The organism is uncultured Jannaschia sp. (genome assembly GCF_947494025.1).
In the GTDB taxonomy this organism is placed as follows: Bacteria; Pseudomonadota; Alphaproteobacteria; order Rhodobacterales; family Rhodobacteraceae; genus Jannaschia.
The window spans coordinates 1-43,220 of the sequence record NZ_CANLTQ010000024.1; the positions used below are offsets into that span (position 1 = coordinate 1).

Sequence of the window (43,220 nt, forward strand, 5' to 3'; positions counted from 1 at the left end):
TTCTTCCTCTCCATCGGACACTCCTCGTGTTGGCTCGAAAGCCTATCATGGGTGTCCACTCGAACGGGGCAGGATCAGTGATCGCCTGCCCCTGTGCGCTCGTCATCTCCACCCCTGTCTCCATCGTCGCGGCGCTGGCCTCCTCGGCGAGGAGCGGCGTGCTGATCAAGGGCGGAGCCTATGTGGAGGCGCCGGCGCGGCTGACCGCGCTGGCCATGGACAAGACCGGCACCATCACCCTGGGCGAGCCGGAGGTGGCGGGCCTGCATCCCTTGGGCGACGCCTCCGAGCGGGAGCTGCTGGAGGCTGCCGTGGCTCTGGAGTCGCGTTCCTCGCACCCGCTTGCGCGCGCCATCCTGGCGCGCGGCGAGCGCGACGGCATCGCGCGCACCGCCGCCGAGGACACGCGCACGGTCCCCGGCCGGGGCGTCGAGGGGACGTGGCAGGGCCGGCCGGTCTGGCTCGGCTCCGATCGCTTTGCCGCCGAGAAGGGTCTGGACGGCGCGATCCCTCGCGACCTGGTGGAGCGGATCGAGGGCGCGGGCGCGACGCTGGTCACCGTCGGCGCGGGCGACAGACTGATGGGGCTGATTGCGCTGCGCGACCGTATCCGCCCCGATGCCCACGCCGTGGTCGCCCGGCTGCACGAGTTGGGGGTCGGCACGATCGTCATGCTGACGGGCGACAACGAACGCACGGCCCGCGCCGTCGCCGCCGAGGTCGGGATCGACGAGGTGCGCGCCGAGCTGCTGCCCGAAGACAAGGTCGCGGCGATCGAGGAGCTGGTTGCGCGGCACGACGTGGTGGCGATGATCGGCGACGGGGTGAACGACGCGCCGGCGATGGCGCGGGCCCATTTTGCCATCGCCATGGGCGCGGTAGGCTCGGACGCAGCCATCGAGACAGCCGACATCGCGCTGATGACCGACGACATCGCCAAGGTGCCGTGGCTTATCAGTCATTCCCGCCGCACCATGGGCGTCATCCGCCAGAACATCGCGCTCGCGCTCGCCACCAAGGCCGCCTTTGTCGCCCTGACGGCGTTCGGGCTTGCCTCGATGTGGGGCGCCATCGCCGCCGACGTGGGCGTGTCGCTACTGGTCGTGGCCAATGCTCTGCGGCTGCTGCGCGCCGGGCGCGACGCGCCGCCGCCCGAGGGCGGCGAGCGGGTCGGCACGCGCATGGCGCAGGGCGCGCTGGCGCACGGGCATTGATCGGCGGCCCGTCGCCCTCTACTCAGGGCGGAAGAACAATGGCCACCGAACCACGGGGCGCGACGGGCAGGCATGATGACACGATTGACGCGGCGCGCGGCGCTCCTCGGGGGCGCGGGCGCCCTCCTTTCCGGCTGCGTGAGCAAGTTCCGGTCCTATGACGGCCCCGCCGTGACCCGGCTGCGGCTTTTCAAGGGGGATAGACTGCTGGCCCTGGAGGGTACGCGACGTACCCTACGGACCTATCCGATCGGCCTGGGCTTCGCGCCGGTGGGCCACAAGCAGTTCGAGGGCGACGGGCGCACCCCGGAAGGGTCCTACGTCATCGATCGTCGCAACCCCGACAGCAAGTTTCACCTATCCATCGGCATCTCCTATCCGAACGCGGCGGACGTCGCCTACGCGGCGGCGTCAGGGCGGCATCCGGGCAGCGACATTTTCATCCACGGAGGGCCCCGGAGTGGCCTCGACCCAATGAACGTGCGCGACTGGACGGCGGGCTGCATCGCCGTCACCGACCGCCAGATCGAAGAGATCTACGCCATGGTCCGCGACGGGACGCCGATCGATATCCACGCCTGAGGGCTCAGCTCTTGCCCGTCAGATCCGCCGCCACAGGCGGGCCGCCCCGCCATCCGTAAGCCATGCTGACAACAGCGCCGCCAGAACGAGTGGCGGCAGCACGAGGTCGCCGAGCCGCGCGTAGAGCGTCGCGGGCCGTGCGGCGGGCAGCTCGGCGTCGAGGATGCCGGTCCGCTCCATCCCGAGGCGGGCGAGGATACGACCTTCCGCGTCGATCACTGCCGAGATGCCCGTATTCGCCGCCCGCACGACGGGCAGCCCCTCCTCGGCCGCGCGCATCCGGGCCGAGGCGAGATGCTGGCGTGGTCCGATCGAGGTGCCGAACCAGGCGTCGTTGGTGGCGTTGAAGATCCAGTCGGGCCGGATGGCCTTGTCAGCGACGTGGCCCGGAAAGACGATCTCGTAGCAGATCGCGACGCCGACAAGCGGCAGGCCCGGAAGCGCCAGTGTGCGCGGTCCCGGACCCGGCGCGAAGTCGCCCGGCGTCTCCACGAGGCGAGCGACGGGCAGCCAGCGCGGCACGTATTCGCCGAACGGGACCAGATGGTGCTTGGCGTAGTCGGCGATCGGGCCGCCGCCGGCGCCGTATGCCTGCACGGCATTGAAGTAGCGCACCCCCTGTCCGTCCGCGACGCGGTCGGGCGCCCCCGCCAGAAGCACCTGTCTCGGCCCCAGCATCTCCGCAATGCGGTCTACGGCCGCCGCGTCCTCGCCCAGATAGCCCGGAAAGGCCGTCTCAGGCCAAAGCAGCAAGTCAACCGCACCGGGCGCCGCCGACAGGCGCAGGTAGCGCGCGAAGATCGCCTCGCGCAGCCCCGGTCGCCACTTCTCGGTCTGGGCGACGTTGCCTTGCGCGATCCGCAGGCGCACGTCCGTGCCGTCGGGCGGCGGCGCGGCCAGCCGCAGCCAACCGGCACCCGCCGATGCGATACAGATCAGCCCGGCGAGGGCAAACGCGCCCGTCCGCCGCCGCCCGTCCGCGCGTAGCGCGACCGCCGCTAGCGCGGAGACGAGCACCAACACGAAGCCCAGGCCGTAGCTGCCGACCCAGGCGGCAGGCTGGCGGAGCAGGTCGAACTCCGCCAGGGCGTAGCCCGTCAGGTTCCAGGGGAACCCGGTCAGCACGTGGCCGCGCAGCCACTCCGCCGCCGTCCAGCAGGTCGCGAAGGCCACCGCGCCCATGGCGCCGCCGGCCTTTAGCCGCGTGAAGGCGGTACAGGCGAGGGCGGGGAAAAGGGCGAGGAGTGCGCTCAGGCCCGACACGGCCGGGACGGCCATCCAGCCAAAGCGCTCGGCGTCGACCGCGAAGCTCTCGGCGATCCAGGAGAGCCCGAAGGCGAAGTATCCAAGCCCGAAGGCATAGCCGAGGGCGAGCCCGCGCCGTGGACGCGCACCCGCGACCAGAAGGAACAGCGCCGAGTAGGCCAGCGGCGCCGCCGGCAGCACCGAGAGGGGCGGCAGGGCGAGCACCGCCGCCGCACCGGCCGCGCAGGCGAGCGGGAAGGCCAAGCCCCCGCGGGCGGATCGCGCGGCTGCGGCGACGGTCACGAGGCGGGGACGCGATCGGCGAAAAGCGGACGCAGGATCATGAGGGCCGCCCCGCAGACCACCGCCACGTCGGCGAGGTTGAAGGCGGGCCAGTGCCAAGTCCCAGCATAGAAATCGAGGAAGTCTGTGACCGCCCCGAAGCGGAGGCGGTCGACGACGTTGCCGAGCGCGCCGCCGACGATCAGCCCGGCGGCGACGGCCTCGCTGCGTGTTCCGGCGGCGATCATGACCCGCAGCAGCCAGGCGCAGATCGCGGCGGCAACCAAGGTGAGCGCCCACCAGGGCACGTCGCCGAATAGCCCGAATGTCACCCCGGAGTTGCGCCCGAAGACGAGGTTGAAGCCAGGCGCGACCGGCACGCCGCCCGCCATGCTTGCAGCCTCCGCGACGACCAGTGCCTTGCTGGCCTGATCGACCGAGAGCGCCGCAAGCAGCGCGGTGCTGCCCAAGGTCAGGTTCCGATGCCGCATCGCCAGTCCGCTCATCCCAGCCAAACGTCGAGGAACAGCATGAGGACCAACCCCACGGCGAGACCCAGCGTTGCCCGGTTCTGATGGCCGCTTCGATGGGTCTCGGGAATGATTTCGTGGCTGATGACATAGAGCATCGCGCCCGCCGCAAAGGCGAGGCCCCAAGGTAGGAGCGGTTGCGACAGCGTGATGATGCCGGCGCCCAGGAGGCCGCCCACGGGTTCCACGAGGCCGGTCAGGGCAGCGATGCCCCAGGCTCGGCGTCTGGCGTAGCCCTCGCCGAGCAGCGAGACAGCCACCGCGAGGCCTTCGGGCGCGTTCTGCAGACCGATGCCGATCGCGAGCGGCAGGCCGCCGGACAGGCCGTCCGCCCCGAAGCCCACACCCACGGCGAGGCCTTCGGGGAAATTGTGGATGGTGATCGCGATGATGAAGAGCCAGACGCGCCTGAGCGAGGCGGCCTCGGGCCCCTCGCGCCCGCTCGCGAAATGCTCGTGCGGCAGGCGTTCGTTCAACAGCGCGACCGCGCCCATGCCGAGCAGGATCGAGACGCAGACGATGGCGGCGGGCATCGCGCCGTTCTCGAACATCGGCTCGGCGGCATCGAGCGCGGGAATGATGAGTGAGAAGAAGGAGGCGGCCAGCATCACACCGGCCGCGAAGCCGAGCGCCATGTCCCGCGTGGCCCGCGACGGGAGCCGACCGAACAGAACCGGGACCGCCCCGATCGCGGTCAGCGATCCAGCGGCGAGGCTGCCGAGGACGCCGAGCAAGATGGGAGACAGTTCGGTCATGATCGTCCTCGCGGTGCCATCTTCTGGAAAGGGGGGTGGATGGGTCCGTCTTGGACGTTTCTTCCCTCTGCGAGGCAAGCATTGGCCGGCCACTGAAGCGACGTTGCGATCGCGCGGCCGTAACCGGTGTTCCAGGCCCCCGGTTCTGTTTCCGGGTCCGGCGTTCTATGAAGCGTCATCACATCGAGTAAATCGAGGAGAGACGTTCCAGAATGCTGACCAGACGCCATTTCATCGTGACGACTTCCGCCCTGTTCTCCGTATCGGCCGCTGGCCCCGGACTCGCGAATAGTTGGCCGACGGCAGCGCAGAAGGCGGCCTGGGACGCGCAGGTCACGCCATCGGCCTACAATCCGGCAACGACGAACCCCTGGGGCCTGCACCCGCGCCTGTTGCCGCAACGGGTCGAGGCGCGGCTTGGCCTCGTACCAGGCGACATCCACGTCGATGCGACGGCGCGTTACCTCTATCACATCGAGCCCGGCGGAACGGCCATGCGCTATGGCGTGGCCATCGGTCGGGGCGGTCTCTACGAGCCCGGCACCTACACGATCCGCCGCAAGGTGGAATGGCCGCACTGGACGCCCACGCAGGACATGATCCGCCGGGAACCCGAGGCTTACGCGCAGTTCGAGGACGGGATGGAGCCGGGCCCCGAGAACGCGCTCGGGTCGCGCGCGCTCTACCTCTTCGAGGGCGGCCGCGACACCTATCTTCGAATTCACGGTACACCTCATCCGACCTCGATGGGCACTCGTCAGAGTTCCGGCTGCGTCCGCATGGTCATGCCGCACATCAACGACCTCTACGAGCGGGTCGAGACCGGGGTGACGGCCTTCCTTTACCCGGCTGAGGGCGACGGCCCCTCGACGGCGCATAGCTGATTGCTCACCGAGCCGACGCAGGGTGTCCTGCCCAGCCGACAGATCCGCCTCCGACATGCCACGGTCGGACGCCTGGGGACGCGGGCGACCACCCGGCCGGGGAGGCCGGGTCTCGCAGGCCAAGGTCGGCCGCATGCCGTCAGACCGGCGCCGGCGTCGCACGTCGATTGCAGATCGTCCGCCCCTCGACCGTGCGCAGCGGCAGCATGGTGGTTTCCACCGGTCCGACATGGCGGTACCAGTAGCACCCGTCCTCGGGACGCAGGCGGACGAAGCTCAAATCCTGATAGGATGCCGCCAAGGCGTTCAGCCGCGTCAGCACCTCCCGCGACGGGGCCGGCTCCAATCCCGCGGTCTCGCCCAGCGGGACGGCACAGGCCCCGAGCGTCATCACGGCCACGAAGAGCAAGGCCGCCCGGCCCGTAGCTCCCACACGCGGCACAGGCCGCCCCTTCGTCGTCTGAGCGCCCATCCGCAGGGCCTCCGTGGCGATCGCTTCCATCATCATAGCCTTCCTTCGGTTGCCATGCTGTCGGCGAGCGCGCCCTCGAGACGCACGCGCGCCTTGGCCAGCTGCTCCAGCGCCAGGCCGTCCTGTGCTTTGCGCGCTGCGACCTCCGTCAGCCGCTCATCGGACAGCGGGTCGGTGGGCCGGCCGTCCACAAGCACCTCGTAGTGCAGGTTCGGCCCGGTGGCCGTTCCCGTCGCGCCGACCCGGCCGATCGTATCGCCGGCCGCGACGCGCTGTTCTTCGGCCAAACCGTCGGACACGGCGCTCAGATGCGCGTAGCGGGTCATGGTGTCCGCTCCGTGCGCGATTTCGACGACGCGCCCGTAGCCGCCGCGACGGCCAATAAAGGCGATCCGTCCCGGGGCGGTCGCCTGCACCGGCGTTCCCTGCGCGGCGGCGAAGTCGACCCCCGTATGCATTCGCACGTTGCCGAAGACCGGATGAACGCGCCGACCGAAGACCGAGCTCAGTCGCGCGCCATCCACCGGTTGCGCGAAGACACGCTGCACCTCGCCGTCGAGGTAGATCGTGGCGCGGCCTGTCCCGTCCTCGGGCCAGGCGATCTCGTAGAGCGCGTCGCCGAGGTCGAGCGCCACGAAGAGGAGCTCGGGCTGGCCGACCGGATCGTCCCCGACACGGGCTTCGCGCCACATGAAGCGCAGCGTCTCGCCGCCCGTGAAATCCCGCCGAAAGTCCACGCTGCCACCCAGCATCTGCGCCAGATCGACCGCAAAACGGGCGGGCATCCCGGACTCCTCCAGCGCCGCGAAGAGCGAGCTCTCGATGCGTGCCTCGCCGGCGAGGGAGATGATTTCAGGATCGGGGGTGGTGACGCGGGTCAGCACCCGGTCGCCGAGGATCGCCTCGATCCTCACGCCACCGTCGACGTCCAGGGTGACGCGACCTGGAAGCTCGTCCTGCATCGAGACGACGCCAATCGTATGACCGGGGCGCAGCCGCCGCAGGTCATATTCCGCGCCGATGGCAAGGGCGATCTCCGCCCGGTCCGTCGCGGCGAGTCCGGCTTCCGCGAGCACCGCGTCGAGCGTCTCCCCGGGGGCGATCTCTCGCAACCAGATAGCGGGCCCCGGCTCGACGTCCGGACCGGACGCCTCGGCCGGCGCCTGCGCCTTTGCCTGCGTCGGGGCCGGAGGTGCCGGCATCCGTGATCCGGCCGAGGCCAGGTCCGGCAGCAGGGGACCCTTCGTGACGTCAGCCGACAAGCCGACCGCCATCGATGAAACGCCGCCCGCCAAGGCCAGTCCCGCCGTCCAGAATCTCACTCTCATGTCGCCCCTTCCGTTTCCTGTTCCATTGCGCGGCGTATCTTCGGAACCGCGAACTCCCTCGGTTCGTGATAGTCGACGGTGCTGACGAAGCGCCCCGCCGCGTCGAACAGGAAGACGCTCGACGTGTGGTTCATCGTGTAGTCGCCGCTGTCGGTCGTAGCCCGCTCGTAGGTCGCCCGGAAGCCTTCGGCCGCGCGCACGATCTGCTCCTCCAGGCCGGTCCAGCCGCGGATCGCCGGATGGAAATAGCCGACATACTCCGCCATCGCTTCCACATCGTCCCGCTCCGGGTCGACCGTGATGAAGACCACGTTCAGCTCATGCGTGGCCGTTCCCAGCTCGTCCAGCCAGCCGGAGATGTCGGCCAGCGTCGTCGGACAGACGTCGGGGCAGAACGTGAAGCCGAAGAACACCAGGCTCGGCTGCCCAACCAGCATATCGGGGCTGACGGGCCGCCCCTCGTGATCGACAAGGTCGAACTCCATCGCCGTGAGCGGCAGGGGCCGTCCGTCGTCTTCGCGCGCGAGTGCGCCGGAACCGTCGACCTGCCACCAGCCCGCCAGCAGCGTCAGCCCGAGTGCGGCAACGCCACCGGCGCCGTAACCGAGAATCGCCCTACGTCGCATCAGCCCTCCGGCCCGCGCGCAGCGATGCCCAGGACCGGCGCCGCCACCGTCACCTTGCCGCCGTCCGAGAAGGTCAGCGTCAGCGGGAAGCTTTCGCCTTCCTGCATCGGGCGCCGAAGATGCATCAGCATGACGTGCATCACTCCGGGTGCGACCGCGACCGTCTCTTCCGGTGCGATGACGATCGCGCCCGCCGGAGCCATCGTGCTGACGCCCCGGGCGTCGGTCGTGACCCGGTGGATCTCGGACATCATCGCGAGGTCGCTCCGCAGTCCGGTCAGCGTGACGGCCTCGTCGCCCGCGTTGCGGACCTCCATGAAAGCCGCGCAGGGCCGGGACGTGCCGATGGACGCACGCGACCAGGCGTTCTCGACGACGACATCCTCGGATCCCGCCAGGGCGCCCGTTGCAAGCACGGGCGTCAGCAGCAGGGCCGCAAGCGTGGATCGGGCAACATGTTTCATTCTTATTTCCTCGGAGCCCTCAGCTTCCGGCCGCCGCGACCTCCTCCGCGACCAGCGACCGCAGCTCGGCCTCGCCGAACGGCTCGACCGGCCGATTGTTGACGAAGAAAGTCGGGGTTCCGCGGATGCCGACGGCTTCCACGTCGGCGCGGTCCTGGTTGAGGATCGCCACCACGTCGGGTGCAAGCATCTGCGTCCGCGCCGCCTCGGCGTCCAGCCCGGCTTCGGCCGCGACATCGAGGATCAGCCCGGATTCCGGTGCGCCGCGCGAAGCCCAGCGGGGCTGCTCGCGAAGAACGGCCTCCAGCACCGGCTCGTAGACGCCCTGCATCCGCGCCGCCTCCAGCACGCGGATCGCCTCCTCGGAGGCTTCGCCGTGGAACGGCGTGTATCGGATCGCCACGCGCACCGCATCGCCATGCTCGGCCATGATGTCCTTCACCACCGGATAGAAGGCGCGGCAGGCCTCGCAGGCCGGGTCGAAGAACTCGACGATGGTGACGGGCGCATCCTCGGGTCCGAGGATCGGTGCATGTGGGCGAAGCAGCGCCTCGGCCTGCGCGGACGGAACCGCCGCCGTTTCCGCCACCGGTCCCGCGCGAGTGGCGAACCAGGCGGCGAGGGCGAAGCCCGCGAGGCACAGCACGAGGACGGACAGGACGAGCAACCTGCGATTCATGAACGTGATTCCTTCAAGGATAGAGCTGACAGTCCGACGACGAGCGCGAAGGCCATGAGCGACAGAAGCGGGATCGGCATGCCGAGGATCAGCTGGTTCTCGTCGGTGCAGGACGGGCCGGTCGCGGTGCAGGGCTGGATCGGCTCCGGGATCAGACCGGCGTAGAGGCCCACGTGCCAGAGCGCGATTGCGGCACCGCCGAGTCCGAGCACCACGCCGTAGCGTCCGACGCGGGCATCCTGCCACCAGAGCCCGAGCCCCAGCACGATGGCCAACGGGAACATGAAGACGCGTTGGTACCAGCACAGCAGGCAGGGCATCTGGCCCAGCACCTCGCCGACGAACAGTACGGCCAGCGAAGCGGCGAACGCCACGATCCATGCGGCCGCGAGGGCCGTCTCGCCGGACAATCGCCGTATCACGAGGACATCTGCCGTTTCAGGCCCGCGAGGATCTCCTCGACGGGCGTGCCATACGACCAGGATTGGACGTAGACCCCGTCGGGGCCGAACAGGAACAGCTGCGAGGAATGACCTATCGCGTAGCCGCCCGGCGCTGCGGTCTGCTCGACCTTCTCGTAGTAGATGTGGAAGCTGTGTGCCGTGCGGTCGATCTGCTCCGGCGTTCCGGTGAGCCCCACGAGCCTCGCGTCGAAGCGCGGCACGAACTCCGCCAGCATCGAGGGCGTGTCCCGTTCCGGATCGACCGAGATGAAGAGCGGCTGCACCCGCGCAGCGTCGTCGCCCAGGCCCTCCATCACCGCCGCGACCTCGGCCAGGGTCGTCGGGCAGACGTCCGGGCAGTTCGTGAAGCCGAAGAAGACCAGCATCCAGCGACCCGCGAAATCCTCTTGCGTGCGGATCATGCCCTGATGGTCCGTCAGTTCGAAGGCCGCCTGGAATCCCGGGCCGCCCTTTTCAACTTGAGCCGCGCGATAGTCCGCCCAGAGCAACAGCCAGACGAGTGCGAACGCGGCGATGCCGATCGATATCCGTCCCGCCGTTCGGACCGTCATGGAACGGAGCACTGCGTCGAAATCATCATGACGCGGGAGATAGGGCCTACAGCAGGTAGAGGTTCAAGGCGAATTAACCCGATACGGGATCCGGTCACGGGACCGTGAAACCGCCCTCGCCGCGGGATGCCCGATCACCTAGACCCTACAGTCGATAGAGATGAGGCAACGGCGATGCATACGATCGGAACCCTTTCCGCCAGGACCGGAACCAAGGTCCAGACGATCCGGTACTACGAGCAGATCGGCCTGATGCGCGAGCCGGGGCGGTCGTCCGGAGGGCAGCGCCGCTATCATGAGGCCGATCTCGATCGGCTCGCCTTCATCCGCCATTCCCGCCAGCTCGGCTTTCCGCTCGATGCCATCCGTGAGCTGCTGGACCTGTCCGACAGCCCCTCCAGGCCCTGCGCCGAGGCCGACTCGATCGCGCGGCGGCAGCTGCGGCAGGTCGAGCTGCGCATCGCGCGGCTCCAGGCGTTGCGCAAGGAGCTCAAGCGCATGGTCGCCGAATGCGACGGCGACAGCGTGGCCGAGTGCCGAGTCCTCGAAGTCCTGCGGGACCACTCGGAGTGCCTGACGGAGCACGAGGAGATCGGGGCGTGAGGCTCGAAGCGGGAACCCTCTTGGTCTTGGGTCTGTTTCCATCCGAGCCTGTAGATCCGACATGAGCGAGACCATCAAGCCGCAGGACGCGCGCCAGCGTCGCATCCTCTGGATCGTCCTCGTCTTGAACGTCGCCATCGCGGTCGGTTTCTTCGGCACCGGGGCGTTCGGCGACTCCTCGGCCCTGATCGCCAACGGGCTCGACAACACGTCCGACGCCTTCGTCTACGCCCTGAGCCTCTTTGCCATGTCCCGGTCCGGCCGGTGGAAGCGTGGCGCCGCGAATGTCTCGGGCGGCCTCCTCATCCTCTTCGCCATCGGGATCCTGTTCGACGCGGGACGCCGGTATCTGGAAGGATCGGATCCCCTCGGTCCCGTGATGATCGTGACGGCGATGATCGCGGCCGCGGTGAACTTCGCCTGCGTCATCCTGCTGCGCCGCATCCAAGACCCCGACGTGAACGTCCGCGCGGCCAACACGTTCAGCCTCAACGACTTCGTGGCCAATCTCGGCATCCTCATCGCGGGCGGACTGGTGGCCTGGCTGGGCAGCAACTGGCCCGACCTCGTCGTCGGCGTCGCGGTCGCGGCGATCGCGGCCTGGGGCGGCGTCGGAATCCTGCGGGACACGCATGGCGAGCACCACAAGGCGGTTCATGACGACCCGGATGCATAGGACAGGAAACCGCGACGGAACCCATGCCTGACATGCCCGCAGCGATCGCATACCCGGTGGCCGCGCTGGCTGAAATTGTGGGCTGCTTCGCGATCTGGGCGTGGTGGCGCCTCGGGGCCGCGCCGCTCTGGCTGGCGCCCGGCATCCTTTCGCTCGCGATCTTCGGCTGGCTGCTCGCTCAGGTCGAGACCGTCACGGCGGGGCGCGCCTTCGCCGCCTATGGCGGTGTTTACATCGCGGCGTCGGTGCTCTGGATGTGGCTGGCCGAGGGACAGCGACCGGACAGGTGGGACTTGATCGGTACGGCGATCTGCCTGGTCGGTGCGGCGATCATCCTGACCGCGCCGCGCGCTACATGACGAACCGGGCTTGAAGCTCTAGCCGCTGTAGCTGTTACATCCCTTCTCGAATGATTCGAGGAGCTATTCGGTGCCCCATGACCATGGCCACGGCCATATCGACCCCGCTTCCGGCGACCGCCGCGTCGCCATCGCGATCTGGGCCAACGGCCTGCTCACGGTCGCGCAGATCGTGGGGGGCATCCTGTCGGGCAGCCTCGCGCTGATCGCCGATGCGATCCACAACTTCTCGGACATGGCCTCGCTGGTGATCGCCTTCGGCGCACGCAAGATCGCGCGGCGCCCGGCCGATGCGAAGATGACCTTCGGCTACGGCCGGGTCGAGATCGTCGCCGCCCTCATCAACTATACCTCGCTGATCCTGATCGGGGTCTACCTTCTCTACGAGGGCGTGATGCGCTGGATCGAGCCCTCCGAGGTTGCCGGCTGGACGGTCGTGATCCTCGGCGGCGTGGCCCTTGCGGTAGACACGCTCACGGCGCTCCTGACCTACTCGATGCAGAAGGGCTCCGTGAACATCCGCGCGCTGTTCCTGCACAACCTGTCGGACGCGCTGGCCTCGGTCGCCGTGATCGTCGGCGGCACGCTGATCCTTCTCTATGACCTGTATTGGGTGGACCCGGCCATCACGATCGGGATCGCCGCCTACATCCTCTACCTTGCCCTGACCGAAATCGGCGGGCCGATCCGCACGCTGATGCTGGGCAGCCCGCCCGACGTCGATACCGATGCGGTGATCGCCGCCGTGTCCGGAATCGACGGCGTCGAGGAGGTCCATCACGCGCATTTCTGGCAGATGGAAGAACATGCCGTCGCGCTCGACACCCACGTCGTCGTGCCGCGCGACCGCTGGGGCGAGATCGAGGACATCAAGGCGGCGATCAAGTCGCGGCTGAAGGACGAGTTCGACGTCGAGCACTCGACGCTGGAGTTCGAGCCCGCCGACCGAAAGCACGCGGATGCCAACCTCTACGGGCACGGCTGAAAGGAGAGAAGGATTATGTGGAAGGAACTCGCCATCGAGGCTCCAGGGGTCCTCGCGCTGGAATGCGCCGGCCGACTGTCCGAGCGCGACTTCGATGAGATGCATGCCTGGATCGACCGGCAAGTCGCCCGGCATGACCGGCCTGCGCTCGTCGTCCTCATGGCGCGTTCGATGGCTATGAGAGCCCGTCGGCGTTCTGGGCAGACATGCAGATCGACGCGCGGCACGCAGACGACTTCGCACGCGTCGCGTTCGTCGCCGACGAGCCGTGGATCGAATGGGCCACGAAGGCGGGCGATCCGCTCACGTGCGCGGAGCTGAGGTGCGACGCGTCCGATCCGGCTACATCGGCACGACATGAACCGGCGACCCAATGAACGTTCCTCCGTTGCTCGTGCATCGTCGGCATGGGAGCCGGCCTTCCGCGCGACGGTAATTCCGCGCCTCGCCATCGTCGACGTCGTGCGTGGAATTGCCATCGCGGGCGTGGTGCTGTTCCACCTCGTGTGGGATCTCGCCTATCTCGGTGTCATCCCGGCTTGGATCGCATCCCATTCGCTGTGGCTGCTGTTCGGCCGCGTGCTCGCGGGCACCTTCATGGCTCTGGTCGGGGTGAGCCTCGTCCTCGCGTCGGCGGACGGGTTCCGGCGACGTGCGTTCATGCGGCGCCTCGCCGTGCTGGTCGCAGCGGCGCTCGCGATCACGCTCGTGACTCGCGTCGCCTTCCCACAGACCTTCGTCTACTACGGCATCCTGCACGCCATCGCGGTGGCGAGCGTCATCGGCGCCCTCGCACTGCGCCTGCCCACTTCCGCCATCGCGGCGCTCGGCGTCGCGGCTTACGTCCTCGGCTTCTTCTGGACATCGGCGGCGTTCGATCCGCGATGGCTCGCCTGGACCGGCTTCGCGGCCATGCCTCCACGCAGCAACGACTTCGTTCCCGTCTTTCCGTGGATCGGGCTGACGCTGCTCGGCATGGCCGGAACGCGGCTGGCTCTTGCTCGAGGCTGGGCATATTGCGCGCGGCCGCTCGACGGGCGCGTCGATCGATCGCTGGCATGGATCGGTCGGCACAGCCTTCCGATCTACCTCATCCATCAACCCGTACTGCTCGGCGTGCTGATCCCGCTCGTCGGGTTGGTTCGGTGACGGGTTCTCATCCTCGGCGCCTGCTCAGGTACGGGAGGTCTGGAGCGGGTTGCGGTGTTCGTCAGGATGCACCCCGGCATTGGCTCCGTCTCGTTTCACCAAAGCCGCCATTCACGCCCGTCGCAGCATTGGTTAACGATAGTTCGAGGACCAAGCTCCTCTCGCGGCAGGGCGCCTGCTCCGGGCGTTTGAAGCAGATCCGAGCGCTTCGCTTCTCCAAACGAACTCTTCGGGCTGACGATCGGAACCTTCTCAATCTTCAGATCGGAGGTTTCCATGGAAGAGAAGACCACAAAGCTGCGCCAGCGGATGATCGAGGACATGAATATTCGCGGAATGGGCGAGGTAGTGCCCCACGGGGTGGTGTAGGAGGCCGCGCGCAGAGCCATTTGGCGTATCGCATCGCGCGGCCAGTCTGGCGGCCACCGCGCTTCTTCGTAGTCTGAGGTTGTTCGAGCCGACGACAACGAAGGAAAGCACGATGACCGAGACCATGATCGACCTTCCGGGCGTGATCGCCAAGAGCGACGACACGGACTTTCTGCGCGAGCTGATCCAGGATGCCGCGCAGCGGCTGATGGACATCGAGGTGGCCGCTGTGTGCGGTGCCGGACATGGCGAGCGCAGCCCGGAGCGGGAGAACCAGCGCAACCACTGCCCCGGCAGGCGATTGCGCAGCAATCTGCCGAGAGGGGGCTACCGGCCGCGCCGATGGGATACGCGGGCGGGCACGATCGGGCTGAACATTCCGAAGTTGCGCAAGGGCAGCTATTTCCCGACCTTTCTGGAGCCGCGCAGAACGGCCGAGAAGGCGCTGATGGCGGTGATACAGGAGGCGTACATCCACGGTGTCTCCACCCGCGCCGTTGACGATCTGGTGCGCGCCATGGGTCTGACGGGCACGTCCAAGAGCCAGGTGTCGTGGCTCTGCGAGGAGATCGACGAGCGGGTGCAGGTGTTTCTGAACCGACCACTGGAGGGTGACTGGCCGTTCCTGTGGCTCGACGCCACCTACGTGAAGCTGCGTGAGGGCGGACGCATCGTCTCGATGGCGGTGATAGTGGCCGTGGCGGTCAACGCGGACGGCCGACGCGAGATACTTGGCATCGCCGTCATGCCTTCCGAAGCCGAAGCCTTCTGGTCTGACTTCTTGCGCTCCCTGACCCGGCGCGGCCTGCGTGGCGTGCAGATGGTGATCAGCGATGCCCATGAGGGCCTCAAGGCGGCCGCACGCAAGATCCTGGGGTCTGGATACCAGCGCTGTCGTGTGCATTTTCAGCGCAATCTCTTGGCCCGCGTGGGCAAGGCCAACAAGCCGGTGGTCAGCGCCGTGGTGAAGACCGTTTTCGCCGAGACCGACCGCGACCAGGCCCATGCCCGCTGGCGCGAGGTGGCCGACAACCTCCGTGACCGGTTCCGCGACGTGGCCAAACTCATGGACGGTGAAGGCGTGAAGCGATCGATCCGGGGGATCGATCGTAGCCGGAACGAGCACGACGTCCTCGCCTACATGGCCTTCGATGAGAGCCTGCGCTCGAAGCTGCACAGCACCAACCCGCTGGAGCGCGTAAACAAGGAGATCAAGCGGCGGACCAATGTCGTGGGGATCTTCCCCAACCGTGAGGCCGTCGTCCGCCTCGTCGGGGCGCTCATGCTGGAGCAAAACGACGAGTGGGCCGTCTCCCGCCGCTACATGCCAGTGGAAAAGCTGACGGGCGTATGCGACGATGCCCACGCGGCAACGATGATCGCCGCCCAGTGAACGAGCGACACCAGCTACGAAGAAGCAGGTGGACGCCAGTTCTTACACCATCTCCTGGGACACTACCATGGGCGACAAGGCCCGAGACAGGCCCACATCCGGCTAAGGATTTTGCCGCGTTCTTCGGCGCTCGCCGGACACCGCCCACCGCGCGCAGCGGCGTCACGCGGTTCGACAGCGCCGCAATGATCGGGGTCTTCGGGGCTGTTCCACGGGCGCCCCGATGGGGTCACGCGAAGCCGGTCCGGTCGTGACACAGCAAACCCCTTCAGGATCGCGACGATCCACTCGAGGAGTTGCACGTCTATTTCGACGTCGATCTCGTCCGCGGGAGAGGTCTCCATCTAGCGACCGGTTGCCCACATCCGGCCTGTCATCTCAGGCGGACGTAGCCCAGATCCCGGTTGTCGCGCTTCGGATCTCACCCTCGTAGACCGAGAAGTTGGTTAACTCCTCGATATTGGTGAAGTGCGAGATCACGAGGAGCGGGTCCCGAGCCATCGACGCCATCCCATGTCGAGATCAGGTCGCGGAGCTCCTCGCCGTCCGGGACGCCCTGCAGCGACAGGAGCAGGTCAACCGCGGGGTGCGTGACGAGGTCGATGCCGACGGCATGGTCCGGAAGATCACCGCCATCCCGCTCACGAGCATGTCCCGCATGGTGGCACCCCTCGCTTGTTACGATGCGGGCGGGGCGGATGCCGTTCGCGGCAAGAAGGAGACTGAAATCTTCCCTGACGTCGCGCAAAAGCGCAGACCTCGACTCACGATTGCGAGCGCCAATAGATGGTCTACGAGGGTTACGTTACCCTGTCCGAGCGGATTTCGCATCAGGACCAAGCATAGAAGGCCATCGACCGGATGCCAGCAACTATCTTTCTCAGCATCGGGCTGATTGTCGTCACGGTCACTGTGCATTTCTGCGTGTTCCGACAGATCAGCATCGCGCTTCTCAGATGGAGCTGTCCCTGCTATTGTGGCCTGACGCTGGCAGTCGGGTCGATCACCCTCGCACATGTCGCCAAAGCGGCAGTATTCTCCTTGGCCTTCTGGTGGGGGGACGCCACCTTGGAAATCGGCACGTTCGGCAAAGCGCAAGACATGTCCTAGGTGGACTACTTCTATTTCTCGCTCGTCAACTTCACGACGTTGGGGGGAAGAACTCGTTCTGACAGATCATCTTCGCTTTCTCGCGGCCATCGAAGCATTCGTCGGCTTTCTGATGATCACTGCATCCGGGATGCTATGTCCTTCAGGTGATGTCGGGCAAGCCCCCCGGATCGGGATCGTTCCTTGAGTCAATAGGCATCGGCTGCAGGCAGATCCGAAACCCGCGACGGCTTCTGGGCCATGTCGCATGATCTGCGCGCATCGCCGGTCGATCTTTGAAAACATAGGTTTTCGGTCTAGCGGCGCCGTCTCTGGAATGGCTCCCGCCTGTCTCGAAAGGCCGTCCCTGGATCGCGCGGCATCCGCGCGACTCCGGACGGGCCCTCATTCGAATGTCCACGCCGGGATTTCCGTCGGTAGGGATCAGAGCGCCGAGCGTGAATGACAGTGCCGCCACGGCCCAGACGGGCGACGCCAGCCTCGTTCGGGGAACGCAGATACCGGCGTTCCCCGGCACGTCAGGGCGTGGTGCCTAATTGCATCCTGACGCTCAGAACCAAACGCGCAGGCCTGCCACGACCGAGAAGGTGCCCGTATCCTCGCCGGCCGGCAGCAGGTCGGCGGTATCGCCGACGGTCTCGCTCCAGGAGACGCCGACATAGGGCGCAAACTCGCGCCGGATCTCGTAGCGCAGACGCAGGCCGACTTCGTAGTTCGTGATACCGGAGCCGAGATCGAGCTTTGCGACATCCTGCGCTTGTGCGGCAATCTCGAAGCGCGGTTGCAGGACCAGACGCTGGGTCAGGAACTCATCGTACTCGATCTCGAAATCGCCCGAGACGTCGCCGTCCTCGCTGACGTAGAGGTTGGCCTCGATGCCGGTCCAGTAGGTGTTGAGCCCCTCGAAGCCCAAGACGGCGTAGGACAGCTCCGGATCCGGTTTGAAATCGTGGCGCAGGCCGACCTGGAGGTTCCAGTACGGCGTGATGGCGCGGTTGTAGAGGACCTGCACCTCGGCGGCGTCGAGCCCCTCGTCGAACGAGCCTTCTCCTTCCAACTCGAACCAGAGACGGTTGTAGTCCCCGCCGACGAAGCCGAACCCGTCGTAAAGGAAACCGGGCTCGCCCTCGCCGGATTGCCATTCCAGCCGGTCGAAGATGGCAAACCTAACGATCTGATTGTCGTGGATCGGCTCGCCCGGAACGTCGAACCGGCCCGTGGCCAGTTCCGCCGCCGTAATCGGTCCGAGAGGATCGCGGACCTGGGAGAGCCGATCGGGAACGACGACATCGGGTGGGTTCTGGGCTGCGAGGGGTCCGGAGATGACGGCAAGCGCGGCGCCGGCAATGGCAGAGAAGATGAGCGGTTTCATTGGCTGACGGCCCCCTTGAGCGAGACGTTCACCACCCGGAACATGCCGGAGTGGAAGTGGTAGAGCATGTGGCAGTGGAAGGCCCAGTCCCCCAGCTCCACGGGCGTGATCAGGACCGAGAGCTTCTGGCCGGGCTTGACAAAGACGGTGTGCTGGCGCGGTCGCTTGGCCTGGCCGTTCTCCAGCTCCATCCACATCCCGTGCAGATGAATCGGATGAGCCATCATCGACTGGTTGAACATCGTCAGCCGCAGCCGCTCGCCCAGATAAAAAGGGATTTTGTCGGCCTGCGAGTACTTCTTGCCATCGAAGGAGAAGATGTAGCGGGTCATGTTCGTCGTCATGTTGATGAACACCTCCCGCTCCACAGGGGGCGAAGGCAGCCGGTATCTCGAGCGTAGCTGGTTCTCGGTCAGCACCCGCCAGCCATCCTCGCCGAGCCCCACGCCCGGGTCGGACATCCGCTCCTGCGGTTGCATCGTGCGCATGGCAACGTTGACATCGTTGCCCATCGGCATGTTGGGAGCCGGATCGCGCATCATTCCGCCCGAAGGCGTGAGCGAGTCGTCCATCATCCCCATCCCCGTCTGTTCGAGGCTGCGGAGCGGACGCTTGCGTTGCGCGGGCAGGGGGCCTTCCATCCCGGCGCGCGGCGCAAGGCTGATCCGCGCGAAACCGCTGCGGTCGAGCGTTTCGGCATAGACGGTATAGGCGCGGTCTTCGCGGGGCTGGATGATGAAGTCGTAGGTCTTGGCGACGCCGATGCGGAACTCGTCGGTCTCGACGGGCTCGATGTACTGGCCGTCGGACTGGATCATCGTCATCGGAAGGCCGGGCACGCGCACGTCGTAATGCGTCATCGCCGAGGCGTTGATCACCCGGACCCGCACCCGCTCCCCCGGCCGGAACAGCGCCGTCCAGTTCGCCGCCGCATCCACGCCGTTGGCAGTGAAGATGTAGCCCTTGTCGGTGACGTTGAGCAGGTCGGTGGGCGTCATGCCCATCTCCGCCCAGGCCAGCCGGTCGCGCATCGTCTCGAGCGCACCCCGGGTGCGTAGATCGGCCGCAAGGTCGCCCAGCGTCAGCTTCTGGTAGTTGTAATACTCCGACCCCATCTTCTTGAGGCGGCTGTAGATGAAGTCCGCGCTGATCTTGGGAAGGTCGGCCAGGATCATCACCACGTCGCGGTCATAGCCGTAGGGCTCGCGGCCATCCGCCGGATCGATGACGATCGCACCGTACACCCCCTCCTGCTCCTGGAACCCGCTGTGGCTGTGATACCAGTAGGTGCCATGCTGCTTGACCCGGAACCGGTAGGTGAAGGTCTCCCCCGGCGGGATGCCCGGATAGTTTACGCCGGGCACGCCATCCATCTCGAAGGGCACGAGAAAGCCGTGCCAATGCGTCGAGGTCGACTCGGACAGGGTATTCGTCACGTTGAGCGTGACGTCGTCGCCTTCGCGCAAGTGGATCAGCGGCCCCGGGATCGACCCGTTGTAAGTCAGGCGGTCGCGAGTAATGCCGCCGATGGTCATGGACTTCTTGCCGATCGTCAGGTCGTAGCGCGATCGCGGGCCGGGGCTGTCCATGACCGCAGCGCCGGCACTCGACATGACCGGTCGAAACATCGGCGCGGGCGCGCAGCCCGCGGTCAGTCCCAGGGCCCCGGTGGCCGAAAGGGATTTGATCAGATTCCGTCGGGTAATCATCGTGCGGAGCTTTCAAGGTCTGGGGTTCGTCTGTCGGACGGCACATGGTTCGATGTGCCCAATGGTTAATAATCGTCGCCTACCGACCCTCCAGCGCTGTAATGAAACAGAAATTCGCGATCTCTCTCGAGCTGCAGAGCAGCTGTGTCGTACGGGACCCATGCCCTTCCGCGACGGCAAGAAACCTCGAGAAATCGAACGCGCCGAGCGGATAAGCCGGACCGGTCGCCGCGCCATGATTTCCAGATTTCAACCGTGGAAAAATTCCGGAACGTGACTGGATCGGACCGACATGCACGCACTTGTTCCGTTGACAGCCTCCCCGCCTTCGGATCGTGTGGCCAGGTGCGCGGCCCGGTATCGGGCCGTCGGCCTTGCAGATTTCCTTTGGGATCGGTGGACGCTGCAGATGGATTGAATTGGCGCCGCGAAGGCGCTTTCCAGCAAGGGACTGGAGGGGCTGTTTCCCCGCATCGTCCAAACTCTCGAGATCGATCCGGACCGGCATCGTCACATCAGGCTCAAGCGGCTGATCGCCTCCGGCAGAGTCGTCCGGGTCCGGCGTGGAGACGACGCCTTGCAAGCCGCGCTCGGCGATCTCTGGATGGCGCCCGCCGGAGACGCGTACCACGTCCATCATAGCGGCGACGTCCACGCGATGTTCCGGGCGCGGCACCGGTCCCTGCTGACCGATTTCCGGGCGACCGCGATCGACGCGGACCAGCCCTTCTCCCGCCTGGTCGAGATCGGATGCGGCGTCGGCCGGCTGCTCGGCGACTGCCTGGCCGCTTGCCCCGAGATCGCCAACTTCGTCGGCCTCGACCTGAATCCCTATGCGAGCCGCCGGATGGCAATTCGACCGCATCTACCAATCCACCCTGAAAGCGTCTGGCTGTAAGGCTGTGACGATTGTCACCCGCCGCTCACTCGAAATGCCCCACGTCCGGGCCGGCCGATCTCAGCCGGACGTAGCCCAGGACGCGGTTGTCGCGCTTCGGGTCGATCATCAGCATCTCGCCTTCGTAGACAGAGAAGTTCGTCAGCTCCTCGATGTTGGTGAAGTGCGAGATGACCAGCAGCGGGCCGCTCCCGTCACCGCCATCCCAGGTCGAGATCAACGTCCGCAGATCCTCGACATCGGGGGCGCCCTGGAGCGACAGGAGGAGATTGAGGGCCGGATCGGTCACGAGATCGACGCCCTCTGCGTAGTCCGGCGCGATCACCGACATGCCTTCGACGACCGCGTCCCGCGTCGCCTGGTTGCGGCACCATTCCGAGGTGACGATGCGGGCGGGCCGGATGTCGTTCGCCGCGAGCAGAAGGCCCAGATCGTGCATCCGGTCCGCGCCGTCCGACGTCAGCAAGCGTTGGTTGGCGCAATCCGTCGGAGCCACGTCCTTGGCATCGCGCATCGACCAGTCCGTCGGTCCGTGCCGCATCAGGAAGACGATGTCCGGGCGGAACAGCTCGTCGAGCATCTGGTAAGGCTCGAAGCGCAAGGAATCCTTGCGCTGCGTCCCGTCGGCTTCGAGACGTGCAGGCAACCGGTCGGCCATCGCTTCGGGCAGATCGACGTCCATCCCGCCCATCGTGTCGGTGAGCTGGGTTATGCGCCCCATTGGCTGCCCGGCGCCGTGGGTCGCGGCCTGGGCCGGAGCGAGAGGGGCCGCAATGCCAACCAGGCACAGCAGCGCCATGCCGAACGCGCGACGCGTCGGAGAATGTGTCATCACCGGAGTGACCTTTCAGAACGGGGAGGAACCCGGACCGGAGACGCGGGGGACGTCAACTCCGGCCCGGGGATCAAGGCCCGTGAAGAGACTCCGGACCCCCTCTACGATGCCTCAAAGGGCACCGTAGAAATGATTAATTGTTGTTGATGATCGCTTCGATCTGGCCTTGCGTTTGCGTGTCGTTGTCCTCGGAGTCGACGATCCCTTTGATGGCAGCGATCTGGCCCAACGTGAGGTGGTCGAGTTTGTCGGTCGGGATGCCCAAACGCTCGAAATCGCTCATCAGGGCGGTCTGAAGCATATCGTAGCCTTCGCCCATGCCGGCCATGGGGGCTGCGGCGAAAGCGGCTCCACCGAAGGACAGAGCGGAGATGGTTGCGATGGTTGCAATCGTACGGTTCATAGAATGCTCCTTTCGAGGGCATTGATCTTGGTACGGTGATATTAAGCAAAACCTCCCGAGTAGAAGGTTCCGCATGGTTGCCGATGCCCCGGAGGGCACCGATGCTATTCTTTGAGTTCGACGACCGTGAGCTTGCCCTCGACGCGGTCGGCGACGAACTCGATCTCCTCGCCTTCCTCCATCTCGGCGATGAGTTCGGGGTCGGCGCGGAACACCATGGTCATGGCGGGCATGCCGAGGTTCTCGAGCTCCTCGTGGATCAGTGTGACCTTGCCGGCATCGGCGTCGATCGCCTTGACGCTGCCCTTGGTGTAGGCCTCGTCCTGCGCGAGGAGGGCGGTCGGGACGGCGGTGAGAGTGAGGGTGGCGGCCATGGCGGCCGAAACAATGAACGTTTTCATGGAATGTTCCTTTTTGGGGGGCAGGGTGCGGTCACGGGCGCTCAGTTGACGACCAGTGGCCCATGCATGCCGCTTTCGTAATGGCCGGGGATCAGGCAGGCGTACTCGAAGGCGCCGTCGTTGGCGAAGGTCCAGACGATCTCGCCGGTCTCGCCCGGCTCGAGCCGGACGGCGTTCGGATCGTCGTGCTCCATCTCGGGGAATTCCTCCATCAGCGCCTTGTGCTCGGTGATCTCCTCGGACGTATCGAGGACAAGTTCATGCTCGAGATCGCCGGTATTGGTGACGACAAAGCGCACGGTCTCGCCCTTCTCGAAGGTCAGGTCTCGGGGCTCGAACAGCATCTCGCCGTCGTCGGTCTCGACCATCGAAAGTTCGACGGTGCGGTCCACCTGGGCGGCGTCGCCGGGCATGCCGACGGCCATCTCGTCGCCATGGCCGCCATCGTGTTTGCCGGCCGCGAAGACGGGGGCTGCGAGCGCCATCAGGGCGGTGGTCAGGATCAGGTTCTTCATCGTGCTTCCTTGGGTTGGGTTCGGTAATCGAGGTATCAGCCGACAATCAGTCGGCCATGCATCCCGGCCTCGTAATGGCCGGGAATGAGGCAGGCGAAGACGAACGATCCTGCGTTCGCGAACGTCCAGACGAGGGATGCCTGATCGTCCGGCCCGACGCGGGCCGCGAAATCCGCATCGTGGGGCATGTCGGCCACGCCGCGCATCTCCTCGCGGTGGCCGTCGATCTCGGCTTCCGTCGCCATGACGAACTCGTGCGGCATGGCCCCATCGTTCGCGAGCACGATGCGGACCGTTTCCCCGGCCGCGATCTCGAGCGCCGCCGGATCGAACGTCATCGCGCCGTCCGGCGCATCGCGCATGGAGACGCGGATCGTCCGCCCGATCAGGGCCGGATCGCCGGGATGGCCGATGGCCATCTCGCCCTCGTGCAGGACGGCACGATCATGGGGAGCGCCGTGAAAACTGTCGGCCCAGGACGGAGCGGCGAACGCCCCGATGAGAGTGGCTATCACGAGACTCTTTCGCATCTCAGGACTTCTCCACCGCGCGGGTGCCGGGGGCCGGGAGCGACTCCCTGAGGGGAGCTGGGTCGGTGTAGCGGGTGACCGCGTCGGTGACCTGCGCGGGCTCGGGCACCTCGCCCGTCCACTCGGCCACCGTGGTCTCGGGCGGGCTGTCGTACCAGCCCGGGTCGGAATAATCGTTCGCCGCGATCCCCTCGCGGACCTTCACCACCGAGAACATGCCGCCCATCTCGATCGCGCCGTACTTGCCCCAGCCGTTCATCATCGGCGTCGTGTTGTCGGGGATCGGCATCTCCATCTCGCCCATGTCGGCCATGCCGGCGGTGCCCATCGGCATGTATTCCGGTTGAAGCCGGCGAATCTTCTGCGTCACTTTTGTCTTGTCGGCGCCGATGAAGGTGGGGATCTCGTGGCCCATGGCGTTCATCGTGTGGTGCGACTTGTGGCAATGGATCGCCCAGTCGCCCAGGTGTTCGGCCTTGAAGTCGAAGGCCCGCATCGCGCCAACCGGAATGTCGATGGAGACCTCGGGCCATGCCGCCTCCGGCGGAACCCAGCCGCCATCGGTGCACGACACCTTGAAGTCGTAGCCGTGCATGTGAATCGGGTGGTTGGTCATCGTCAGGTTGCCGACGCGCACCCGCACGTCGTCGCCCCGGTTGACCACCAGCGGATCGATGCCCGGAAAGATCCGGCTGTTCCAGGCCCACAGGTTGAAGTCCGTCATCTCCATGATCCGCGGCACGTAGGTGCCCGGGTCGATGTCGAAGGCGTTCAGCATGATGAGGAAGTCGCGGTCGACGCGGCGGAAGGACGGGTCCTTAGGATGGACGACGAACATGCCCATCATGCCCATGGCCATCTGGGTCATCTCGTCGGCATGCGGGTGGTACATGAAGGTGCCCGACTTGATGAGGTCGAACTCGTAGGCGTAGGTCTTTCCGGTCGGGATGGCGGGGCCGCTCAACCCGTGGACGCCGTCCATCCCCGAGGGGATGATGAGCCCGTGCCAATGCACCGTCGTGGGCTCGGGCAGCCGGTTGGTCACGAAGATGCGGACCCGGTCGCCTTCCACGGCCTCGATCGTCGGGCCGGTCGAGGTGCCGTTGTAGCCCCAGAGATGGGCCACGGTCCCCTCGGTCAGCTCGCGCTCGACGGGCTCGGCGACGAGATGGAACTCCTTGACGCCGTCCTTTATGCGCCAGGGCAGCGTCCAGCCGTTCAGCGTGACGACGGGGTTGTAATCCGGGCCCGTGGTGGGCGCCGTGGGGGTCTGCGTGCCCGCGGCGCGCGTCAGCGCGGCTTCCGGCAGGGACCGGTTCGCGGTCTGCGACCAGGCCTCGGTGGTCATCATCGCGGCGCCTGCGGCACCGGCCACACCGGATCCGAGCAGTTGACGTCGATTCATCATCGGTCTGTTCCTTCTCTCAGGTGAATGGTCTCAATGTCCGCCGCCCGCATCGCCGGCGAGCTCGACGCCGGCACCGGCCTCGCCCCCGCCCGCGCCGCCGCCGCCGCCGTAGATCGCGGCGTCGAGTCTGGCCGCGGCGCTCCAGAACCGCTGCTTGGCCTGGGCGGCATCGAGCTGGCTCGAAAGGCCGGCGCGGATGTCAATCAGCAGCTCGAACGTGCTGGTGATCATGCCGTTGTTGGCAAGCAGGGCCTGCTCGTCGATGATCGCGCGTAGCGGCAGAACCACGTCGCGGTACTGGCGCGCGACCGCGTAGCTGCCGCGATACTGGGTCTCGGCGTCGCGCGCCTCCGAACGCACGGCCACCGCGGCCTCCGCGAGCACGTTCGCGGCCTGAAGGTAGGACAACTCGGCCTTGCGTAGCCGGGCGCGTCCGCTGTCGAAGATCGGGATCGCGAACTCCAGCTCGACCTGCGGGGTCAGGCCCTGCTCGATCTCGCCGTCGCCATCGTCGACGGGCTCGCGCTCCAGCTCGACCCCGGTGATCACCTCGAGATCGGTCAGACGCCTCGTCGCATTCGTCAGTCCGTAGGCTCGGGCCGTTGCGGCAAGACCCAGCCGTGCCACCTCGAGATCGACCCGGTTGCGCAGCGCCGTGGCCTCGATACCGGCCGTCGATCGCAACCCGCCGGGCAGCGCCGGCAACGCGTCGGGGACGTAGTAGTCCACCTCGGTGCCGTAGAGCCCCATCAGCCGGGTGAGGTTCTCCTTTGCCGACGCCGCAGCAAGGCGGGCTTCGGCGGTCTGCGCGGCCAATTCGGCGTCGAAGACCTGCTCGCGCGCTTGGCCCGCGCGATTGAGCGCGCCCGTCCGGCCCAACTCCAGGGCCAGCTCCGAGGAGGCATCCGCGGCTTGCGCGGCCTGCGCCAGAAGGGCCACCGTCTCGAAGGCGGCGACGGCGTCGATCCAGGCGGTGCGGGTCGCGTAGGCGAGCGACAGTGTGTCGACGACGGCTTGCATCTGCGCGCGCTGGAACTCCGCCTGCGCGACGGCCACGCGGCGACGACGCGTCGGGGCGTCGAGGAGATTCACGGCGACGAGCGACTCGATCGCCCGAAACGCGCCCACCTCCGGCGCACCGATCCCGAGGACGCCCAGGGCGACCACCGGGTTCTCGGGCGTCGCTTGCTGCCAGACCTCGGCTGCCGACAGGCCGATTTCGGCGTAGGACGCCTGCAACCCGCGATTGTTGAGGAGCGCGACTTGCACGGCGGTGTCCGCCGAGATCGTGCGCTGATGCGTCAGTGCATGGACCTCGCGGCCGACCTGCTGCGCTTGCGCTGCGCTCTGGAGCAGGACCGAGCGGCGCCCCGTCGCGGCCTGCGTGCGGTCGGCCACAAGACGGAAGCCCGCGCCGGGGGCGGTGATGCCGGACGGCAGCGTCGTGGCGCAAGCGCCGAGCGCTAAAGGCAGCAATACGGCTGCCCGTTTGAGGAATACCATCAGCCGCGCTCCTGCGAACGGTTCAGTTCGCGCCAGTCGGCCGGTTCGACGACCGGGCGGGCCGTGTAGTTGCGGATCGGGTCCGCGTATCCGGTCCGGCGGGGCGCGACCGTGAGCGATGCCGGTTCCGTCAGGAATGTCGCGTCGGGCAGCACGGTGGCACCGCCGCAGGAAGCCAGCGCCAGGGGCGCCGCCCCGGCCAGAAGAAGTTTGTGTAGCATTGATCCGTCCTGCCCGTTCCGGGCCGACCCCATCCGAGCAGGGCCTCAAATCCGAAGTCAGGCCCGCATGCGGGCCGCGATCAGATCGTCAGGGATGGCGGACGGAGAAACTCGACTGTGCGATGGCGCGCGGTAACGGGATGATCGGACGGAGCGATTTCCCCGATGCGCGACTCGGGCGCGTCCGGCAGGATCAGAACCCCGAGTATGGTCGTCGAGGTACCCACGCAGCAGGAGCCATCGCCCATATCGTGGGTGGCACCATCGGCATTTGGGGGACACTTTTCCGTCGCGGTCAGATCATGACCGGAATCGCCATCGTCAGCCACGGCCATTGCCGCATGGTGATCGACCATTGCCGCGGCCGACACCGGCCCGGCCAGAGAGCCGAAGGCGAACAAGCCGACCAAGGCGAAGACCAAGGTCGTACGGATCGCATGGAAGAGAGCGGCGAGCGCGGGCATGCGAGGTGCGATATGAGCCTCGCTCCGGTCTGTCAATTCAGGAACTCGGGGTACCGCGCGGGAGGGTTAGTGGTTTTCCGCTCTGACGCGTCATTGTGTGGCATCGCGCCCACAGCAGCGTGCGCGCTCGCGGTAGAGCGCCGCGGGCGTGACGCCGACCGCATCGGTGATGCCTCGCCATCCGCCCGGTTCCGGCGCCGGGTTCAGGACGAGCCAGGCGTCTAGGCGATCGGAAAAGCGCCGCAGCCGCCGGATCTCCGCCCAGGTATGAGCGCGTTGCAACTCGAAGCGACCGCTCCGAGTAAGGCAAGGCACGCGTTGGGGCGATCCGCGAGCGCCGACAGGAAGGTCTTGCGGAAGAGCGAGGCGACGATCACGTCGTCCTGCACGACCGCCCCGCAATGATTGAACGATGCGGGCAGCAAAGCCTTCGCCACCAGCCCGCCCGCCCCGATGCGCGCGAGCAGGAGCCGCGCGCCGTCCGGCAAAACACGCTCGAGCAGGATCGTTCCTGCCCGGCAGAGATGCATCTCGTCGACGGGATCATCCCGGCGGAACAGTGTCGACCCATAGGGTGGCTGAAACTTGGCGCGCGGTCGAAGAGGATTTGCGAGGAAGACTTAATCGCGGCCAAACCAAGACGAGCGCCTACGGCCCCCCTTTCCTTCCAGCGCTGGCAAATCCCCATCTGCCCGTCGACGTAAGATACAGAAGACAGACATGATTCACCGTTTCGTACCTGCCGCCTTTGCCGCCGCCCTGCCGCTGCCTGGCGCGGCGCTCGCCGATACCGCGCTGGAAAGCAGCGTCCCGGCGGGGGCGAGATCGTCGCCGGCCCCGTCGAGCAGGTCGAGCTGAGCTTCGACGACGGCATCTGGCTAACCCGCGTCGAGGTCGAGGGGCCGGACGGCACGACCGAGTTCGATGTCGAGGCGGTCAAAAGGTCTGCATTCATCGCCCCCGTCGAACCGGGGCCGGGCGTCTACGAGTTGAGCTATATCGGGCTGGGGCCGGACGGCCATCCGATGAAGGGTGCTTTCGGCTTCGAGGTCGAGTGAGGCCATGGACGGTGTGACGCTGGCCCGGGTGGCGGCCAAAGCGCGGCCCTCGGCGGGGCCGAGGCCATGCTCTGGGCCGCATTCCTCGCGCCGGGGGAAGGGCGGCGGATCCGGCCGGTCGTCGCGGTGGCCGCCTTGGTCGGGCTCTCGCTGATCGCGCTGCGCCTCGGTCTGCGCGGCGCCGGCCTGACCGGGGACTGGGACGGGTTCACCGACACCGACATGATCGGGCTACTGCTTGAGACCTCCGTGGCGGCGGTGGCCGGATGGCGCGCGGCGGGCTTCGGCCTGCTCGCGGTCTGGGCGCTCGTCCCGCGGCTAGGCCATGCGCCGGGTCTCGCGGGCGCCGCGGCGCTGATCTGGTCCTTCACCGTGGTCGGTCACGTCTCGGAACTGCCGCGCGACTGGGCCACGGCGACGCTCGTGCATCTTGGGATGGTCGCGCTCTGGATGGCGGCGCTGCTGACGCTGCGCCGCTTGGCGCGCGCGGGCGACCCGGCCGCCGGGCCGGCGGCGGAACGCTTCGGCCGCGTCGCAATCTGGGCCGTCGCCGCGCTGGTGCTGGCGGGGCTGGCCTTGGGCTGGCGTCTGCTGGGCGGCGGGTTCGCGCCGCTGGTGACGACGGCCTATGGCTGGACGCTGCTGGCCAAGCTGGCAGTGGTGGCGGGGCTGTTGGGGCTCGCGGCGCTCAACAAGTTGCGCCTGTCGCCGGCGCTGGCCGCGGGCGATCCGACCGCCGGCCGACGCCTCGCACGCTCCATCGAGTGGGAGGTCGCGGCCGTGGCGGTCATCCTGACCCTGACGGCGGTGCTGACGATCGTGACGGCGCTGCCGACCGTTGCGTGACGGGGCTGCGCCGTCCCTTGACCCTCCGGCGCGGCAAGCCCCCACCTCGAAGCAAACCCCAAGCCGAAGAACCCCCATGCCCTTCCTTGCCGCCGGCCTGCTCGCCGGAACCGCCCAGGCGGATGTCTTCCTGCCCTCGGGCGACGCCGACAGCGTCCTGCACCTGAACGACGCGCTGGCGAACGTCAGCCGGGTCGATGGCGTTGAAAACCCGCACGGGCTCGCTGTGGCGCCCGGACGCGGGCTGCTGGTCACCGGCAGCCTGTCGCAGATGGCACGCGAGGACGCGGCGCAGATGGAGAAGCCGGCGGAGATGGACGCGGCCGCACACGACGCGCATCACGGCGGGGCCCCGGCCGGGACCGGAACGGTCAGCATCGTGACGCTGGCTAGCGTCGCCGACCGTGCGCCGGTGGCGCGCGTCGAGGTGTCCGGCATGGTCCACCATGTCGAGGTGGACGCGGCGGAGCGCTACGCGGTCGCGACCCATCCGGGGCTGGAGGGCGTGTCGGTCATCGACCTGGAGGATCTGTAGGTCCGCGGCCCCGTCCGCACCGGACCCGAACCGGAATACGCGGTGTTCGATCCCGAGGAAGACGTCTTCCTGGTCTCGAACGCCGGCAACGGCATGATCAGCCGTCTGGACGCCGCGCGCGGGATCGTTCTGTCGAACCTTTCGCTCGAGGGCGGGCCGAAGCACCTTGACCGCGCCCCGGACGGCACCGTCGCCGCGGGCCTGGCCGAGGAGGGGGCGGTGGCCCTGGTCGCGGACGACGCGGCCGCCGGCTCGCTGGAGATCGGCGGCACGCTGCACGGCGTCCGGATCGGCGCGGACGCGATCGCGGTCGCGGCGACGGAGCGCGATATGGTCGTGCGCGTCGACTGGGAGACCGACGAGCCGCTGGAGCGCTCGCCCGGGCCTGCGCCCTACCACGTGGCGCAGGGCGCGCCGGGCCTCCTGGTCAGCTCCTCGGCCGCGCCGCAGCTCTGGCGGCTGAACCCGGTGACGCCATAGACGACCCAACGGGTCGAGACCGACGGCATCGTCCACCAGATCCGCATCGCCGACATGGAGTGACGGCGCGGGGGGCGCGGCCCAATGGAGCCTGGTGGCCGTCGGCCGGGAGCCCGCCGGCCCGCGTCAGCGCGCCTCGCGCACCCTGGCGACCGCCTCCGCCAGCGTCCCGGCCTCCACGAGGCCGGGCAGCAGGGTCTCGCCCACGACGAAGGCCGGCGTGCCGGAAATGCCCAGGAGGTCGGCGAACCGCATGGATTCGGCGATGTAGGCCTCGACCTCCGGCGCCTCCATGTCCGCCGGCAGCCGCTCGACGTCGAGCCCGACCTCCTCGGCGGTCCTGAGCACGGAGCGCGCTCGGCCCGGCCCGACAGCCCCATGAGCGCCCAGTGAAACGGCTCGTAGAGGCACCGCTCGTGGGCCGCGAGCGCCGCGCGGGCGGCGAACACGCTGCCCTCGCCCAGGATTGGCCATTCGCGGCCAACGATCCTCACCCCCGGATGGTCAGCCATGAGCTCGGAGAGGATGGGCTTGGCGCGTCGGCAATAGGGACAGTTGTAGTCGAAGAACTCGACCACCGCGACGTCGCCGGCCGGGTCGCCCAGCACGGGCGCGTCGGCGAGCAGCGCCTCCCTCTCCGCGGCGACGGCGGAGCGGGCGGCCTCCTCGCGCGCCTGCAGGATGCCCACGGCCTCCATGACGATCTCGGGATTCTCGAGGATCGCCTCGAGGGCGAGGCGCTTGACCTCCTCCTCCGTCGTCTCGTCGGTGAGGGCGGGGGCGCCGGTCAGCGCGGCGACCAGGAGGAACGCGGCGGGCGGGCGAACGAGATGGGCATGATGCGGCCTCGAGCTGATGTCTGGGCGGGGCCAGGCGCCTCGGGGTTGCGCGACTGGCGTCCGGTGTTCGAGACGGGCCGCCGGACCCTCCTGTGCGGCAAGGTCAAGCGCCGCGTTCGCGGCGCGGGCCTCATTCCGCCGGGGCGACCGCCGATGCGCGGCGGGACGGCGCCGCGGGGACGGACGCCTCGCGCATCGGCGGCGACCAGCGGCGCAGGCGCAGCGCGTTGCCCAGTACGAAGACTGAACTGAGCGCCATCGCCCCGGCGGCGAGGATGGGCGAGAGCAGCAGGCCGAACGCGGGATAGAGGACGCCGGCGGCCACCGGCAGCAGCGCCGTGTTGTAGGCGAAGGCCCAGAACAGGTTCTGCCTGATGTTGTGGAGCGTCGCCTTCGACAGCGCGATGGCGTTCGGCACGCCCTTCAGCGAGTCCGACATCAGCACCACGTCCGCCGCCTCGATAGCCACGTCCGTGCCGGTGCCGATGGCGAGGCCCACGTCCGCCTCGGCCAGGGCGGGGGCGTCGTTGATGCCGTCGCCCACGAAGGCCAGGCGTCCATGCGCGGCCTTGAGCGTCTTCACCGCGTCTACCTTGCCGCCGGGCAGCACCTCGGCCACGACCTCGTCGATCCCCAGGCCCCGCGCGATGGCCTCCGCCGTGCGGCGGTTGTCGCCGGTGATCATCGCGACCTTCAGGCCCAGTTCATGCAGCGCTCGGATCGCTTCAGGCGTGGTCTCCTTGACCGGGTCGGCGACGGCGATCACGGCGGCGAGACGGCCATCGACGGCGGCATAAAGCGGCGTCTTACCCTCGTCGCCAAGCCGCGCAGCGGCGGCGGCGAAGATGGAGACGTCATGGCCGAGCGACGTCATGTAGCGGTCCGCGCCGACCTCGACGCGGCCCCCGTCGGCGAGGGCCGAGACGCCCATGCCGGTGATGCTCTCGAACGCGCGGGCCTCCGGTAGCGCCAACCCCTCGGCCTCGGCCGCCGCCACGACGGCGCGGGCGATCGGATGCTCCGAGAGCGCCTCGACGGCCGCGACGCGGGCCAGCACCTCCGCCCGGCCGAAGCCATCCGCGAGGCCGAGGTCGGTCAGGCGTGGCACGCCCTCGGTCAGCGTGCCGGTCTTGTCGAGTGCGACGACCCGCGCCTCCTTGAGAAGCTGCAGCGCCTCGCCGCGGCGGAAAAGCACGCCCATCTCCGCCCCGCGCCCGGTGCCCACCATGATCGAGGTCGGCGTGGCCAACCCCATGGCGCAGGGGCAGGCGCTGATCAGCACAGCCACCGCGTTGACAAGCCCGAAGGTCAACGCCGGCTCGGGGCCGAAGACGAACCAGACCCCGAAAGTCAGCGCCGCCAGCGCCATGACGGCGGGGACGAACCACATGGTCACGCGGTCCACCAGCGCCTGGATCGGCAGCTTGGAACCCTGCGCCTCCTCGACCATGCGGATGATCTGCGCCAGCATCGTGTCGCCGCCCACGGCGGTGGCGCGGAAGGACAGCGCGCCGGTCTGGTTGACGGTCCCGCCCACGATCGCAGCGCCGACGGCCTTGGCGACGGGAACGGGCTCGCCGGTGATCATGCTCTCGTCGATATAGCTGGAACCCTCGATCACCTCGCCGTCCACCGGCGCTCGCTCGCCCGGGCGCAATTCGACCATGTCGCCGGGGGCGACCTCGGCGACGGCGACCTCCACGAGCCGGCCGTCGCGGCGGACGCGCGCCGTCCTGGCCTGAAGCCCGACGAGCCGCTGGATCGCCATGGAGGTGCGCCCCCTGGCGCGCGCCTCCAGCCAGCGGCCCACCAGGATCAGCGTCGCGATCACGGCGGCGGCCTCGAAGTAAACGGCGACCGTCCCCTCGGGCAGCAGGCCTGGCGCGAAGAGCGCCACGACCGAGAACAGGTAGGCCGCGGAGGTGCCCACGGCGACGAGGCTGTTCATGTCCGGCGCGCCCTTGAGGAGCGCGGGGAAGCCCTTGGCGTAGAACCCGAGGCCCGGTCCGAAGAGCACCAGGCTCGTGAGGACGAACTGGATCAGCCAATTGGCCCGCATCCCGATCGTCGCCATGATGAGGTCGTGGACCCCGGGGATCAGGTGCGCGCCCATTTCCAGGACGGCGACGGGCAGCGTCAGCAGGCCGGCCGCAAGAACGCTCCGACGCAGCCGGCCAGCCTCCTCGTCACGCTTCGCGGAGGCCGCGTCCCGTGACCCCTGGTCCCGCGCGATCTCGCGCGCCGTGTATCCGGCGGCCCCGGCGGCCGCGATCAGCGCCGCCGGATCGGCCGTCCCGCGCACCGTCGCCCGCTCCGTCGCGAGGTTGACGCTGGCCTCCGTGACACCAGGCACCGCGGCGAGCGCCCGCTCGACCCGCCCCGTGCAGGACGCGCAGCTCATGCCCTCCACCGCCAGCTCGACGGTCGCGGCGGGCACGGCGTAGCCCGCCGCCTCGACGGCGCGCGCCAGCGCCGCCCGGTCGGCCGTCCCGTGCACCGTCGCGCGTTCCGTGGCGAGGTTGACGCTCGCCTCCACGACGCCCGGAACGGCCTGCAGGGTTCGTTCGACGCGGCCGACGCAGGAGGCGCAGGACATCCCTTCGACGGGAAAGGTATGCGTGAGCGGGGCAGGGGCTAGCATCAGCGCGTTTCCTCGGTCGGGCTTCGGTCGACAGAAGAGATGGGGCTTCCTCCCGCTGGAAGGTCAAGGGCCGATGTCCCGAACTTGAGATCACCTGGCATCGGGCCTACTTTCCGGTTATGGTACTGTTTCGGGCCCTCTGCTACCTGCTCGTTGCCGCCGTGCTGGCGGCCGGCCTGTTCGGCGCCGGTCTAGCCTCCGTCGCGCATGCTCATGGGCCTGACGAGGTCCGATCCGAACAGGGCCTTTCCGTCGTGACCGCTGGCGCCATGAACGAATGCTGCCAGAACACGAGCGACCGGGGGGCATCCTGCACGAGCGTCATGGGCGTCGCGCCCGACGCGCCGGAGCTTTCCCCCTCATTGGGATTCGCCACGACGATCGCGTTTCGGCCGATCGACTTGTCCGACGGCCGCGAACCTCACGACCTTCTCGATCCGCCGCGAACGGCCTGACGGCGCGCCCCGGTGGCGCGCCGACATCCGTCGCGCCCGAACGGCGCGCCACGGACCATCGCGCCAATGGAACCGAGGAACCTGTCATGCCATCCCACTTGCCGTCTCTCCTCCGCGGGGGGCCGTTATGAACATCGGAGAAGCCGCCGAGCGGACCGGCGTCCCCCCGAAGACGATCCGCTACTACGAGGATATCGGGCTCGTCACGCCGAGCCGGTCCTGCAACGGATACCGGGCCTTCTCGATGCGGGACGTCCACAAACTGAACTTCCTGGGCCGCACCCGGGCGCTCGGCTTCTCGATCGAGGATTGCCGCGCGTTGCTCGCGCTATGGAACGACGAGACGCGGTCCAGCGCCGAGGTCAAGCGGCTCGCCCAAGACCACCTCGCCGCGATCGAGGCGAAGATCACCGCCCTGCGGGAGATGCGCGACACGCTCACGCAGCTGGTCGAGTCCTGCGCCGGCGACGACCGGCCGGACTGCCCGATCATCGAGTCGCTGAGCGCGCGCGACGACGCCCATGCCTGAGCATGGGCATGGGGGCACGGTGGCCATATCGCCGAAAGAGGCCGTGCCCTCGCGATCTCCACGTAGCTGACGGGGATCTACTTCCTGATCGAGCCCGCCGTCGGCCTCTGGATCGGTTCGGTCGCCGTCCTGTCGGACGCGCTGCACACCTTTTCGGCCGTGGGCGGGGTGCTAGTCGCCTTGGTCGCGGCCCGGATCGCGCGGCGCCCGGCGAACACGGCCTATAGTTTCGGCCACAGGCTCGCCGAGGTGATCGGTGCGCTCGTCGACGGCGCGTTACTGCTGGGCATGGCGGCCCTGGTGATCGTCATGGGGGCGATGCGCCTCGGACAGCCGGTCGCCTTCCCTACGGCGCCAATGCCGTGGGTCGTGGCGGCCGGACTGGTCACGGAGGGCGTCTCGCTCGTGCTGCTCTGGCGGCAGCAGAAGACCGACCTCAACGTGCGCGGGGCCTATTGGCAGATCCTGCAGACCTTCGTCGGCAGCCTGATCATTGTCGCGACGGTCGTGATCCGGTTTACCGGCTCCCTCGCGATCGACCCGCTTCTGGGCATGGCCTTCGGCCTCGACCTCGTCCTTCTCCGGGCCGGCTGGAGCATCCTGCGCGAGTCCCTGTGCATCCTGATGGATGCGACCCCACCGGGGATGGATCTGCCTGCGGTCGTGGCGAAGCTGGGACAGATCGACGGAGTCCGCGAGGTGTACCATGCCCATGCCTGGCGGCTCTCGGACGGGTGCGACCTCTTCACGGCTTCACGGCGCATCTTGTTCCGGAGCGGAGAGCGAGCCGGTCCGACCTGCTCGACGCGGCGCATCGTCTCCTCGCGGAGGCCGGCTTCGGGTTCTCGACGCTGCAGGTCGAGGAACGCGATGCCCCGGCGAACCCGGCGCTGGAGCTGGATGTCGTTCCGGACGGCAGCTCCTGAGGCCGTCGGAACCTTCCAGCGCTGGACATGCGTTCGATGCTCAATCGAGGGGCGAGCGCCGCGCCTCGGAACTTGTGTGACGGAGGATACAATGGCCGACGAGCCGATGCATTCGACCGATGCGGAGACCCATGGGACGTCCGAGAAGAGCGGCCCGAACTGGAAGATGTACGCCAACCTCCTGGCGATGGTGACCACGTCGACCGTGGTCATGTACTTCTTCATGTACTGGAACATCTATCGCTGGACCGACTTCTGGCTGTCGGAGACGCGGGCCTACATGTCGATGCTGATGTTCGGCACGATGTTGGCGATCATGCTCTCCTTCATGATCTTCATGTACAAGACGCGGTGGCTGAATCTGACGCTCTACGGCCTCTCCCTGGCCCTCTTCGCCCTCGGGCTGTGGCTCGTGCGCTCGCAGATCACCGTGCAGGACGAGAGCTGGATGAAGTCCATGATCCCGCACCACTCCATCGCCATCATGGTCTCCGAGCGGGCGACGATCACGGACCCGCGCGCGCGCAGGCTCGCCGACGAGATCATCGCCGCGCAGGAGAAGGAGATCGCGGAGATGGAATACCTCATCCGCCAGATCCGCGAGAACGGCGAAGTGGGCGACGACTATCCGATCGGCGCGCCCGAGGGGCCGACCCCCGTGGCGGCCTCGGTTGCCGAGGCGCTGTCGCGCCCGGCGCTCGCGGGCGTGGATGTGGGCGGGATGACCGACGAGGAGGTCGCGCAGGTCGTGCCCGACGCAGTCTGCGCCTTCCGCTTCTCCGAAGGGCAGCAGACGCTGGTCGCGGTGAACACCGCGGGAGAAGGCGTGATGAAGATCACCGGACAACTCGTGCCCGTCGCCTTGGCCGAGGGCGAGCTCTCGACGTCGCCCGTCCTCGCCGCCGAGGGCGTACGCCTCGCGGTCGTGCCGCAGGAGGGCGGGGAGGGCAGCGACCTGATCTTCGATCTGCAGACCGAGCCGGCGCTGCGCGTCGGCTATGGCGGCGTCTACATCTGCACCTGAGGAGGCTCGACCATGCCGAAGGATACTGCCAAAGAACAGAAGCGCGCCACTATCTACCGGATGGACATGCCGGGCCACACCTGCCCCTACGGGCTGAAGTCCGTCGACCTGCTGAAGCGCGAGGGCTTCGAGGTCGACGACAACCTGCTGACATCGCGCGAGGAGACGGACGCCTTCAAGGAGAGGCACGACGTCGAGACCACGCCGCAGACCTGGATCGGCGACGAACGGGTCGGCGGCTACGACGACCTGCAGGTGCACCTCGGCAAGAAGAAGCCCGAGGAGGAGCGGTCCGACACCTCCTACCAGCCGGTGATCGCGTTGTTCGCGGTTGGCGCGGCGCTGGCGGTGGCCTTCACTTGGTTCACCTTCGGCACGCTGCTGACGTGGCAGACGCTAGCCTGGTTCATCTCCATCTCGATGGTCCTGCTCGGCCTGCAGAAGCTCAAGGACATCGAGAGCTTCTCGACGATGTTCCTCAACTACGACCTGCTGGGAAAGCGTTGGGTGCGCTATTCCTACGCCTATCCCTGGATCGAGACGGGCGCGGGCCTGCTGATGACCGCAATGGTCTGGCACTGGCTGTCGGTGCCCTCCGCGCTGTTCATCGGGACGGTGGGCGCCGCCTCCGTGTTTAAGGCCGTCTACGTCGACAAGCGCGAGCTCAAATGCGCCTGCGTGGGCGGCGACAGCAAGGTGCCGCTGGGCTTCGTCTCGCTCACTGAGAACCTGATGATGGTCGCGATGGCGATCTGGATGGGCTGGCGGGCGCTGATCTGAGGGGCGGGGTACGTCGCCCCGTCAGCCGATGGTGAGGGTTCCGTCTTCGGCCAGCGCGTAGGGCGGGATGTGCAGGTTTTCGGGCGCCGGCCCCCTCCGGATGCGGCCCGCCGCGTCGTAATGCGAGCCGTGGCAGGGGCAGAACCAGCCGCCGAAATCTCCGGCGCCGTCGCCCAAGGGCACGCATCCCAGATGCGTGCACACCCCGATCTGCACCAGAATGGTCTCCCGGTCCGGCACCGCCCGATTGGCGTCCACGGCCAGCGCGTCCTCGGGCAGGTTGGCGTTGCGGGCGAAGGGGTCGGGAAGGTCGGTCACTTCCTCGGCCAGAGCCGCCGCGACCTCGGCCGGCGTCCTGTTGCGGATGAAGACCGGCTTGCCCTGCCACATGACCGTGAGCTGCGTCCCCGGTTCCACCCCAGAGATGTCGACCTGGATCGACAGCAGCGCCAGCACGTCCGCGGACGGGTTCATCTGATCGACGAGGGGCCACAGGGCCGCCCCGGCCACCACCGCGCCGGCACCGGCTGTCGCATAGTAGAGGAAGTCCCGCCGCGTGGCCTGCGGGGTTCCATCGGCATCGCCATCCATCCTCGTCCTCCTCGCTTGACCCGCGGCCTGTCTGGAAGCCGCCTTTGCGGACCGGAAACCAGCTTCCTCCGGGGTAAGGTCAAGCCTTCCATCAGATGCGGCCGCCTCTTCCCTTCCAGCGCGGGACCTCGCGTAGCGGTCGGCCCAAGGCATCGACCTGGAGGCGGCGGCTCGCATGGACATTTCGCTTTCGCAGCCCCAGGCCGCGAGCCGTCATGCACGCTACCCCGCCGTAGACGTCCTGCGCGGCTGGGCCATCATCGGTGTCGTGCTGTTCCACGTCGTCTGGGATCTGGCCTTCCTCGGCATGATCCCCGCGCAGTGGGCGGTGCACCCGGCATGGATCGCGTTCGGACGGACGGTCGCGGCGACCTTCATGCTGCTGGTCGGCGTCAGCCTCGCGCTGGCGGCGCGCGGCGGCCTGGACCCTGGGGCGTTCGGCGCGCGGCTGGCGAAGATCGCCGCCGCCGCCCTGACGATCACACTGGCGACGCGCCTCACGATGCCCGGCGCATACGTCTATTTCGGCATCCTCCATGCCATCGTGGTGGCCAGCCTGATCGGGGCGGCGTTCCTGCGCGCGCCTTCCATCGTCGCGTTCCTGCTGGGCGGCGCGATCGTCGCCTTCGGCCTGGCCTGGACGGATCCCGCCTTCGACGCCCGGCTGGTGGCCTGGATCGGCTTCGCCGCCGTCCCGTCGCCTTCCGTCGATTTCGCGCCGGTCTTCCCATGGGCGGGATTCACCCTGATCGGCCTCGCCGTCACCCGCGCGGCGCTGCATCGGGGCTGGCTGGATCGACTGCCGAGACCGGAGGGGCGCCTCGCGCGCGGGATGGCGCTGACCGGACGCCGGACCCTCACCATCTACCTGCTTCACCAGCCGATCCTTCTCGCGATCCTTTATCCGGTCGTCATGCTGGCGGGGTGACCGCTGCGCCGCATCAGGCGCGGGGCAGGTCCGGACCGGCCCGATTCCGCTGCGGTCGCGGCCCCCGCACGGCGCGCAGGACGAGCCAGAGCCCGGCCGCGATCATCGGCAGCGAGAGGATCTGCCCCATCGTCAGGCCGGCCTGCCCCAGTTGCAGCGCGTAGCCCAGCGGGTTTCCCGGTCCGGCGAACTGGGCGTCCGGCTGGCGCACGAGCTCGACCAATGCGCGGGCCGTGCCGTAGCCCATGAGGAACGCGCCCGTCAGAAGGCCGGGGCGCGCGAAGGCACCGCGGCGCCATGCCAGCCATACAAGCACCGCGCCGAGCAAGGCCCCCTCCAGCAGCGCCTCGTAGAGCTGCGAGGGGTGCCGGGCGCACAACCCGACGACGCCCGCGCAGTCCTGCGCGGCCGCGCCGGGAAAGATCACCGCCCAGGGCAGGTCGGTCGGACGGCCCCACAACTCGGCGTTCACAAAGTTGGCGAGCCGGCCGAGGAAGAGCCCGATCGGCGTCGCCAGCGCGAGAAGGTCGGACAGCGGCAGCAGCGGCACGCGGTGGCGCAGGTGGAATAGCACCAGCGCGGCCGCGACGCCGAGCATCCCGCCATGGAAGGACATGCCCCCCTGCCAGACCATCAGGATCTCAGCCGGGTTGAGGAGGTAGTAGGTCGGCTGATAGAACAGCACGAAGCCGAGCCGCCCACCCAGGATCACACCGAGCACGATCCAGGTCGCCAGATCCTCCAGCCGCGCGGGCGCGAGCGGCGGGCCGTCCGCCCCCCAGAGGCGCGGCGTCAGCACCGCCCGGCGGCACAGCCACCATCCCAGCAGGATGCCGGTGATGTAGGCCATCGCGTACCAGCGCAGGGCGAAGGTGAAGGACCCGACCTGGATCGAGAAGATGTCGGGCCCGATCTCGGGGAAGAGGAGGGCGAGCGGTGTCATGGAACCTTTGGAAACTGGGATCGGGGTGGTCGACAGGACCGCCCTTCGTCGCGGCGGCCCCTGCGGCCCTGCTCCGCTGTAAGGTCAAGCGCCGATGCGTCACGAGGCCGTGAACTGGCTACTGCCGATCACGCCTTGACCCTCCCCCTTGGAGCCCCCGACCTGCCCGTCCGGGACGGTGGGGGACCATGATGCCCGAACTCGGCCATTTCGCCCTGATTTTGACGCTCATGCTCGCGCTGGTGCTGCGCGCGCTGGACGGGGGTTGAGGCGCGGCTAGTCCGCCGCCCCCGGCCCACCCGCGACCCGCGTCCCCGAAGCGGTGGTCAGCGCCTCTATCACCGCCCCCGGCGTCAGCACCTCGGAGAGCGCGATCCCCTCCGGCGCGGCCGGGCCGTAGACGATGTTGAACGGGATGCCGAAGCGCCCGTTCGCCTCCAGAAAGGCGGCGATGCGCGGATCGGGACGCGTCCAGTCGGCCTGCATCGCCACAACCGAGGGCGCGGCGAGCGCATCGACCACAGGCGCCCGCTCCAGCACCAGCGACTTGTTGGCGATGCAGGTCAGGCACCAGTCCGCGGTCACGTCGACGAAAACGGCATGGCCCTCGCTCACGTGCCGGGCGATGTCGGCGCGGGCGAACGGGACCCAGGCGATCACCTCGTCCTGCGCGGCCGCGCGCGCCTCGGGCCGCATCACCGCCGGCAGGGTGACCATCGCCGCCGCCAGCCCAAGCGCGGCCGCCGTGGCCCAGCCCCGCCGTGCCAGCCGCGCGCGCATCAGGCCCATCGCCGCGATCACCCCGGTCAGAACGGCCGCCACCGTCCAGGCCAGCGCCTCGGACTGGACCCCGGCCAGCACCCAGAGCAGCCAGGCCGCCGTCCCCGCCAGCATCAGACCCAGCACGGCCTTGACGACCAGCATCCAGCGACCCGGCCGGGGCAGGGCAGCCACGAGGTCCGGCCGCGCCGCCACGATCAGGTAGGGCAGGGCGAGGCCCAGCCCCATCGCGGTGAAGATCGCCACGACCTCGAAGGACGAGCCGGTCAGCGCAAAGGCCACCGCCGTCCCCAGCAGCGGGGCCGAGCAGGGCGTGGCCAGCACCGCCGCGAAGGCCCCGGTGGCGAAGTCCCCGGCATGGCCGCGCCCGCCCCCCGCCGCGAGCCGGGTGGCGAGGCCCGAGGGAAGCGCGATGTCGAACAGGCCGAAGAAGGAGGCCGCGAAGAGTCCCAGCACCAGGACGAGGAGGACGAGGAAGTAGGGGTTCTGGAACTGCGTCCCCCAGCCGATCGCGTAGCCCAAGGCTTGCAGCCCGATCACCGCGCCCGCCAGCGCCAGCATGAAGGCCAGCGTTCCGGCCGCCGTCGCGAGGAACCCCGTCCGGACCCGCCGCCGGGACACCTGGGCGGCGTTCAGCGCGGAGGAGAGCTTGACCGACAGGACCGGCAGGACGCAGGGCATCGCGTTGAGGATCAGCCCCCCGCCGAAGGCCAGCGCGAGGATCCAGGCCAGCGCCGACCAGGGCCTCGCCGCGCCTTCGACGGCGTAGGGCGGCGGGGGCGGCGAGGCGGCGACCGTCACGTTCTCAAAGGTCGTGGCATCCGGGCCGTCGGTGACCGTCAGGGTCAGCGGTGCGGCCGGATCTGACAGCGCCAGCACCGGCAGCGAGGCCCAGAGCGTGCGGCCGTCCGCCGACACGCGGATGTCGGGCCCGCCGAAGGCGGTGCCTTGGCCCATCTCGGGAAAGACATCCGGGGCCCGCCAGCCTGACGTCCGGTCCAGCGCGACGGTCAGCGCCCCGCCGACGGGGGGCAGGGCGGCGGCGCGCAGCGTCATGTCCGACGCCTCGGGCGAGGCGGGCACGCGCGCGGCCCATTCGGCGACCCTTGCGGCCGAGGCCTGGTCGATGCCCGTCCCCGCGGGGACATCGAGCGCGAGGTCGAACTGCAGCGGCACACAGATGTCGGAGCAGGCCAGCATCGAGACGGCGGCGCGCAGGCGGGCGGGCTCTCCCGGCTCCGCGAGCGTGACGCGGATCGGGTGGACGACCTTGTCGGCATATCCGAAATTCTCGATGCCGAAGGCGCGGAAGCGCATGGGCGCGGGCCATTGGAACTCCGCCGCGGCGACGTTCTTCGAGCCCTGCCAGTCTACCTCGGGCGGCAGCCCGACCTCGCCGGGGGAGCGCCAGTAGGTCTTCCACCCCTCCGCGATGTCGAGGGCGAGACCGGCCGAAATGCTGCCCGCGTCGGGCCCGGTCCCGTCCTCGACGGTGACGAGCCGCGCCGTGAGCGCGGGCGACTCGAAGACCTCCGACACGGCGGCGACGGCTGGGCTGCCGAACGTGGAAAGGCACAGGACAAAGGACAGGGCGATCCGAGTCAGGCTAATCATGCGCAGGCCTCTATGGGGCCGTCGGCCCGTTCGCGCTCGATCAGGCTTCGGAGCCGCGCCTCGCCGATCTCGCCCTGCACGACCGTGCGACCGACCACCAGCGCGGGCGTGCCGACGAAGGCGAAGATGTCCGCAAGGGCGCTACTTTCTCGCAGCTCGCGCCGAACGTCCTCGCTTGCCATATCGGTGAGCAGGCGTGCGCCGTCCACGCCGATGTCCTCGGCCAGCACCTCGAGATATTCCGGAGTCGTCCCGAACGGCGTGCGCATCAGGTGCTTGTGGAACGCCACGTAGGCCCCCTGGCGCTTGGCGGCGAGCGCCGCCTGCGCGGCCATCGTCGAGGCCTCGCCCAGCAGGGGAAGCTCGTGCCACGCAATCCGGACGCCGCCTTCGGACGCCGCCTCGATCTTCGACAGCCGGATCGTCAGCGCCCGGCAATATGGACAGTTGTAGTCCGAGAAGGAGGCCACCCGGACCACCCCCGGCTCGGTCTCGGAGCCGTAGAGCGTCTCGCAGATCCGGCGCTCGACCCGCTCAACGGTCGCGGTCATCTCGGGGTCGGGGGCGTCGTCGAGCCCCATGAACAGATCGAATCCGGAGGAGCTGTCCCCGCCCGCAATCCTGCGGAAGCCAGCGGGTCGCTCGATCGGCTCGAAGTCGAAATCCCCGGTGAACAGCCCGGCCACCGCCGGCGGCCCGAACCTCAGCGCCGCGTAGCCTCCCGCGATCGCCAACCCCCCGATCAGCAGGTTCCGTCTTGATTGCGGCACCACATTCCTCCTTCGCCCATCAGCCCGCCGGTGCGGCCTTCCAGCGCCGCAGGGTTCAGTCACGATTCTGCGAAGGCGCGAGGCCTCCCGCGGCCCTTCGTATTCGTGGCGTCCCGCGGAACCTCTACAGGGAACGGCGGCCTGGTGGATGGCCATTCGACGCGGCTCGATAGAGGAAAAGGGGACGACGGGCCATGAAGATCACGAAAGCGGCTCGGATGCACGGCGATGGCGACCGGATGCACGGGGCGGCGCTGCATTTCGGATGCGCCGCGGCCGCCGGATCGGCGGCGTTGCTGGGGGGCCGCGTATCTCTACCAGCTGGCGGGCCAGCCCCCTGCACCATGTGCATCTGGGGGCCGTTGAAGAATGCACTATCAGCGGCCTGTAATTGCGTCGTCTCCACCGAAAGGTGTTCCAGACTATCTGAACGCTGGATTCCGGCGATAATTCAGGTGAGGCGCGGATTGGCCTCGCCCGGGCGGCATTCTGTGCGATCAGG

The 43,220-nt window shown here is 68.2% G+C and carries 46 protein-coding genes and 3 pseudogenes; 18 read left to right on the forward strand and 31 right to left on the reverse strand.

Annotated elements, in window-relative coordinates:
• Together Q1B08_RS17085 and Q1B08_RS17090 are read left to right on the forward strand one after the other, a co-directional pair.
• On the forward strand, positions 1 to 1,214 hold a 1,214-nt coding region (locus Q1B08_RS17085), incomplete at its 5' end, for a heavy metal translocating P-type ATPase (protein WP_299821571.1).
• A gap of 72 nt (positions 1,215 to 1,286) precedes the next feature.
• Positions 1,287 to 1,796 (forward strand): L,D-transpeptidase family protein, encoded by a 510-nt coding sequence (locus Q1B08_RS17090; RefSeq protein ID WP_299821573.1) that lies wholly within the window; start codon positions 1,287 to 1,289, stop codon positions 1,794 to 1,796.
• 18 nt (positions 1,797 to 1,814) lie between these two features.
• Here the strand turns inward: Q1B08_RS17090 and lnt are convergent, their stop codons facing one another.
• Genes lnt through Q1B08_RS17105 form a run of 3 tightly spaced genes read right to left on the reverse strand, consistent with a single transcriptional unit; the run spans position 1,815 to position 4,608 of the window.
• On the reverse strand, positions 1,815 to 3,305 hold the full coding sequence (gene lnt, locus Q1B08_RS17095; RefSeq protein ID WP_299821575.1) for an apolipoprotein N-acyltransferase: 1,491 nt from the start codon (positions 3,303 to 3,305) through the stop codon (positions 1,815 to 1,817).
• 35 nt (positions 3,306 to 3,340) lie between these two features.
• On the reverse strand, positions 3,341 to 3,814 hold the full coding sequence (lspA, locus tag Q1B08_RS17100) for a signal peptidase II (RefSeq protein WP_299821577.1): 474 nt from the start codon (positions 3,812 to 3,814) through the stop codon (positions 3,341 to 3,343).
• Positions 3,815 to 3,825: 11 nt separating this feature from the next.
• On the reverse strand, positions 3,826 to 4,608 hold the full coding sequence (locus Q1B08_RS17105) for a ZIP family metal transporter (RefSeq protein WP_299821579.1): 783 nt from the start codon (positions 4,606 to 4,608) through the stop codon (positions 3,826 to 3,828).
• A gap of 212 nt (positions 4,609 to 4,820) precedes the next feature.
• Here Q1B08_RS17105 and Q1B08_RS17110 point away from each other — a divergent pair, with 212 nt between their 5' ends.
• Entirely contained in the window at positions 4,821 to 5,492 is a 672-nt protein-coding gene (locus tag Q1B08_RS17110; RefSeq protein ID WP_299821581.1) for a L,D-transpeptidase, read from the forward strand.
• Between the two features lie 139 nt (positions 5,493 to 5,631).
• Here Q1B08_RS17110 and Q1B08_RS17115 read toward each other — a convergent pair whose 3' ends face one another.
• From Q1B08_RS17115 to Q1B08_RS17145, 7 genes are read right to left on the reverse strand one after another with little or no spacing between them, the layout of a single operon-like run.
• Complete coding sequence (locus Q1B08_RS17115) at positions 5,632 to 5,997, reverse strand: hypothetical protein (RefSeq protein ID WP_366140042.1); 366 nt, start codon at positions 5,995 to 5,997, stop codon at positions 5,632 to 5,634.
• Positions 5,997 to 7,292 (reverse strand): M23 family metallopeptidase, encoded by a 1,296-nt coding sequence (locus Q1B08_RS17120; protein ID WP_299821583.1) that lies wholly within the window; start codon positions 7,290 to 7,292, stop codon positions 5,997 to 5,999. The genes Q1B08_RS17115 and Q1B08_RS17120 overlap by 1 nt, the downstream gene beginning before the upstream one ends.
• On the reverse strand, positions 7,289 to 7,918 hold the full coding sequence (locus Q1B08_RS17125) for an SCO family protein (protein WP_299821585.1): 630 nt from the start codon (positions 7,916 to 7,918) through the stop codon (positions 7,289 to 7,291). Before Q1B08_RS17125 ends, Q1B08_RS17120 begins: the two co-directional genes overlap by 4 nt.
• A complete protein-coding gene (locus Q1B08_RS17130) occupies positions 7,918 to 8,382 on the reverse strand; it encodes a copper chaperone PCu(A)C (protein WP_299821587.1) in 465 nt (154 codons plus the stop codon). The genes Q1B08_RS17125 and Q1B08_RS17130 overlap by 1 nt, the downstream gene beginning before the upstream one ends.
• Positions 8,383 to 8,401: 19 nt before the next feature.
• Positions 8,402 to 9,061: a thioredoxin domain-containing protein gene (locus tag Q1B08_RS17135; RefSeq protein ID WP_299821589.1), complete on the reverse strand. Its 660-nt coding sequence runs from the start codon at positions 9,059 to 9,061 to the stop codon at positions 8,402 to 8,404.
• Positions 9,058 to 9,480 carry a disulfide bond formation protein B gene (locus tag Q1B08_RS17140; protein ID WP_299821652.1) on the reverse strand — a complete coding sequence of 141 codons (423 nt, stop codon included), beginning with the start codon at positions 9,478 to 9,480 and terminating at the stop codon, positions 9,058 to 9,060. The genes Q1B08_RS17135 and Q1B08_RS17140 overlap by 4 nt, the downstream gene beginning before the upstream one ends.
• A complete protein-coding gene (locus tag Q1B08_RS17145) occupies positions 9,480 to 10,076 on the reverse strand; it encodes an SCO family protein (RefSeq protein ID WP_299821591.1) in 597 nt (198 codons plus the stop codon). The genes Q1B08_RS17140 and Q1B08_RS17145 overlap by 1 nt, the downstream gene beginning before the upstream one ends.
• Before the next feature lie 174 nt (positions 10,077 to 10,250).
• Here Q1B08_RS17145 and Q1B08_RS17150 point away from each other — a divergent pair, with 174 nt between their 5' ends.
• The 7 genes and pseudogenes from Q1B08_RS17150 to Q1B08_RS17175 all read left to right on the forward strand — a co-directional run bounded on the left by Q1B08_RS17150 (position 10,251) and on the right by Q1B08_RS17175 (position 15,610).
• Positions 10,251 to 10,679 (forward strand): helix-turn-helix domain-containing protein, encoded by a 429-nt coding sequence (locus Q1B08_RS17150; RefSeq protein WP_299653747.1) that lies wholly within the window; start codon positions 10,251 to 10,253, stop codon positions 10,677 to 10,679.
• A 61-nt stretch (positions 10,680 to 10,740) separates the two neighbouring features.
• Positions 10,741 to 11,355, forward strand: a complete 615-nt coding sequence (locus tag Q1B08_RS17155) for a cation transporter (RefSeq protein ID WP_299821593.1) — start codon at positions 10,741 to 10,743, stop codon at positions 11,353 to 11,355.
• Positions 11,356 to 11,387: 32 nt separating this feature from the next.
• Positions 11,388 to 11,714: a YnfA family protein gene (locus tag Q1B08_RS17160; protein ID WP_299821653.1), complete on the forward strand. Its 327-nt coding sequence runs from the start codon at positions 11,388 to 11,390 to the stop codon at positions 11,712 to 11,714.
• Positions 11,715 to 11,784: 70 nt separating this feature from the next.
• On the forward strand, positions 11,785 to 12,699 hold the full coding sequence (locus Q1B08_RS17165) for a cation diffusion facilitator family transporter (protein WP_299821595.1): 915 nt from the start codon (positions 11,785 to 11,787) through the stop codon (positions 12,697 to 12,699).
• A 179-nt stretch (positions 12,700 to 12,878) separates the two neighbouring features.
• Positions 12,879 to 13,076 (forward strand): annotated as a pseudogene (locus tag Q1B08_RS22080) (STAS/SEC14 domain-containing protein); the annotation flags it as partial.
• Positions 13,057 to 13,848 (forward strand): heparan-alpha-glucosaminide N-acetyltransferase, encoded by a 792-nt coding sequence (locus Q1B08_RS17170; protein WP_299821597.1) that lies wholly within the window; start codon positions 13,057 to 13,059, stop codon positions 13,846 to 13,848. The pseudogene Q1B08_RS22080 and the gene Q1B08_RS17170, both read left to right, overlap by 20 nt.
• A gap of 448 nt (positions 13,849 to 14,296) precedes the next feature.
• Entirely contained in the window at positions 14,297 to 15,610 is a 1,314-nt protein-coding gene (locus Q1B08_RS17175; protein WP_299821599.1) for an IS256 family transposase, read from the forward strand.
• Between the two features lie 378 nt (positions 15,611 to 15,988).
• Here Q1B08_RS17175 and Q1B08_RS17180 read toward each other — a convergent pair whose 3' ends face one another.
• The 14 genes from Q1B08_RS17180 to Q1B08_RS17245 form a co-directional block, all read right to left on the reverse strand.
• Complete coding sequence (locus tag Q1B08_RS17180) at positions 15,989 to 16,111, reverse strand: hypothetical protein (protein ID WP_299821601.1); 123 nt, start codon at positions 16,109 to 16,111, stop codon at positions 15,989 to 15,991.
• Between the two features lie 1,159 nt (positions 16,112 to 17,270).
• A complete protein-coding gene (locus tag Q1B08_RS17185) occupies positions 17,271 to 18,092 on the reverse strand; it encodes a copper resistance protein B (RefSeq protein WP_299821603.1) in 822 nt (273 codons plus the stop codon).
• Entirely contained in the window at positions 18,089 to 19,681 is a 1,593-nt protein-coding gene (locus tag Q1B08_RS17190; RefSeq protein WP_299821605.1) for a multicopper oxidase domain-containing protein, read from the reverse strand. Before Q1B08_RS17190 ends, Q1B08_RS17185 begins: the two co-directional genes overlap by 4 nt.
• A 199-nt stretch (positions 19,682 to 19,880) precedes the next feature.
• The gene (locus Q1B08_RS17195; protein WP_299821607.1) at positions 19,881 to 20,666 is read right to left on the reverse strand and encodes a hypothetical protein; all 786 of its coding nucleotides are present in this window, start codon (positions 20,664 to 20,666) and stop codon (positions 19,881 to 19,883) included.
• A 58-nt stretch (positions 20,667 to 20,724) separates the two neighbouring features.
• The gene (locus Q1B08_RS17200) at positions 20,725 to 21,420 is read right to left on the reverse strand and encodes a hypothetical protein (protein WP_299821609.1); all 696 of its coding nucleotides are present in this window, start codon (positions 21,418 to 21,420) and stop codon (positions 20,725 to 20,727) included.
• Positions 21,421 to 21,667: 247 nt separating this feature from the next.
• Positions 21,668 to 21,937 (reverse strand): hypothetical protein, encoded by a 270-nt coding sequence (locus tag Q1B08_RS17205; protein WP_299821611.1) that lies wholly within the window; start codon positions 21,935 to 21,937, stop codon positions 21,668 to 21,670.
• Between the two features lie 104 nt (positions 21,938 to 22,041).
• Positions 22,042 to 22,338, reverse strand: a complete 297-nt coding sequence (locus tag Q1B08_RS17210) for a copper-binding protein (RefSeq protein ID WP_299821613.1) — start codon at positions 22,336 to 22,338, stop codon at positions 22,042 to 22,044.
• A 41-nt stretch (positions 22,339 to 22,379) separates the two neighbouring features.
• Positions 22,380 to 22,853, reverse strand: coding sequence for a cupredoxin family protein (locus Q1B08_RS17215; protein ID WP_299821615.1), 474 nt, complete (start codon positions 22,851 to 22,853; stop codon positions 22,380 to 22,382).
• A 35-nt stretch (positions 22,854 to 22,888) separates the two neighbouring features.
• Entirely contained in the window at positions 22,889 to 23,383 is a 495-nt protein-coding gene (locus Q1B08_RS17220) for a plastocyanin/azurin family copper-binding protein (RefSeq protein WP_299821617.1), read from the reverse strand.
• A gap of 1 nt (position 23,384) precedes the next feature.
• Positions 23,385 to 24,791: a copper oxidase gene (locus tag Q1B08_RS17225; RefSeq protein ID WP_299821620.1), complete on the reverse strand. Its 1,407-nt coding sequence runs from the start codon at positions 24,789 to 24,791 to the stop codon at positions 23,385 to 23,387.
• Positions 24,792 to 24,821: 30 nt separating this feature from the next.
• The gene (locus tag Q1B08_RS17230) at positions 24,822 to 26,294 is read right to left on the reverse strand and encodes a TolC family protein (RefSeq protein WP_299821622.1); all 1,473 of its coding nucleotides are present in this window, start codon (positions 26,292 to 26,294) and stop codon (positions 24,822 to 24,824) included.
• The gene (locus tag Q1B08_RS17235; RefSeq protein ID WP_299821624.1) at positions 26,294 to 26,515 is read right to left on the reverse strand and encodes a hypothetical protein; all 222 of its coding nucleotides are present in this window, start codon (positions 26,513 to 26,515) and stop codon (positions 26,294 to 26,296) included. Before Q1B08_RS17235 ends, Q1B08_RS17230 begins: the two co-directional genes overlap by 1 nt.
• Positions 26,516 to 26,595: 80 nt before the next feature.
• Complete coding sequence (locus tag Q1B08_RS17240; protein WP_299821626.1) at positions 26,596 to 26,979, reverse strand: hypothetical protein; 384 nt, start codon at positions 26,977 to 26,979, stop codon at positions 26,596 to 26,598.
• A gap of 221 nt (positions 26,980 to 27,200) precedes the next feature.
• Positions 27,201 to 27,539, reverse strand: a complete 339-nt coding sequence (locus tag Q1B08_RS17245; RefSeq protein ID WP_299821655.1) for a cyclic nucleotide-binding domain-containing protein — start codon at positions 27,537 to 27,539, stop codon at positions 27,201 to 27,203.
• Between the two features lie 255 nt (positions 27,540 to 27,794).
• Here Q1B08_RS17245 and Q1B08_RS22085 point away from each other — a divergent pair.
• From Q1B08_RS22085 to Q1B08_RS17260, 4 genes and pseudogenes are all read left to right on the forward strand, one after another.
• A pseudogene (locus Q1B08_RS22085) lies at positions 27,795 to 28,037 on the forward strand (copper resistance protein CopC); the annotation flags it as partial.
• Positions 28,038 to 28,103: 66 nt separating this feature from the next.
• Positions 28,104 to 28,883: a CopD family protein gene (locus tag Q1B08_RS17250; RefSeq protein ID WP_299821628.1), complete on the forward strand. Its 780-nt coding sequence runs from the start codon at positions 28,104 to 28,106 to the stop codon at positions 28,881 to 28,883.
• Between the two features lie 76 nt (positions 28,884 to 28,959).
• Positions 28,960 to 29,418, forward strand: coding sequence for a hypothetical protein (locus Q1B08_RS17255; RefSeq protein WP_299821630.1), 459 nt, complete (start codon positions 28,960 to 28,962; stop codon positions 29,416 to 29,418).
• 42 nt (positions 29,419 to 29,460) lie between these two features.
• Positions 29,461 to 29,898 (forward strand): hypothetical protein, encoded by a 438-nt coding sequence (locus Q1B08_RS17260; RefSeq protein WP_299821632.1) that lies wholly within the window; start codon positions 29,461 to 29,463, stop codon positions 29,896 to 29,898.
• 126 nt (positions 29,899 to 30,024) lie between these two features.
• Here the strand turns inward: Q1B08_RS17260 and Q1B08_RS22090 are convergent, their stop codons facing one another.
• The 3 genes and pseudogenes from Q1B08_RS22090 to Q1B08_RS17270 all read right to left on the reverse strand — a co-directional run bounded on the left by Q1B08_RS22090 (position 30,025) and on the right by Q1B08_RS17270 (position 33,378).
• Positions 30,025 to 30,246 carry a DsbA family protein gene (locus Q1B08_RS22090; protein ID WP_366140043.1) on the reverse strand — a complete coding sequence of 74 codons (222 nt, stop codon included), beginning with the start codon at positions 30,244 to 30,246 and terminating at the stop codon, positions 30,025 to 30,027.
• A 125-nt stretch (positions 30,247 to 30,371) separates the two neighbouring features.
• Positions 30,372 to 30,596, reverse strand: a pseudogene (locus tag Q1B08_RS22095) (DsbA family protein); the annotation flags it as partial.
• Positions 30,597 to 30,867: 271 nt separating this feature from the next.
• Entirely contained in the window at positions 30,868 to 33,378 is a 2,511-nt protein-coding gene (locus tag Q1B08_RS17270; protein WP_299821634.1) for a heavy metal translocating P-type ATPase, read from the reverse strand.
• A gap of 582 nt (positions 33,379 to 33,960) precedes the next feature.
• Here Q1B08_RS17270 and cueR point away from each other — a divergent pair.
• The 3 genes from cueR (at position 33,961) to Q1B08_RS17285 (ending at position 37,092) form a co-directional block, all read left to right on the forward strand.
• Positions 33,961 to 34,362 (forward strand): Cu(I)-responsive transcriptional regulator, encoded by a 402-nt coding sequence (gene cueR, locus Q1B08_RS17275; RefSeq protein ID WP_299821636.1) that lies wholly within the window; start codon positions 33,961 to 33,963, stop codon positions 34,360 to 34,362.
• A 129-nt stretch (positions 34,363 to 34,491) separates the two neighbouring features.
• Positions 34,492 to 36,312, forward strand: coding sequence for a cation diffusion facilitator family transporter (locus Q1B08_RS17280; protein WP_299821657.1), 1,821 nt, complete (start codon positions 34,492 to 34,494; stop codon positions 36,310 to 36,312).
• 12 nt (positions 36,313 to 36,324) lie between these two features.
• Positions 36,325 to 37,092 carry a glutaredoxin gene (locus tag Q1B08_RS17285; protein ID WP_299821638.1) on the forward strand — a complete coding sequence of 256 codons (768 nt, stop codon included), beginning with the start codon at positions 36,325 to 36,327 and terminating at the stop codon, positions 37,090 to 37,092.
• A 21-nt stretch (positions 37,093 to 37,113) separates the two neighbouring features.
• Here the strand turns inward: Q1B08_RS17285 and petA are convergent, their stop codons facing one another.
• On the reverse strand, positions 37,114 to 37,683 hold the full coding sequence (petA, locus tag Q1B08_RS17290; protein ID WP_299821640.1) for a ubiquinol-cytochrome c reductase iron-sulfur subunit: 570 nt from the start codon (positions 37,681 to 37,683) through the stop codon (positions 37,114 to 37,116).
• 175 nt (positions 37,684 to 37,858) lie between these two features.
• On the opposite strand from petA, the gene Q1B08_RS17295 reads away from it, so the two are divergent.
• Positions 37,859 to 38,611: a heparan-alpha-glucosaminide N-acetyltransferase gene (locus Q1B08_RS17295; RefSeq protein WP_299821642.1), complete on the forward strand. Its 753-nt coding sequence runs from the start codon at positions 37,859 to 37,861 to the stop codon at positions 38,609 to 38,611.
• 13 nt (positions 38,612 to 38,624) lie between these two features.
• Here the strand turns inward: Q1B08_RS17295 and lgt are convergent, their stop codons facing one another.
• The 3 genes from lgt to Q1B08_RS17310 all read right to left on the reverse strand — a co-directional run bounded on the left by lgt (position 38,625) and on the right by Q1B08_RS17310 (position 42,718).
• Positions 38,625 to 39,554 (reverse strand): prolipoprotein diacylglyceryl transferase, encoded by a 930-nt coding sequence (lgt, locus tag Q1B08_RS17300; protein WP_299821644.1) that lies wholly within the window; start codon positions 39,552 to 39,554, stop codon positions 38,625 to 38,627.
• A 276-nt stretch (positions 39,555 to 39,830) separates the two neighbouring features.
• Entirely contained in the window at positions 39,831 to 41,948 is a 2,118-nt protein-coding gene (locus Q1B08_RS17305; RefSeq protein WP_299821646.1) for a protein-disulfide reductase DsbD domain-containing protein, read from the reverse strand.
• Positions 41,945 to 42,718 carry a DsbA family protein gene (locus Q1B08_RS17310; protein ID WP_299821648.1) on the reverse strand — a complete coding sequence of 258 codons (774 nt, stop codon included), beginning with the start codon at positions 42,716 to 42,718 and terminating at the stop codon, positions 41,945 to 41,947. The genes Q1B08_RS17305 and Q1B08_RS17310 overlap by 4 nt, the downstream gene beginning before the upstream one ends.
• Between the last annotated feature and the right edge of the window lie 502 nt (positions 42,719 to 43,220).

What these genes read in the sequence shown, in the direction of transcription:
- Q1B08_RS17090 (WP_299821573.1), top strand. Translation starts at nt 1,287, where the DNA reads ATGATGACACGATTGACGCGGCGCGCGGCGCTCCTCGGGGGCGCGGGC.
- lspA (WP_299821577.1), bottom strand. Translation starts at nt 3,814, where the DNA reads ATGCGGCATCGGAACCTGACCTTGGGCAGCACCGCGCTGCTTGCGGCG.
- Q1B08_RS17105 (WP_299821579.1), bottom strand. Translation starts at nt 4,608, where the DNA reads ATGACCGAACTGTCTCCCATCTTGCTCGGCGTCCTCGGCAGCCTCGCC.
- Q1B08_RS17110 (WP_299821581.1), top strand. Translation starts at nt 4,821, where the DNA reads ATGCTGACCAGACGCCATTTCATCGTGACGACTTCCGCCCTGTTCTCC.
- Q1B08_RS17115 (WP_366140042.1), bottom strand. Translation starts at nt 5,997, where the DNA reads ATGATGGAAGCGATCGCCACGGAGGCCCTGCGGATGGGCGCTCAGACG.
- Q1B08_RS17120 (WP_299821583.1), bottom strand. Translation starts at nt 7,292, where the DNA reads ATGAGAGTGAGATTCTGGACGGCGGGACTGGCCTTGGCGGGCGGCGTT.
- Q1B08_RS17125 (WP_299821585.1), bottom strand. Translation starts at nt 7,918, where the DNA reads ATGCGACGTAGGGCGATTCTCGGTTACGGCGCCGGTGGCGTTGCCGCA.
- Q1B08_RS17130 (WP_299821587.1), bottom strand. Translation starts at nt 8,382, where the DNA reads ATGAAACATGTTGCCCGATCCACGCTTGCGGCCCTGCTGCTGACGCCC.
- Q1B08_RS17135 (WP_299821589.1), bottom strand. Translation starts at nt 9,061, where the DNA reads ATGAATCGCAGGTTGCTCGTCCTGTCCGTCCTCGTGCTGTGCCTCGCG.
- Q1B08_RS17145 (WP_299821591.1), bottom strand. Translation starts at nt 10,076, where the DNA reads ATGACGGTCCGAACGGCGGGACGGATATCGATCGGCATCGCCGCGTTC.
- Q1B08_RS17150 (WP_299653747.1), top strand. Translation starts at nt 10,251, where the DNA reads ATGCATACGATCGGAACCCTTTCCGCCAGGACCGGAACCAAGGTCCAG.
- Q1B08_RS17155 (WP_299821593.1), top strand. Translation starts at nt 10,741, where the DNA reads ATGAGCGAGACCATCAAGCCGCAGGACGCGCGCCAGCGTCGCATCCTC.
- Q1B08_RS17160 (WP_299821653.1), top strand. Translation starts at nt 11,388, where the DNA reads ATGCCCGCAGCGATCGCATACCCGGTGGCCGCGCTGGCTGAAATTGTG.
- Q1B08_RS17170 (WP_299821597.1), top strand. Translation starts at nt 13,057, where the DNA reads ATGAACCGGCGACCCAATGAACGTTCCTCCGTTGCTCGTGCATCGTCG.
- Q1B08_RS17180 (WP_299821601.1), bottom strand. Translation starts at nt 16,111, where the DNA reads ATGGCTCGGGACCCGCTCCTCGTGATCTCGCACTTCACCAATATCGAG.
- Q1B08_RS17185 (WP_299821603.1), bottom strand. Translation starts at nt 18,092, where the DNA reads ATGAAACCGCTCATCTTCTCTGCCATTGCCGGCGCCGCGCTTGCCGTC.
- Q1B08_RS17190 (WP_299821605.1), bottom strand. Translation starts at nt 19,681, where the DNA reads ATGGACAGCCCCGGCCCGCGATCGCGCTACGACCTGACGATCGGCAAG.
- Q1B08_RS17195 (WP_299821607.1), bottom strand. Translation starts at nt 20,666, where the DNA reads ATGCGGTCGAATTGCCATCCGGCGGCTCGCATAGGGATTCAGGTCGAG.
- Q1B08_RS17200 (WP_299821609.1), bottom strand. Translation starts at nt 21,420, where the DNA reads ATGGGGCGCATAACCCAGCTCACCGACACGATGGGCGGGATGGACGTC.
- Q1B08_RS17205 (WP_299821611.1), bottom strand. Translation starts at nt 21,937, where the DNA reads ATGAACCGTACGATTGCAACCATCGCAACCATCTCCGCTCTGTCCTTC.
- Q1B08_RS17210 (WP_299821613.1), bottom strand. Translation starts at nt 22,338, where the DNA reads ATGAAAACGTTCATTGTTTCGGCCGCCATGGCCGCCACCCTCACTCTC.
- Q1B08_RS17215 (WP_299821615.1), bottom strand. Translation starts at nt 22,853, where the DNA reads ATGAAGAACCTGATCCTGACCACCGCCCTGATGGCGCTCGCAGCCCCC.
- Q1B08_RS17220 (WP_299821617.1), bottom strand. Translation starts at nt 23,383, where the DNA reads ATGCGAAAGAGTCTCGTGATAGCCACTCTCATCGGGGCGTTCGCCGCT.
- Q1B08_RS17225 (WP_299821620.1), bottom strand. Translation starts at nt 24,791, where the DNA reads ATGATGAATCGACGTCAACTGCTCGGATCCGGTGTGGCCGGTGCCGCA.
- Q1B08_RS17230 (WP_299821622.1), bottom strand. Translation starts at nt 26,294, where the DNA reads ATGGTATTCCTCAAACGGGCAGCCGTATTGCTGCCTTTAGCGCTCGGC.
- Q1B08_RS17235 (WP_299821624.1), bottom strand. Translation starts at nt 26,515, where the DNA reads ATGCTACACAAACTTCTTCTGGCCGGGGCGGCGCCCCTGGCGCTGGCT.
- Q1B08_RS17240 (WP_299821626.1), bottom strand. Translation starts at nt 26,979, where the DNA reads ATGCCCGCGCTCGCCGCTCTCTTCCATGCGATCCGTACGACCTTGGTC.
- Q1B08_RS17250 (WP_299821628.1), top strand. Translation starts at nt 28,104, where the DNA reads ATGCTCTGGGCCGCATTCCTCGCGCCGGGGGAAGGGCGGCGGATCCGG.
- Q1B08_RS17255 (WP_299821630.1), top strand. Translation starts at nt 28,960, where the DNA reads ATGCCCTTCCTTGCCGCCGGCCTGCTCGCCGGAACCGCCCAGGCGGAT.
- Q1B08_RS17270 (WP_299821634.1), bottom strand. Translation starts at nt 33,378, where the DNA reads ATGCTAGCCCCTGCCCCGCTCACGCATACCTTTCCCGTCGAAGGGATG.
- cueR (WP_299821636.1), top strand. Translation starts at nt 33,961, where the DNA reads ATGAACATCGGAGAAGCCGCCGAGCGGACCGGCGTCCCCCCGAAGACG.
- Q1B08_RS17285 (WP_299821638.1), top strand. Translation starts at nt 36,325, where the DNA reads ATGCCGAAGGATACTGCCAAAGAACAGAAGCGCGCCACTATCTACCGG.
- petA (WP_299821640.1), bottom strand. Translation starts at nt 37,683, where the DNA reads ATGGATGGCGATGCCGATGGAACCCCGCAGGCCACGCGGCGGGACTTC.
- Q1B08_RS17295 (WP_299821642.1), top strand. Translation starts at nt 37,859, where the DNA reads ATGGACATTTCGCTTTCGCAGCCCCAGGCCGCGAGCCGTCATGCACGC.
- lgt (WP_299821644.1), bottom strand. Translation starts at nt 39,554, where the DNA reads ATGACACCGCTCGCCCTCCTCTTCCCCGAGATCGGGCCCGACATCTTC.
- Q1B08_RS17305 (WP_299821646.1), bottom strand. Translation starts at nt 41,948, where the DNA reads ATGATTAGCCTGACTCGGATCGCCCTGTCCTTTGTCCTGTGCCTTTCC.